We start from the raw sequence: 56,752 nt of genomic DNA, 5'->3' as shown, positions 1-56,752 counted from the left end.
CAGAGCTTCGACAATATAGCCAATCGCCGATTTTGGTGACTGCGGGTTTACAATATCATGCTGGATAAACGGGTGATTCAGATCCAGTTCGCCGCTGACGGGATCGGTACAATAACCTTTCTCGGTAATTGTCAGTGAAATAATGGCGGTTTCCGGGCGCGCCATTGCGCGGATAATTGCATCTCTGCCATCAAATTCTGGATGCAGAGCCTCGTTCATCGAACCAATGATTTTAAGTTCTGTATTTTGCGCCCCACGCTCGGCAACGGTATAAAGCAGATCCTGCGCCTTTAGATTTTGAATCAGCGTGGCATCGTTTCCGGGCATCAGGTTGACCTCACAGATACCCCAGTCGCTGTCGCTGCTTTCCAGCAGATGATGGGTATAAAGTGCCTGGTGGGCGCGGTGAAAGGCCCCGCAGCCAAGATGTACGATTCGAGAAACCAGGCGTGAACGATCCCAGAATGGGCGCGGGGTGGAAATCTGAGCGTTGGCGAGATTTTGTTCCATGACAACCTCCTGTCATTGAAGATCTTCTTTGATGATGTGCTATCAAAGACCGGTCCTGACGGAATGAAAAACCGCATAGCGATGGACACCATGCGGCAATAATCTGACTAACTTAAAAAGGCGCGCCGGATAGCCAGCTCAACACCACGTACTTCAGCCAGACCTTTCAGACGTCCAATAGCGGAATAGCCGGGATTGGTTTTCTTTTTCAGATCGTCAAGCATCTGGTGACCATGGTCTGGTCGCATGGGGATCAAGACAGAGTTACCTTCATTTTTACGGCGCTCTTCTTCTTCGACTATCGCTTTCACCACGTTGTACATATCGACATCACCGGAAAGATGTGCCGCTTCATGGAAGGTTTTGGGATTATCTTCGCGTTGCGTGGAGCGCAGATGCGTAAAGTAAATCCGTGGGCCGAACTGTTTAATCATATCTACCAGATCGTTGTCTGCGCGCACCCCATAAGAGCCTGTACACATTGTGAAGCCATTCGCCATATTGTTGACGGTTTCCACCATCCACTGCATATCTTCGATGGTGGAGACAATACGCGGCAGACCAAGAATTGGGCGCGGCGGATCGTCTGGGTGCACGGCCATACGTACGCCAATCTCTTCCGCAACCGGGATGATGGCCCGCAGGAAAAAGGCAAAGTGCTCGCGCAGGGCCGCTTTGTCGATATTTTGATAAGTCGCCAGGTGGCGACGGAATTGGTCCAACGTGTAACCTTCTTCGGCGCCTGGCAGACCGGCAATAATGTTTCGTGTCAGTCGCGCCTTGTCCTCTTCGCTCATGGTGGCGAAACGCTCACCCGCTTGAGCTATCTCATCCGCGGTGTAATCTGCTTCGGCTCCCGGACGTTTGAGAATATGCAGCTCAAAGGCGGCAAACTCAATCTGGTCAAAGCGCAGGGCTTTTGAGCCATCTGGCAATTCATATTCCAGGTCTGTGCGCGTCCAGTCCAGAACCGGCATGAAGTTGTAACACACGGTATAGATGCCACATTGGGCAAGATTACGCAGCGTCTGCTGGTAATTGCTAATCCAGAGATCGTATTGCCCTGTATGGGTCTTGATATCTTCATGAATCGGCACGCTTTCCACGACAGACCAGACCAGACCGGCTTTCTCTACGATCTCTTTACGTTTGAGAATTTCTTCTACGGACCAGATTTCACCGTTTGGAATATGATGAAGCGCTGTTACTACGCCGGTTGCTCCGGCCTGACGAACATCGGACAACGACACGGGATCGTTCGGGCCATACCAACGCCAGGTTTGTTCCATTGTTTTATCTCCTGGGAAAATTAATGAAAGGTCGCATTGATCTTCAGATAGCGTTCCGGGTATTGATCGAGTTCTTTTACAGCGGCAGGAACCTCATCAATACTCACTACTTTGCTGACAACATCCGCAGGATTGATGTTCAGCGTTGCAAGCATCTGTAACGCTTCTTCAAACTCGCCTGCGCTGGTGCGGGATCCGCGAAGATCCAGTTCCTTAAGCGTGATCAGATTGGTGGGTAACGATGTTTCCTGTTTTGGCCAGCCGGTGAAGGCAATACGACCAGCAAAAGAGGCCAGATCCAGCGTTTCGCGAATCGCGCTGTTTGCGCCAGAGGCTTCAACCACGACCTGGGCCATCGTGCCCTGCGTAATATCTTTTATCGCGTCAACAACCTGCATATTCGAGGGATTGATAACGTACGGGACGCCCAGCGATTTGGCATACTGGAGTCTTTCTTCCACGATATCGATCAGGATAGGTGTCGCGCCATAACGTAATGCGCTAAGTGCCGCCATCAGACCTATCGCACCCGCCCCAATGATGGCGATATGTTCCCCTGCGGTAAGTTTGGCCCGATGTAGCGCATGTAACGCAATGGTCAGCGGTTCTGCCAGTGGTGCCATCTCGGAGGCCACGTCATCAGGGATTTTGTGAATCAAATGCGCAGGGTGAGCAACCACCTCCTGCATTGCGCCATCAATATGCACGCCAATTACTTTTAGATTCTCACAACAATTTGTTCTGCCTACCGAGCAGGGATAACAGTGACCACAATAGATATAAGGGTCAACAATTACGCGGTCTCCTTCTTTTATGTTGGCCGGCATACCATTGCCTTCTTTAATAACCACGCCCGTAACTTCGTGACCAATAATACGTGGGTAGGTTACTAAAGGATTAGTTCCGCGAAATGCACCAATATCAGAACCACATATTCCGGCAGCATCAACTTTAATCAGCACTTCATTATCTTTCTTTTCAGGATAATCAACCCAGCGGGTTTCAATTTCACCAGGTTTATTGATGTAAACAGCTTTGACTTTCATTTTCTTTCAATCCTTTATTTTTGACAAATACGAATACCAGGCAGCTGGAAACAATCGCAATAGCACCAGCAAGATAGAATGCGTAATCATATTTACCGCTGAACTGAACGATGAATCCGGTGACCAGTGGGCCAATAATCCCGGAAATATTCGCTAGCCCATGCATGGCTCCGCCGACGCTACCGACTTTATCTTTATGCACTACATCCTGAATAACAGCCCAATAAATTGGCCCGGTCAGATACAGCAGGAAGAGCGAGACAGACATCAGTCCAACGGCGCTGCTGATGGTGGTGACTGTGCCTGAAACGCCAACACAAATCGCCGCACCAGCCAGGCACACGCCGAGAATAAGACGTCGAGAAAGCAGGGCATTTCCTGTAACGCGATAGATAAAATCAGAACATACGCCGCCCAGAACCATACCGATTGCGCCTATCACCCACGGGATCACGGTAGCAATGCTAATTTCTTTAATATCAAGATGTAATGAGTGATTCAGGTAGCTTGGAAACCAGGTCAGGAAGAAAAAGAGTATGTAGTTATAGCTAAAGAAGGCCAGCGTCGTTGCCCACACCATCGGCTGTTTCATGTAGTAGCCAAGAGAAGGCATTGCTTTACCGTCATCCGCTAAAATAATGTCGTCATGGTTTTCAAAATCGACACGCTCTTCCGGGGCAAGGTGTTTACTTTTGGAGGGTTTATCACTGGCAATGAAGTACCAGAGAATGACCCAGGCTAAACCAAACAGGAAAATAATCCCAAATGCCGGACGCCAGCCTAATGAAAGTGCCAACAGGCCAACGACCGGACCAGAAATTGCACCACCTAACGGTGAACCGGCGCTAAAAATACCAATCGCAGTGGCGGATTCTTTACGCGAAATCCAGTTATTGATGATTTTATTGCCGGCTGCGCTAACTGGTCCTTCGGCCATACCAAATAATACGCGTACAGCCAGCATAGTCCATAAACCGGTAACTAAACTGGTCATCCCACAAAATACTGACCAAAGTAATGCGGCGACCAAAAATACTGTCTTAGGACCAAACTTGTCGCTGGCCCAGCCACCGATAAAGTTAAACAGCGCGTAGCCAACAAAGAATGCGCTGAAAATCATACCCATTTCAGCGGCATTAAATCCTAATTCCTTTTCAATGAGTGGAGCGGTGATCGACAATGCTGAACGATCCATATAGTTAAGCATGTAAACTATAAATAGAAGAAAAACGATAAGCCATCCCATTGTTTTTCTTTTCATGATATATCCTCTTATTGTGGTCTAGCGGCCTGACCACAATATTTAAATCCTATTTTAAGATCACTATCATTTTGATATTAATGTGATCAACATAACGAAAAATTAACGTTGCAAATAACGACAAGAAAAGGGAGTTAATCGTAATCTAATGAATTTAAATGACTTTATTTGTACTCTGGTAATTTGTGATAAACCTAATCGTATACTCAAGGTCTATTTATTGCGGATTTGCATTAACGATGCGCCGAGGAAACGACGTATGCTCAGCATACATCTGGTATTAACGCTGAGGGAATGTCCAGCCATCGCATAGAGGCATGCAGGCATCAGCCAGAAATGCCGCGGCAAACGTTATTAATGTAATCATTTGTTAACAATTGTGCTACATATCACAAAATCAAAGTCAACCGGTAAAGTCGCTTTGACACGCTTTCCGTTACCTTCTAGAGTGGAAAAATACAGATTTTAGATAAGAGACTATCTGTGAAATTAAGATGGTCTCTTATTGCATTTTTTTAGCTAATGGCGACCTTCTTCCAAATATTATGAAGGGGAAAGCCATGTCCGCATGCTCATTCTCGAATCCGATAAAAATCCGTGGTGTTGATGATGTTATTAATTTCATCGACTCACATGGAAAAATAAATGACAGAGCCGGTGTTATTTGGTGGTTAGCGCTAGGTGGTCTGTTTCTTGACGCTTTTTCAAATTCAGCCCTCAGTGCTGGATTAAACCCAATGACCCGCAATTTAAATCTGAGCGCGACCGAAGTTGCGCTGCTGACCTCATTTTCATCGTGGGTTGCCATATTATTTAACCCCATCGGCGGCTGGATTGCCGATCGCTGGGGACGTGTTCCGCCGCTGATTATTGCCAAAATAATGGCGGTGATCGGTGCGTTGCTGGTGATGTCGTCCTCCAGCTTCAGCACCATTATCATAGGCCGCTTCTTCGTTGGCGTCTCTTACGGGATGGATTTTGCCGTGGCCATGGCGATGCTAGCGGAGTTCACCCCGGTGAAACTAAAAAGCCGTTTAAACACCTGGCAAGGGGTGTGGTATGTCGCGGTGTGTTTAAACCTGGCATTGGCGCTGATGTTTTATTCCTGGGATGTTGGCGATGCTATCTGGCGTTATTCTATTGCCGTAACAGCATTATGCGGACTAATTGTCCTGTTCTTCCAGTTTCGTTATTTAGTTGAAAGCCCGGTATGGCTGGCGAGAAAATCACGTCTTTCTGAGGCCGTGAACGCTATGAATAAAATATACGGTGAGAATTTTATTCTGGCACCAAAAACGGAGCAAGAACCGGTCATTGGGCAAGCGGGAAAAGGTGCAATAAATGTGCTGCTAATATTCCGTGGTGTTTATTTACCGCGTACGATTCTGGCTTCTACGGTTCAGATCTGTCAATCAATACAATATTTTGGTGTCGGCTGGTATTTACCGGTTATTAGCGCTGCGATGTTCGGTAAGAACTTTGTCTACGCAACATTGTGTTCACTGTTTTTTAACGTTTTCGGTATCATTGGCGGCTTCCTGTCGCCCGCTATAGGTCGCTGCCTGGGCCTGCGTCGTTCGTCGGCGATCGGTTTTGCCGTGGCTTTTCTCGTACTGCTCACGCTGGGACTGTTCAGCGACAGTATGCCGCTGTGGGCCTCTTTGCTGGTCCCTGCGCTGTTTATTCTTTGTCACTCTGGCGGGCCTGGCGCAAATGGGAAAAGCCTTTCATCACTCTCTTTTCGCAGTGAACTACGGGCGGGTGCCAACGGTGTGGTGGGGGCGCTTGGCGCAATCGGTGCGGCTCTTGGGTTGTTTATTTTCCCCGTCTTCCGCGATCTGTACGGTCTGCAAACAACTTTCCTGATCATGTCCGCCGTTCCGCTATTTGCGAGCATCGTCTGTTTTGCGATCCCGTGGGATCCCACTCGCACGACCATCCAGCCGGATAACGAGCCTGGCGCTCCGCAGTTTGCACCATCACAGCCGTCTTATCCAGAGTCGATGGCCCCCGAGTCAAACAGGAGCACGAAATGATTGAATATGAAGATGTAATTCTGGCGATAGATGAAGGGACATCCGGTACGCGCGCGGCAGTGGTGGCGCGAAATAGCCAGGTCCACTGCCTGGAATACCAACCGCTTCAGGTCAGTAGCCAGCGCCATGGCGTTGTTGAACAAGATGCTGATGAAATACTACAGGCCACCATTGCGGTCTGTCGTACTGCGATTGCCAACGCCCAGCGTAGCAAGATGCGCATTGTGGCGCTGGCGATTGCTACGCAACGTTCCACAGCTGTGCTCTGGGATGCAGGCACTGGCAAGGCGCTGGCACCTGCGATGGTTTGGCAGGATGCCCGTTTTACGCATGAACTGGCGCAACTTGCCCCACAATGGGATGCGAAGCTGCTGCCGCTCGTCGGCCGGCCGGTTGGGATACGCTCTCCTTACCTCTGGGCGTCATACCATATCGCCAACACATCGGCAGTGAAGAAGGCGCACCAGGCCGGAACGCTGGTGTTTGGCACCGTTGACAGCTGGTTACTCTGGCATCTGGCGCAAGAAAAAAAATGTGTCACTACCCCCACTAACGCCACGTCTGCTGGGGCGTATTGCCTTAACGAGCATCAGTATCATTTGCCCTGGCTGCAGGCGTTGAATTTCCCGGCGTCATTGCTGCCATCATTACATGATGATGCTGATGATTTTGGCACCACGCGTGAAGATATCCTCGGAATTAGCGTCCCGATCCGGGCCTGTGCCGGAGATCAGTTTGCGGGGGCTATCGGCCTGGGTTGTACTGAGCGCGGACAGGCTTTTTGTATGCATGGGACCGGCAGCTTTGTCGATTTGATGATGGGGTCGACGGTACCGACGCTGAATAAGAGTTGTGAAAGCACGCTCACAATGACGGCACGCCGCCAAAAAGGGCGTTCACACTTCTCTGTAGAAACTTTCGTTCCAACTACCGGTTCGGCTTTGAACTGGGTGTGCGAAAAGCTGCACTGGTTTGACTCGCCCGAACAAATTAGCGAGTTGGCTGCGCAGGCCAGTGATTCTGGCGGCGTGAGCTTCATTCCGGCATTGACGGGTCTGCGTGTTCCTCATCTGCAACCGCAGGCCCGCGCCTCCCTTAACGGTATTTCAATCTCGACCACACGCCCTCAGGTGGCTTACGCCATTCTGGAAGGTATTGCGCATTCGGTCGCTGCCTGTATTCGTGCGAATGAAGCGGCAACCGGCATACCTGCACAAGAACTGGTGGTTGGGGGCGGGTTATCCAATAGCGATACGTTATTGCAAATCCAGGCTGATGTTAGCGGGATCCCCGTACGGCGGATGGCCGAAACGGCACGGGCCAGCTTACGTGGTGCGGCATTTCTGGCAGGGGCCGATGGGCTGCTGTGGGACTCGTTGCCCGATGCCTGCGCCACGCTGAAAACAGCGCGCCTGTTTGAACCCAAAATCAGTCATGACCTTCGCGAACAAAAAATAAACCGCTGGGAGATGCGTATTGCGCTCGAAATAGATGCCGCCAGCAGCTTCACTTCAGCTAATCAGGAGCGTACCCACTCATGAAGTTTTTCCCTTCGCGAAAGCCCAATAAAACACGTAGTGAAATGTACGGCGCAGAACCGTTGCGTCTGCAGCGACCTGAACAACTGGACCGACTTGAAAGCGAAACCTACGACATCCTGATTGTCGGCGGCGGCGTGACGGGAGCCTATGCGGCGCTGGATGCCAGCCTGCGTGGCTATCGGGTCGCGCTGATTGAAAAAAGCGATTTCGCTTCGGGGACGTCATCCAAGTCATCAAAAATGGTGCACGGTGGTCTGCGTTATATCGAGCAGGGGAACCTGGGGCTGGTGCGTCACTCTTTGCTCGAACGCCAGCGTATGCGCCGGAACGCTCGCCATCTGGTGCAGCGGCTTCCTTTTTTATTTCCGGTGCTTGATAAGAATGGTGTGTTTGATAAGCGCATGTCTTCGGCGTTTGAAAGTCTGCTCTGGACCTACGATCTCGCCGGCGGATGGCGGGAAGGTATCCTTCACCAAAAATTGACTCCGGCGGAAGTACTGTCGCACTGCCCTACGCTGAAAGAGGAACAACTCTCCGGTGGTTTTATGTATTTCGATGCCCGTGTTGACGATGCCAGATTAACACTGGCCCTGGTGCGCACGGCGGTGTTTCATGGGGCGACGGTGACGAACCATGCCGAAGTTATTGAAACCACTCGTGACCAGCACGGCAAAGTCAATGGGGCCATTGTGTATGCCGATGCCCGAGAAATTCAGGTTAAGGCGCGGGTGGTCATTATGGCGACGGGCGTCTGGCTACGTGACTGGAACGGGTTGAAAAAAGGAGAGGCATCTCCTCTGAATATTCGCCCGGCGAAGGGGGTACACGTCGCGATCCCATGGATGAAGATTCGCAATGATTGCACGGTGACCATCCCGGTTGCCGGACGCAGCCGACGCGCGACCATAACGCGCTGGGGTAACGTCTCCTATCTGGGCACCACGGATGAGGACTATCAGGGCGATCTGAACGATGTTCACTGTAATCGCACTGAGCTGGACTTTCTGCTGGAAGGGGCCAACTCGGCGCTGAAAACGGATCTGCGCCCGGAAGATGTGGTGGGAAGTATCGCCGGTTGCCGTCCTCTGGTGGGCGTGGCGGGTGGAAAGACCGTTGAGATGAAGCGTAACCATGAGATCCGGGTTTCAGCGGACGGGCTCATTACCATCGTCGGCGGCAAGCTGACGACATCACGTCATATGGCGGAAGAAACCATCGACGCGGCCAGCAAAATACTGGGTCGTAAGAAGGCCTGCTCAACGAAAACTGCGTATTTGCTTGGCGCGGCTGGCTATGACCCGCAGGCCATTCTGGCTTCAGGTGGTCTGTCTGCGCATCTGGGCGAGCGCTACGGTACTGAAGCCCATTTTGTCAGTGACATTATCCAGGCCGATCCGTCGCTCATGAAGCCTATCGTCGCAGGGCTTCCCTATACCGAAGCGGAAGTGGTGTACGCCGTGCGCCATGAGCTTGCCAGCACCGTTGACGATGTGCTGTCGCGCCGAATTCGTGCTCGCCTGATGGCGCGCGATGCATCAGCCGTTGCAGCTGAACGCGTTGGGGAAATACTGCAACAAGAACTCCGATTACATCCTGAGCACGTGGCCAAACAGGTCGCCAGCTATCAGGCCGCAATTAAACATGAAAAATCAATGCTTATGGGGACATCAGAATGATCAGTAAAGAAGCGATTAAACGTGGTTACAACCGTGGAAATTATACCGTTGGCGCACATACTCGTCCCGCATGGGCAACGGACATCACCCGCAGCGGTGGCGCAAAAGGAATGCAGGTTGATCCCGTTGCAATAAGCGAAGCGACGTTTGACCGTCTGCGGGTCATTGCCGATGAAGTGCTGACGTCTGAGGCCGATGTGATTACCTGGACCCGCGACTGGTGGGCCGGTTCGATGATTGCGGAAACCCAGGGCGCCCCCGCCACCTCAAAAGGGGTGATTGTGCGCGTTTCCACCGTGGAACAGATTCAGGACGTGATGCGTCTTGCCAGTGAATCCGCCATCCCGGTCACGGTTTCTGCCGGGCGCAGTAACGTTACCGGAGCCGCCTTGCCGTTGCGTGGGGGGATCGTGCTGGACGTTTGCGAACTCAACAAATTTATCGACTTTGACCCGCAAAGTCAGATTGTTGAGGTAGAAGCCGGCATGTTTGGCGATGTTTTCGAACAAACCATCCAGAAAGAGTACGGTATGACGATGGGCCACTGGCCGTCTTCGTTTGGCATTAGTACCGTGGGTGGGTGGGTCGCCTGTCGTGGCGCGGGACAGCTTTCTACTCGCTATGGCAAAATTGAAGATATGGTTTTTGGGATGGATGTGGTGCTTGCCGATGGGCGTTTAATCACCGTGGGCGGTTATGCACGCAGCGCTATCGGACCGGATTTACAGCAAATGTTCATTGGTTCGGAAGGCACGCTGGGGGTGATTGTGCGTGTGCGTTTGAAGCTTCATCGCTTGCCGGATTATGGCCGCGCCATCGCCTGGGGTTTTTCCAGTTTTGCCAGTGGACTGGAGGCATGTCGTGAAATCTTACAGCATGGTGCGAATCCGGCGGCACTACGTTTGTACGATAATCTGGAAAGCGGCGTGCAGTTTGGTCTGCCAGAGACCAATGTCCTGCTCATTGCGGACGAAGGACAGCCAGACATGGTCGACGCGGTGCTGGCTATCAGTGAACGTGTTTGTAAGCAGAGCGGAGAGGAACTTGACGGTGAGGCCATCTTTGAACGCTGGCTGGATACCCGGTATCTGACGGGTAAAAGCGCTGAAGGTTTTAAGAAAAGCCCCGGCCTGGTGGCGGACACGCTGGAAATGGTGGGACGCTGGCGCGATCTCAGTGCGGTATATGATGATGTGGTGGCTGCGATTAACGCTGTACCGGGGACGCTGGCCGGTTCAGCGCACCAGTCCCACGCCTACGTCGATGGCGCATGCCTTTACTTCTCGCTGCGTGGCGATGTGGCGGTTGAGCAACGCGGGGCGTGGTATCGTGCGGCATGGGACGCGGCAAATGCGGTGCTGATTAAACGCAATGCCTCCCTCAGCCATCACCATGGCGTTGGGCTGCTTCGTTCCCCTTATATGCAGGCCTCTTTAGGTGAATCGCTTTCGGTTTTGGCCGATATTAAAAAGGCGCTGGATCCGCAGAATATACTGAACCCGGGCAAACTGGGGTTAAGCGCTAAGTTGCACTCACATCAGGAAGGTCAATCATGATCAAAAACCTTGGCGTGCTTCTGGCACGCCATCCCATCATCATGGCGATTTACGGCATTGAGCAACTGAAAACCGCGCTGTCCAGCAAAGCTGAAGTCTGCATTATTGCCAATATTGATCTGATTAAGCTCCAGCCAGTGATCGAACTGCTGTCGAAGGCGGGAAAGTACGTCATCGTCAATATCGATAGTTGTAATGGGCTGTCGCAGGATAAAGGTGGCATCGATTATGTGGCTGAAACAGGGGCGATGGGGCTGCTCTCTACGCGTTTGCAAACCGTACAGCGTGCGAAAAAATGCGGGCTGGTGACTATGCAGAAAATCTTTGTCACTGACCGTTCCACCTGGCTACGCAGCCTGAAAGCGGTGGAGCAAAGCGAACCTGATTATGTGCAACTGATGCCCGCGCAGATGCTGCCGTTGCTTCCGCAGGCCGATCGTAATGTGTTGCCGCCGATTGTGGCGTCCGGGTTTGTCTGCAATGAGGAGCATGCTCAGACAGCACTGTTGCACGGCGCGATAGCCGTCTCAAGCAGCGACAGTGCGTTATGGGATGTGAATCTTCTACGTTAACCACCGGGAGCCCAAAATGGAAAATACGCAGCTGTTTGTTGTCGCACATTATTTTGCCCAACCGACGATGGGCGACAAGGTAAACGATGCGCTCAGCATGCTGGCGGAGGCGACGCGTAACGAGCCTGAAAATATCACCTATGAGTTTTTCCGTTCCACGGAAGACGGCGATCGCTTTGTGATTGTTGAGACTTATCGTTGCGCACAAGGTCTTGAACTTCACCGACAAACGGAACATTTTCAGCGCATTGGTGTTGGAATTATTACTCCGCTGTTGGAGCGTAAAGAGGTGAAAAGCTTTCACATTCCTCCCGATGAACCGCGTAGGTAAACGCTGTCTTTCTTACTACAAGGAACACATCAATGAACCATGTTATGAAGGATTTTGCGTTTACGACGGTAGCGGAGATCATCGTCGAATGGACGGGTGCGGCACGATTAGGAGAGCTCCTTCAGCAGCGTTTTAGCGCGCGTCGTGTATTGCTGGTAACCGACCCTGGACTGGTCAAAGCAGGGATTCTGCCGCCTGTTTTGCATAGCCTGCAAGATGCAGGGTTTCAGGTGACGGTTTATGATCGGGTTCAACCAGATCCGCATGAGCACCTTGTTCGCGAAGCCATACAGGTAGCTCGCGATGGCCACTGTGACATGGTTATTGGCTTGGGCGGCGGCTCCTCGCTGGATGTCGCGAAGCTGGTGGCTGTGTTAATCAACTCTGAACAAGACTTGCCGGAACTTTACGGGGTTGGCAAGGTTGTTGGTCAACGTTTGCCGCTGGTAAATATTCCCACTACGGCAGGTACGGGGTCTGAAGTCACCAATATTGCCATTTTAACGACGCATGATGATAGCAAAATGGGCATTGTCTCCCCGCAACTGTATGGTGATTTGGTGCTACTGGATGCGCAACTGACGCTGGGGTTGCCGCCGGTCCACACTGCTGCTGCCGGGATAGATGCGATGGTGCATGCGATAGAGGCCTATACTAGCAAGCATAAGAAGAACCCGCTTTCGGATGCGTTGGCCCGCGAGGCGTTACGTTTAATCAGTCGCCATCTGGTGACCGCATGTCGTGACGGGAACAACCGTGAAGCGCGAGAAAATGTTCTGCTGGGCGCGATGCTGGCAGGCCAGGCTTTTGCCAATTCCCCTGTGGCGGCAGTGCATGCGCTGGCTTATCCCTTGGGCGCACGACGCCATATTCCGCATGGGTTGTCGAATGCGCTGATGTTGGTTCCAGTGCTGCAGTTTAACGCGTCAGCGGCGGCTCCACTTTATGGTGAGCTGGCAGCCGTCATGGGGGCGAAGGTGACAGGGGACCTGGAAAACGATACCCAGTCGTTTATTGCCGCGATGGAGAACATTATTGCCGCAACCGGCGCGCCGAACAGGCTGCGTGACGTCGATGTACCTGAAAAGGACCTGCCGCTGTTAGCCCACGATGCTATGCAGCAGACCCGTTTACTGGATAACAATCCCGTGACGCTTACTGAAGGCGATGCGTTGCGACTTTATCAGCAGGCTTTTTAAGCACTATAGGTGTCCGGTGAAGGAATTGCCGGGCACGATTTTTTTCCTGCAACATACCTGCTACAACCGAATAGACATATTGAATCCAGGTGTTAGTATTCAATAGACAGCAGTAATGAGTATGCGTGTTTCATTTCCGGCCAGGAACGCTGATGATGACAACATTACTACCCGATATCACAGCATTTTCATCATTCACTTCCTTCGCGGCGCAGGTTGCTTACATGCCTGTCTGCTCTCTGGCCATTGTTTCTCATTCCTTCTTATCCCGGATGGAATCTCCCGCTGAATAGCTGTTCAGTGGGCTTTGTGACACGCATCGTTTGATAACAGGGATTACGGCGGGTCGAATATGGATAAGTTTAAACGTCATATGATGTGGTGGGTGGCGGGCATCCTGGTCGTGGTGGCCGCGATAGCATGGTGGATGCTTCGTCCTGCGGGAATACCGGAGGGGTTTGCAGCCAGCAACGGCAGAATTGAAGCCACTGAAGTGGATATTGCCACCAAAATTGCCGGGCGAATTGACACGATCCTCGTGTCGGAAGGGCAGTTTGTTCGTCAGGGCGAAGTGCTGGCGAAAATGGATACCCGCGTGCTGCAGGAGCAGCGGCTGGAAGCGGTAGCCCAAATCAAAGAGGCCGAAAGTGCGGTGGCGGCGGCGCGGGCGCTGTTAGAGCAGCGGCAAAGTGAAATGCGCGCCGCGCAGTCGGTGGTAAAACAGCGTGAGGCGGAACTGCAGTCGGTCTCTAAACGCCACGTCCGCTCCCGTTCGCTATCTCAGCGTGGGGCTGTGTCTGAGCAACAGCTGGATGACGACAGGGCTGCGGCAGAAAGCGCACGCGCTGCACTGGAATCCGCAAAGGCGCAGGTCTCTGCGGCAAAAGCCGCCATTGAAGCCGCTCGCACCAGTATCATTCAGGCGCAAACCCGCGTAGAAGCCGCGCAGGCTACCGAACGTCGTATTGCGGCTGATATTGATGACAGCGAGCTGAAAGCCCCGCGGGATGGTCGCGTACAGTACCGCGTAGCTGAACCTGGCGAGGTGCTTTCCGCGGGCGGTCGCGTGCTGAATATGGTCGATCTCAGCGATGTCTACATGACGTTCTTCTTGCCAACCGAACAGGCTGGTTTACTGAAGATTGGCGGAGAAGCGCGGCTGGTGCTGGATGCTGCGCCGGATCTGCGTATTCCGGCGACCATCAGCTTTGTGGCTAGCGTCGCGCAGTTCACGCCGAAAACGGTCGAAACCAGCGATGAACGGCTGAAACTGATGTTTCGCGTCAAAGCGCGTATCCCGCCAGAGCTGTTGCAGCAGCATCTGGAGTACGTGAAAACCGGTCTGCCGGGCATGGCGTGGGTGCGTGTTGATGAAAGTCGCGCCTGGCCTGACGACCTGGTGGTGAGGTTGCCGCAATGACGCATCTGGCGCTGGTTCCCGTTCCTCCCGTGGCGCACCTTGACGGCGTGAGTCAGCATTACGGGAAAACGGTAGCGCTGAACAATATCACGCTGGATATCCCTGCCCGCTGTATGGTGGGGTTGATTGGCCCGGATGGTGTCGGAAAATCGAGCCTGTTGTCGCTCATCTCCGGCGCGCGGGTCATTGAACACGGCAACGTGATGGTGCTGGGCGGCGATATGCGCGACCCAAAACATCGCCGGGATGTCTGCCCGCGCATTGCATGGATGCCGCAAGGGCTGGGGAAAAACCTGTATCACACGCTGTCGGTATATGAGAACGTCGATTTCTTTGCCCGCCTGTTTGGGCATGACAAAGCAGAGCGTGAGGCGCGGATTACCGAGCTGCTGAATAGCACCGGACTGGCACCGTTTCGCGACCGTCCTGCCGGGAAACTCTCGGGCGGGATGAAGCAAAAGCTGGGGCTGTGCTGCGCGTTAATCCACGACCCGGAACTGTTAATTCTCGATGAACCCACCACCGGGGTCGACCCGCTGTCCCGCGCCCAGTTCTGGGATCTGATTAACAGTATTCGTCAGCGGCAGACCAACATGAGCGTGCTGGTTGCGACCGCTTATATGGAAGAAGCCGAGCGCTTTGACTGGCTGGTGGCGATGAACGCCGGGGAGGTGTTAGCTACCGGGAGCGCGCAGCAGCTACGTGAGCAAACCAACAGCAACACGCTGGAGCAGGCGTTTATCGCGCTGTTACCTGAAGCCCAGCGCCAGGCGCATAAACCGGTAGTGATCCCGCCGTATCACGCTGAGCAGGAAGAGATTGCCATCGAGGCGAAAAACCTGACCATGCGCTTCGGTAAATTTGTGGCGGTGGACCACGTTAACTTCCGCATTCCGCGCGGGGAAATCTTCGGTTTTCTCGGCTCCAACGGCTGCGGTAAATCCACCACTATGAAAATGCTCACCGGACTGCTGCCCGCAAGCGAAGGCGAGGCGTGGCTGTTTGGGCAAGCGGTTGACCCGAAAAATATCGATACCCGCCGCCGGGTAGGCTATATGTCGCAGGCATTTTCGCTCTACAGCGAGCTGACTGTCCGGCAAAACCTCGAACTACATGCGCGGCTGTTCCATATCCCTGAAGCAGAAATCCCTGGGCGGGTGCAGGAGATGAGTGAGCGCTTTTCGCTGACCGATGTCGAAGATGCGCTGCCCGGTGCGCTGCCGTTGGGGATCCGTCAACGCCTGTCGCTGGCGGTGGCGGTGATCCATCGCCCGGAGATGCTCATTCTTGATGAACCGACCTCCGGGGTCGATCCGGTAGCGAGGGATATGTTCTGGCAACTGATGGTTGATCTGTCGCGCCAGGACAAAGTGACCATTTTTATCTCCACCCACTTTATGAACGAAGCGGAGCGCTGCGACCGCATGTCGCTGATGCACGCCGGAAAAGTACTGGCCAGCGGTACGCCGCAGGAACTGGTGAAACAGCGTGGAGCTGCCAGTCTGGAAGAGGCGTTTATCTCCTGGTTGCAGGAAGCGGCAGGCCCGGCGCCGGAAGCTCAGTTAGCGCCAGCCAATGTCCAGACAGTGCATGAAAACAGTAAGCCGCCGCGGCAAGGCTTTAGCCTGCGGCGCTTGTTCAGCTACAGCCGTCGTGAAGCGCTGGAGCTGCGACGTGACCCGGTACGTTCAACGCTGGCGCTGATGGGCACAGTGATCCTGATGCTTATCATGGGCTACGGCATCAGCATGGATGTGGAAAACCTGCGTTTTTCGGTGCTCGATCGCGACCAGACCGTCAGCAGCCAGGCGTGGACGCTGAATCTGGCGGGATCGCGCTATTTTATCGAGCAACCGCCGCTCACCAGTTATGACGAGCTGGACAAACGGATGCGCTCAGGCGAAGTTGCGGTAGCAATTGAAATTCCGCCAAATTTTGGCCGCGATATCGCGCGTGGAACGCCGGTGAAGATTGGCGTCTGGGTCGATGGCGCAATGCCAAGCCGCGCTGAAACGGTCAGGGGGTACGTGCAGGCGATGCACCAGACCTGGCTGCAGGATGTGATGGCGCGCCAGCCAAATGCCAGCGAGCAAAACGGGCTGATGACCATTGAAACTCGCTATCGTTACAACCCGGATGTGAAGAGTCTGCCGGCAATTGTTCCGGCGGTGATCCCACTGCTGTTGATGATGATCCCTTCCATGCTCAGCGCCCTCAGCGTGGTGCGTGAGAAAGAGCTGGGGTCGATTATCAATCTGTACGTTACGCCCACGACCCGCAGCGAGTTTTTACTCGGCAAACAGTTGCCGTACATCGTGCTGGGCATGCTGAACTTCCTGCTGTTGTGCGCGCTGTCGGTGTTTGTGTTCGGCGTTCCGCATAAGGGGAGCTTTGTGACCCTGACGCTGGCTGCGCTGCTGTACGTCACCATTGCCACCGGGCTGGGGCTGTTAATCTCCACGTTTATGAAAAGCCAGATCGCGGCCATTTTTGGTACGGCGATTATTACATTGATCCCGGCGACGCAGTTTTCCGGAATGATCGATCCAGTTGCCTCGCTGGAAGGGCCGGGCCGGTGGATTGGTGAAATTTATCCGACCAGCCATTTTCTGACCATCGCGCGCGGAACGTTCTCTAAAGCGTTGGATCTGACCGATCTCTGGCAGCTGTTTATTCCGCTGGTGGTAGCCATTCCGGTGGTGATTGGTCTGAGCGTATTACTGCTGAAAAAACAGGAGGGGTGATGCGCCGATTACGCAATATTTATAACCTCGGCATCAAAGAGTTGCGCAGCCTGCTGGGTGACAAAGCGATGCTGACGCTGATCGTCTTCGCCTTCACGATTTCGGTTTATTCTTCCGCGACCGTCCTGCCGGGTTCGCTGCATCTGGCACCGATTGCTATTGCCGATATGGACCAGTCGCAGTTGTCGAATCGGATTGTGAACAGCTTTTATCGCCCGTGGTTTTTACCGCCGGAGATGATCACTGCCGATGAAATGGATGCCGGGCTGGATGCCGGGCGCTATACCTTCGCCGTAAACATTCCGCCTGATTTTCAGCGTGATGTGCTGGCCGGACGACAACCGGATATACAGGTTAACGTCGATGCCACGCGGATGAGCCAGGCGTTTACCGGCAACAGCTATATCCAGAATATCATCAGCGGCGAGGTGAACAGCTTTGTGGCGCGTTACCGCGATAACAATGAGCCGCCGGTGGCGTTGGAAATGCGCATGCGCTTTAACCCTAATCTGGAACCCGCCCGCTTTGGCGCGGTGATGGCGATTATCAACAACATCACTATGTTGGCGATTGTGCTGACCGGTTCGGCGTTGATCCGCGAACGCGAGCACGGGACCATTGAACATCTGCTGGTGATGCCGGTGACGCCGTTTGAGATCATGATGGCAAAAATCTGGTCGATGGGGCTGGTGGTGCTGGTGGTTTCCGGTCTGTCGCTGATGCTGATGGTAAAAGGCGTGCTCGGGGTGCCGATTGAAGGTTCGATACCGTTGTTTATGCTGGGCGTGGCGCTGAGCCTGTTCGCCACCACCTCGATCGGCATTTTTATGGGGACGCTGGCGCGCTCTATGCCGCAGCTGGGGCTGCTGATGATTCTGGTGCTGCTGCCGTTACAGATGCTCTCAGGTGGCTCCACACCGCGTGAAAGCATGCCGCAGGCGGTGCAGGACATTATGCTGACCATGCCGACTACCCATTTCGTCAGTCTCGCGCAGGCGATACTTTATCGCGGAGCCGGGTTTAGCATTGTCTGGCCGCAGTTTCTGACGCTACTGGCGATTGGTAGCGCGTTCTTCCTGATTGCACTGCTGCGTTTCAGAAAGACGATTGGCACGATGGCGTAATCATTATTGCCGGGGGCGCTTCGCTTGCCTGGCCTACAAACGATAACGGACGTAGGCCGGATAAGGCGTAGCCGCCATCCGGCATCCGGCAACGAAACAGGCAATTACTCTTCTTTCGGCAGGCACTGTAGATGGCCGTGGCGCACGCCGCGCTGGGAAATCACGTCATCGGCAAAATGCTGTACATCGCCCATGTCGCCTTTTAGCACGGCGATTTCCAGGCAGTCGTCATGGTTGATGTGCACGTGCAGCGTGGCGACCGATAAATCGTGGTGGTGGTGTTGAGTAGAAACAATGCGGCTGGCCAGATCACGCTTCTCATGCTCATAAACATACGAGAGCACCGCGAAGCCCTGAGTGCCGTGTTCAAGGGTAGTTTCCTGCGCCAGTGCGCCACGCAGAATATCGCGGATCGCTTCGGAACGGTTGTTGTAGCCACGGCGCTGACTCAGGCCGTCGAGCGTTTCCAGTAAATCGTCATCGAGGGTAATGGTGACTCGTTGCATCTGCAGTTAACCTTTCATGTGGCGCGTTGGCGCACAGGGGGTAAGGGGAATAGCGTATTTTGTAACACACGTCCGGCATCCGGGGAAAAGGTTAATGCTCTCGCAATAAACGCAGCAGGGTACTGACCTGTTCATCCAGCGGAGCGAGAGTATCTTTAACGATCAGATGCAAAGGCGTGGCGCGACGAGCACCATGGCTTAACGGCAGTGGGCGTAAAAGCCCCTGATCAAGCTGCGTCTGAATACGTTCCTCGGGCAGCCAGCCGTAACCGACCTGATACATCACCGCATCAATCGCGGCATCAATGGTCGAGAAGGTCCAGGCATCACGCGCCGGTTGTTGTGGGTTATCGCGATCGGCAATGCGAATCAGCGGCCAGGCGCGTAATGCGTCTTCATTCAGCGGCGCATCCAGCATGCAGAGTGGGTGATCGCGGTGGGCCACGGCCACGAAGTCAATATTCATCAGCCATTCGCCGCGTCCGGTGACATCCTGACGCCGGGTCAGGACCATTACGTCCGCATCGGCATGTGCTGCCAGTCGAGCATCACCATTCTCCAGGACTTCGGTCAGACGCACCTGCGTTTGCGGCCAGGCCTGCTGAAACTGTTTGAGAATGGCAAACAGGCGTTTGCGTGGGAAGATGCTATCTACCATCAAATCCAGCCGCGTTCGCGTACCGTTTTGTAACGTTGCGGCCCGGGTTTCCACCCATAAAAAAGCCTTCAGTAGCGGTTTGACCTGATTGAGCAATAGCTCTCCGGCCGGTGTCAGGACAGCCCTGCGCCCTTCCGGGGTCAGCAGCGTTACGCCAAGTCGCTCCTGTAACAGTGCCAGATTGTAGCTTACCGAAGACTGGCTACGGTTGGTCTCTTCCGCCGCTTTAGCGAAGCTGCCCAGCTCCACCACTTTCTCCAATAGGGCCCACTGCTCGAGGGTTGTTTTGTGCATAACTCATCTAATAATTGAATGAATTTGATGCAAACATAGCGTTATTCATCCAATTTTTGAAGCGTTAAGATCCTCGCATCAAGTAAGAGGAGAACGAATATGAGTGCGTTTGATAAACATGATTTAAGCGGATTTGTCGGCAAACATCTGGTCTATACCTACGATAATGGCTGGAATTACGAGATCTACGTGAAAAACGACACTACGCTGGACTACCGCATTCACAGCGGTATTGTGGGGAATCGTTGGGTGAAAGATCAGCGGGCCTATATTGTGCGGGTCGGGGAGAGCGTTTATAAAATTTCGTGGACCGAACCGACCGGGACCGACGTCAGTCTGATCGTAAACCTGGGTGACAAACTCTTTCACGGCACCATCTTTTTCCCTCGCTGGGTGATCAATAATCCGGAAAAAACGGTCTGCTTCCAGAATGACCATATTCCGCTGATGATGTCGTACCGCGATGCCGGCCCGGCGTATCCCACCGAGGTGATTGATGAGTTCGCGACCATCACTTTCGTACGTGACTGCGGCGCGAACAATGATGACGTTATTGCCTGTGCGGCGAGCGAGCTGCCGAAAAACTTCCCGGAAAATTTACGCTAAGGCTTCCAGTCGCTGCACGGCGTCTGCGGTCAGGGTAAACGGCGTGGGGGTGCACACCGCCAGGCTCAGGGTATCGAGCTGGCACTGGCTGACGGAGAGTGAGGAAGTTAACGCGGTACTGTCGACGCTGACGATTTGCCAGGCACTGCCGCCGCGCTGCTTCACGATCGCTTCTTTACGCGTCCAGATGCGCCAGAACGCCGCCAACTGTTGTTCCGGGCGTTCGGCCTCGACTTCGGCATGCTCACCAAGACTGAATACCGTATTTGCCAGCGTTTGCCAGTTATCGCGCGGGCGAACGACTTCTATATCGCAGCCGACTTCCCCTTCGTCGCTGAGCAGCAGGGCGATATCATCACCGCTGTGGCTGAGATTGAACCACAGCGGCGTGTCAGCAGAAAAGGCCGGTTTTCCTTGCTCGCCATAGACGATGTCTGGTAATGGCGAAAGGGCATGGGAAAGCAGCACGCGACCTGCCAGCCAGCGCGCACGGCGAGCACCTTGCGGCGCTTGCTCACTCAGTGCGGCAGGCAGTGCACCAGCGCTTAAAACAGAAACTTTCCCAAGAACGATCCGGTACATATCACGGCCAACGTTTAATGATGATAGAAGTATTTATGCCGCCAAACGCAAAGTTGTTGCTCTGCAAAAACTCGCAATCAATCTTGCGGGCTTCACCCATAATGTAATCCAGCGCGCCACAATTGGCATCTGGCTGACTCAAATTTAGCGTAGGCGCAAACCAGCCTTCACGCATCATTTGCAGACTCATCCAGGCCTCTAGTGCGCCACAAGCGCCAAGGGTATGTCCAAAATAGCTTTTAAGCGAGGATAGCGGAACATTATCACCATAAATTGCAGAGGTTGCCTGACTTTCTGCAACATCACCACGATCGGTTGCGGTTCCGTGCGCTGAAATATAGCCGATATCCCGGGCACTAATACCTGCCATATTCAGTGATTTTTCCATGCAAATCTGCATTGTTTCGCGCTGCGGCTGGGTGATATGGGCTGCATCGCAGTTAGTGGCAAAGCCAACGATTTCACCATAAATCGTTGCTCCGCGCGCTTTAGCGTGTTCCAGCTCTTCCAGCACTAGCGTACCTGCACCTTCTCCGATGACCAGACCATCGCGTTTTTCATCGAACGGGGATGGGGTGGTTTTCGGCTCGTCGTTGCGCTGGCTGGTTGCGAATAACGTATCAAACACGGCGGCTTCGGAAGGACACAGTTCTTCTGCGCCGCCGGCGACCATCACCGTTTGATAGCCGTGTCGAATGGCTTCCCATGCGTAACCAATTGCCTGGCTACCGGATGTGCAGGCGCTGGATGTCGGGATGACTCGCCCACGCAGACCGAAAAACAATCCGGTGTTAACGGCAGTGGTATGCGGCATCATTTGCACGTAGGTCGTGCCGGTGATGTTATTGGTGTGTTTCTCGGTCAGCATGGTCGCGAACTCGCTCACTGGACCGGTACTACCGGTTGATGAACCATAAGCGATCCCGGTTTCACCGTTAGTCAGTACCCGATCGCCAATCAGCCCGGCCTGCTCAAGCGCCAGCTCTGTTGCGCGGGTGGACATCAGCGATACGCGCCCCATGGCGCGAATTCGCTTGCGGGTATAGTGTTCCGGCAGAGTGAAGTCGTCGATCGGCGCTCCCAGCAGTGTGTGCAGTCCGTCATAAACCTGCCACTCCGGCATTTTGCGTACCGCATTTTCATATGCCAATAACCTGGCGGAGACAGCCTGCCAGTTTTCCCCAAAGGCGGTGACGCCGCCCATGCCTGTAATCACGACACGACGTGTCATAACATCCCTCCATTGATGGAAATCACCTGGCGAGTTACATAGCCCGCCACATCCGACATTAAATAACTGGCAAGCCCGGCCACTTCTTCAGCCTGACCTATTCGTTTCATGGGAATCATCGACATCGCCTCTTTCAATGCGGCTTCTTCCATCTCGATCATCCCGGTATCAATGAGTCCCGGTGCAATGCAGTTTACGGTAATTTTGCGTTTTGCCAGTTCGATAGCCAGCGCTTTGGTGGCACCAATAATTCCGGCTTTTGCCGCACTGTAATTGACCTGACCGCGGTTGCCCATCACGCCCGAAACCGAAGACAATGTGATGATACGGCCCCCCTGGCGTGCGCTGATCATCGGCATAATGCACGGATGAATGACGTTGTAAAAGCTGTCGAGGTTGGTATGGATCACCGAATCCCAGTCGTTATCACTGAGCGCAGGGAAAGCGGCATCCCGAGTGACTCCAGCGTTGCTGACAATACCGTACCATGCGCCGTTTGCCTCAATATCTTGCGACAGTATTTCACGGCACTGCTCGCGATTGGCAACGTCAAATGTCAACAGGCGCCCTGCACCGCCAGCGGCGAGGATAGCATCCAGCGTTTCTTGTGCTCCTTGCACATCGCGATGATAGTGTACGCCGACCACAAAACCGTCCGCGGCCAGTTGTCTGGCGATGGCGCGACCGATACCTTTGCTGGCACCCGTAACTAAAACTGAACGGCTCATGTGGACGCTCCTTGTTGAAATAGCGTGTTAATTTCTTCTGATGTCGGCTGGAAGGTGTTGACTCGACCGGTTGCCAGCGTCTCGTTGTCTGCCTGGATGGCACATTCAAAGCTACCGAATCGTGCATCCTGCATCAGCAATTTGACATGGATGCTCAGCGTCTTCCCGGCAGGCAGAACACCTGTAGCACAGACTAACTCACGTGCGCCCAGTACCATGCCTAACGTAATACTCGCCTGACCTTGTTGCTGGCGGTGCCAGCCAGACCAGACGCCAATGGTCTGCGCCATCAGTTCCAGTGCGAACCAGCCAGGCAGATTGCCATCAAGGTCGAGAAAAGGGGCCAGTACGCTGTTTGCTGATACCATCACGTGGCAGGTGGCGGTTTCGTCCGCCACACTGACGACCTCTTCAAGAAGCAGCATCGGCGCATCATGCGGTAAATAATCACCCGGTGGTAAAAAGTGGCTCATGAGGTTCTCCCGAGCAGGATGCTGGCATTATTGCCACCGAAGGCAAACGAATTAGACAAGATAACCGGGCGAGTCAGCGGCTGCGGCTGTTCAATGATGCCGCAGGGTGGCAATGTTTCATCGCGTGGCGACTGGCTAAAATCCTGCGGTGGCAGCGGCAGTTCGCGTTGCAGAATCAGCATACTGATCGCTGCTTCGGTGATCCCCGCAGCGCCCAGCGTGTGCCCGGTCAGGTGTTTGGTTGAACTGCACGGGACCGTTTCGCCAAATAGCGCGCTCACGACGTTGGACTCAATCTGATCGTTTAACGGTGTGGCGGTACCGTGCAGATTGATATAGCCCACATGTTCCGGCGTCATTCCTGCGTCGTTAAGCGCCTGGCCGATGGCGCGAATGGCACCTTCCCCCTGTGGATGGGGAGCCGAAATATGGTACGCGTCGCTGGATTCGCCGACGCCAAGGAGCGCGATAGGCTGTGGCTCGCGGGTTAATACCATCAATGCGGCGCCTTCGCCAATGGTGATCCCACAACGGTTGCGGCCAAACGGCTGACACAGCGTTGGGGAGAGTGATTCCAGACTGTGGAATCCGTTGATTGGCATTCGGCTTAGCGTATCCGCACCGCCGACAATGGCGATATCGACCAGACCAGATTCGATCAAACGACGTCCGCTCATGATAGCTCTTGCACTGGACGAGCAGGCGGTTGAGAGCGTAAAGGCTGGGCCATCCAGCGCCAGCCAGTGGCTAAGAAAACGCGACGGATCGCCCAGTTCCTGTTGCGGATAGCGCCAGTCAGTGCTCTCTTTGCCGTTGAGCATCAAATCTACGTGAACGTCACCCTCATCCAGGCCGGAGGTGCTGGTGCCGAGAACAACAGCAATACGATCGCGACCAAATCGGGCGATAGCGTCGTCCACCTGCGGCTGGATTTGCATCAGGGCTGCCAGCAATAGCTGGTTGTTGCGCGAACGATGAGCGCTAAAGTGCTGAGGAATAGCGGGCAGCTCACCGTCAACGCCTGCTAACACGGCGGATGGGTGTCCTTGCAGCCAGCCCGTGCGCGGGCGCATTCCCGGCGCTATGCCACGAGTGAGATTGGCTGCGATTTCATCAGTGTTATTGCCCAACGCATTAATCATGCCAACGGCAGAAATGTAGATCATCTCAGTCACCCAGGTATTGAATGGTGATGTGGTATTTAAAAACGTGCTGTTCAATGCTGATCGGTTCGCGTTTTCCTTTTCGATTCAGATACGTGATTTCCGTGACCACTTTGCCGCGGGCATTGCGCAGCTCACGCGTGTCACCCGTATCGACGAGCGTCCAGCCTGTGGGTAATTGCGGTTGCCAGGCGCTAATCGGCCAATGACTGAGCATCACGTCAGCCAGCACCTGGCTGGCTGGCGGCAATTGTGGAACGATGATCGATTGCTCGGTGTGCAGTCCTTTTTCATCGTAAGTCACGAGGAACAGGCGAATGCCGACTGATGACAGCCCGGCAAGTGTGATTTTCTTGTCATCAGCATTGAGCATGACCAACAGTGACTGAGTTTTGCCGTTGAAACTTCCGGTTAGTAGCTGTTGTGAATTCACCGCGGGAGAAATCCCTGGGGTAGGTAGCGTTACACGAGTCCCCGGCTCTAACCAGGCTTGCGGGCGGCCTTTCTGTTCCGGCTGCGAGTGGCTGCAACCGGCCAGCAGCAACGTGGCGACGAGCGCAGCGGTGCGCCAGAATGTCTGTTTAATCATCTTCTTTTTTTCTCTTTTTTTCCTGGCATCGCCAGCGGTGACAGCAGGAAGGCGGTGAAAATACCGCTCACTAGCACAATGCCAAAACTGCTGATTGCCTGAGTGGCGCTAAAGACCAGCATGCCGAGCGTCAGGAGCGTGGTCATCATTGCCAGCGTGATAGCCAGCAGCGATGTCAGTGGCGTACCGCGTGGATTACTGAAAAACAGCGTGTAGTTAATGCCAATTCCCAGTACCAGCACCAGTGCCAGCAGCGAGAACAGGTTGAGCGCATGACCGCTCAGGGCCAGCACCGCCAGACTGCAACCTAAAGACAGCACTGAGGGGACCAGGCTAATTAAGCCCTTACGCCAGCCAAGCCGAATGACGGCGCCACAGGCAATCACCGCCAGCGCAATGCACAGCAGACCGGTCAGAATATGGCGATAAAGGGCAAACAGGTTGTCAAAGCTGCTCTTACGATCCACCCACGCCACGCCGGAATATTTCGCGCTGAGCGTATTTAATGCATCACTTTGTTTCACCCCTTCAACGGGAACCAGTACGCTGCTTTCGCCATCAGCCAGAGACAACCATAGCAAGCGCCAGCCTTCACTGGCCGGGCTGGCAAGCCAGGCATCGACGGTTACGGGCATGGCGCTAAGATCGGGGTTCACCGTTGCCAGACCGGCGTTGTTTAAGGCTTTCGTGATGGCGGGCGCGGCATCTTTTAGCAGAGACAGATCCTGCTGTTGCTGGGCGAGTGAATTGAGCGGAATGGTGCGATATCCGCTGAGTAAACCATCTTTTTTTGCCTGTTCCAGCGCGGGGATAAAGGTTTCCATCCGCTCCAGCGTTTGTTGAGCGGATTTGCCGTACACCACAAACCACTTCTGGTCGACGCTTTGCCCGGTCAGGGCGGTAATCGCTTTTTCCTGAGCAAGAATACCCTGCGGCAGCGCCTGTAACTGGGAGATATCATCATCTACGCGTAGCGTCGCCATACCTGCCAACGAGAACAACGTCAGCGCCACCGGCAGGCCAACGGATAATTTCTTATTCCGCCGCCATGCAGCAAGCCAGCGTAGCATGAGTACCATTGCCGGCACCGGGCGTACCGGCAACCGACGACACAACCACGGGTGCCAGAAAATGACCGTCAGGCAGGAGGCGCTCAGACCTACCGCCGCGAATACCGCCATCTGGCGAATACCGGGGAAGGGGGCCAGCATCATAATCAGATAAGCCGCTACGGTGGTGAGTAGAGCCAGGAGCAGGGCATTGCGCACTTTGGCAAGGCTTTGCCATGGCGATGTTTCCGCACCGTGCACCATCCGTTCGGTCAAATAGTAGAGCGTATAGTCGGCGGAAATACCGATGATGCTCATGCTCATCACCAGCGTCATCAGATGGAGCTCGCCAAAAATCAGCAGCGTGACGACGGTCCCCGCCAGCGCACCAATGCCAATCGAAATCAGGCACAGCAGCAGCGGACGCAGCGAACGAAATACAGCCACGATGAGCAGGATCACCCCGAGCACAGTGGCTATGCCGAGGGTAGAGATATCTTGTTTCGCCTGCTGGCTGGCGTAATCGCTATAGAACAGCGTCCCGCGAGACAGCAGTTGAGCCTGTGGATAGTGGGCTTTGAGCTCACCCTCCAGCGTATTCAGCGTGGTGACCAATTGATGCGTCTGTTGCATATCAAACGATGAGCCGGTCAACTCGCCATGTAACAGATACCAATAGTTGCCTTGCTCATCCTGGGTGACAAGCCAGCCGTCCATCAGGCGCAGACGCTGCCCGGTTTTGGCCATGGCCAGCTGCGAGCCTCGCATCAGCATGAAGGGATCGTTTTGTAGCTCTTTGCCACTGACGCCGGAGAATGCGGAGTAAAGTTGGGACAGGATCCACTGGCCCTGCGCTTCGCCGCCGTTTTGCAGCCGGGCGCGGGTCTCGTTATCTATCAGGCCGTTACGATGTTGCCAGAAGAATGCCCCCCAGGCTTGCTGGCTGTCGGCATCCATTGGACCTTTTACCTGGGCTAGCGCGTGCGATTTTTGCAGTAAAGCCAGCCAGTCCCGGGCTATAGCTGGGTCCGGTTGCTTACCGGGGCTCACTAGCCAGACCACCTGACGGTCAAGGCGCTGCATAAATCCCTCGTTAAGACCCGGAGGTATAGCGCCCAGCGTCTGCTTTGGCAACATGGCCAGCACGCTGCTGTTAAGGCGGGCCTGAGGTAGCAGCGTCAGAAAGATGCCCAGCAGGAGCAGGCAGACGACTCCCCATAACAGCGCGGGGCGTTTACTGGGCGGCAAAGCGTTGGCGTTCGTCATCGGTCAGTTGCGCTGGCGTTAGTTGGTGTTGGGAAAGCGCGATATCGGTGCGATCCCCCTGCTTATCGTTGAGATGAATACTCTCCAGGTAAGTCTTTCCGGCTAAATCAATCGTCGCAAAAATCTTATCCAGCGGTGTGGTGATTGGCGTCAGGCGTAGCGTCCAGCGACCTTCTCCTAAGTCTGCAAACTCCACGCGGAAGTTTTGTTCCAGCACGTTACGATCCGCCTGGAATAACGCCCGTAGCAGATGATTAAACTGGAACATTTGCGGGTTATTCTCAGCGGTAATGGTCTGCGGTGGTTGACCGTTAATTGCCTGAACCATCCGTTTGTCGTCCAGCAGCAGTTGCATGGGGAACGGGGACGTTTGATCCCACAGCAACCCCTGGTCGCGGGCGATCAACATCTTGCCCTGAGATCGCAGCGGCTGCGGCAGATCCTTTATCGTCCGGGTTTGATCGAAGTGGGCGCGAACCACCGGTTGTTCGGTAAAACGCTGTTGTAGGGAGTCGAGCGTCAGGGCACTGACGAAAGGGCTGACGAGCAGCACGAGCAATGGCCATAATTTCATGGTGTCACTCCCATCCGTTCAAACAGAATATCCGGGCTGACAAAGCACAGTTCACGGCTTTTTTCGTCGACGGCGACCTGGATGGTGTAGCCTGTTGTGGCGCGTTTACCTGTTTCGGCATCAAAAATTTCGTAGCCAATACGCAGGCGATTTTCGTACTCTTTAATTTGGGCGCGTACACGGATACGCTGCTCGAAAGTCAGCGCATTGCGATACTTCACCCGAGTGTCGACCACGGGCCACAGATAGCCAGATTCTTTCATCTGCCGATAGCCATAATCGAATTGGTTCAGCAGTGCCTCACGGGCAATCTCGAAGTAACGGAAGTAGTTACCATGCCACGCTACGCCCATCATATCGACGTCGTGAAACGGAATAGTTAGCTCGACTTCAGCCGTAAAGCGGGGATCGTTAAGCACCCTTTACTCCTTGTCATTGGTATCCGGCAGTTGCCAGAAATCGAAAAAGTTAAACCAGTCGAGGGGCGACTGAAGCGCATAGTGCTCAAGGCGTTCGGCGTAGCGATCGACAGTATTTTGTAATGCCTGTTGTCGTGTGGCGCGCGGTAAGAGCAGCGGGTCGGCAAACGGTTCGCAGTAGATGTGGAGTTTCTCCTGCTGACGCAGGGCAAAAATCAGATCTACAGGGCAGCGTAAAATAGACGCGAGAATAAACGGGCCCTGAGGGAATGGCGCTTTTTGCCCCATAAAGCGGCTCCAGCACACGCGCCACTCGCCGCCGCGTTGGGGATTGACTGCGATGCGATCGCCTACGATGGCTACCCATTCACCGCGCTCCAATTTCTCTTTGAGCAGAATGGCAGTATCTGGACCAATACTGTTCACCGGGAGCAGATTTAATCCAGCCTGCGGGGCCATCTCTTGCATGATTTGTTTAAAGCGTTGGGCGTTATCGCTAAATACCAGCGCATTGATTGTTTTACTGCCCTGTAGCTGGGCCAGTGCCCGACAGGCTTCGACATCGCCAAGATGTGAAGCCAGTAGTAGTTTTCCCCGAGGATCGCTGATATTCAGCGTCGTTTCTGCACTTGGTGCAAAAATCACATCGCGACCGAAGTGCAGCTCACCACGCCAGCTGGCGATCTTATCCAGCATCGCGCCGCCAAAACGCAGGAAATGCTGATAACTGGTCAGGTTTGGCGGTACTGGCATCCGCCGAGTGATCAGTTGCGCCCTTACGCGGCTAATCCAGCGTTGAGAGGCTTTTCGGGCAGTTGAAGCGCTGAGCCAGTATACGCCGACGACCGGATACAGCAGCAGGGAGAAGGCTTTGCGACCCAGTACACGCCAGACCAGTAGCATCAGGCGCATTCCCCACAACCCTTTGACTTCCTGTTGCTGCGCCCAGTGTGTCGATGAACGACGACAAAGCAGGGAGGGGATGCGTGGCAACATGCCAAAGAACAGGCGAGTGTGCATCAATGAAATGTGCAAATTGTCTTTAAGCGCGTCGAAATGGGATAGCCCGTCCTGCGGATAGGTGACTCGCGTGGGGATAAAATAGCTGGTGTTGCCTTGCCAGTAGAGGCGCACCATCACTTCAGTATCAAAATCCATCCGTTTGCCGAGCGTTACGCGCTGTGCCAGTTGCAGCGTGGGGGCCACCGGATACACCCGGAAGCCGCACATACTGTCTTTGATCTGCAACGAGAGCGTTTCTATCCACACCCAGATATGGGTTACCCAACGACCGTACAGGCGCGAGCGAGGAACCGAATCATCGTAAATCGGTTGCCCGGAAATCAGTGCTGTCGGATGTTCTTTTGCCAATGCAAGCAGCCTGGGAATATCTTCAATGGCATGTTGCCCGTCGGCATCGACTTGCACGGCATGACTGAACCCGGCATCTGCCGCCGTCTGCATTCCGCGAATAACCGCCGCGCCTTTGCCTGCGTTGATGGGCAGGCGAATTAACGTCAGATTGCTGTATTCTGCCGCTAGGCGTGCCAGTTCATCTCGTGTAGTCTCGTCACTGCCATCGTCCACCACAATGCAGGGGAGATTGAACGGCTGAAGACGATCCAACACGTCCGACATCATCGCGCCGTGGTTGTAGCAGGGGATCAACACGCACGGGGAAAAGGTTAGCGGCATAACCGAATCTTCCCGCTGCTGGCGGTATGGCGCACGTCACCGTCGTGGCGCTGGTAGCTAAAAGAGAGCATCTGACGCGCTTCCTGCCAGCTCAGACTCAGGGTGACGGTGGCCTCTGGCAATAACGGCGACTGGAACTTCACGTTTTGAATACTGTGAAAACGCCAGCCAGGGGCCAGCAGCGTGGTGGCGTAATCCATCGCCCAGTTCAGCTGTGCAACGCCCGGCAGCAGTGGCTGCACGCTAAAATGCCCGCTGAACCAAAACAGAGAAGGGTCTAGTTGTAAAACAATCTCAGCCTGATGAGGCAGTGCCTGATGGCGCTCGATTTCATGGGGTTTCATGAAATAACTCCTGTAATTGCGCATAGACACGCTTGTTCATACTGTTGACCGGAATCTCATCAATCACCCGCCAGTAGCGGGGAACCGCGACAGGCTCCAGCCAGGGCAGCAGCGAACGTCGCCAGGTCAGTTCTTGCGGTTTACCACCGCACTCAAGCCAGCGTTGCCGGGCTTCGTCATCCAGTACCAGCAGGACGCCAACGCCCTGACGTCCTCCACGTGAGACCGGCAATGCCGCGACTTCACAGATACCATCCAGTGCCAGTAAACGTTGTTCCACTTCGCTGAGTGAAATACGTTTCTCTTCAATTTTGACCACCCGCCCGCGTCTGCCCATCAGGCGGAACTGTCCATTTTCGATAAACTGCAGAACGTCATCGAGTAACAGGCCATCATCAGCGTTAATTAGCGGTGAAAACACACGAAATGCGTCGTCTTCTGACTGGAATCTGACGCCGGGAAAGGGCAGCCATGCCACATCATCCTGATGGCGATAGCGCCACGCAAGGATCCCGGTCTCAGTGCTGCCGTAGATCTCATCGGGCCAGACATTTAGCCAGTCAGCAGCCTGCGTGACGTCCTGCCAGGGCAGCATGCCGCCCGCAGACAGAATCAGTTCGACCGGCGGCGGTGTCAGGTTGTGGTCGAGGCGTTTCAGAAACGCCGGGCTGCTGATAAACGCATACCGATGCTCAGCGCTCAGCGCCGCCAGTTGTTCGGCATACCAAAGCATCGCCGCGTGCAGCGGCAGACCTAAAGCCATCGGCAAAAAGATACGGAACGTCAAGCCATACAGATGTTGCGGTACCACTGACGCGACCACCCGGCAACCTGCCAGACGATCGGCAAAGCGTGTAGCGAGCAATGCCGCTTCGCTATCCAGACGAGCGATCGGTTTGATCACGCGTTTCGGCTGGCCGGTCGAACCGGAAGTGAATAGCTCCACAAAGGCGTCACTGCGTATTGCTGGGAACGTGATGTCGTGAGCCACGGATGTCATGGCGGAGCTGACCACCCGCAGCGTTCCCTGCCAGTCCATCGCTTTATCGCTCAGTACGCCGTCAAACAGCAAGTGCTGCTCGTTTAACAACGAAACGCGACAATGTCCTGGGATCACCGGTGTTTTGCCGGCATGGAGCGTTGCCAGCAGCGCGACGATGAATAAATAGCTGTTCTCGAAGCACAATGCCCAGCGTTCACCTTCCTGCTGTCGCAGATATGTTATCAACTGGGCCACATCTTGGCGCAGATGGCCAAGCGTCCAGGTATGCTCTTCCTGCCACGCAACAGGAACGTCGTCCGGACGTGGGGCACAGAGCCATTGAGCGAGTGTGAGGGGCTGCTTCATTGGGTATCTCGTTTTATCACCAGTTGGCGAATTAACCACTCGCCTACCATCAATGTTCCCATTAGCAGATAGGAAACCATGCCGTTCCAGGTGGTCCACAGGGTCATATCGCCATTCAGTGCGGTAAAGAGCGCAACGCTGCCATTGATGATGAAAAAGGCGCACCAGATTTGTGTCACACGGCGCGTATAGCGCACGCCCGCATCGGGCAGATTTGGGTCGCGCAGTCGTGCCAGACGTTCAACAATGGGCATTGCTGACCATAACGATCCACCAAAAACCGACAGCATAACGGCGTTTACCACTACCGGATAAAACAGCAGCAGCTGGTGCGTTTTGAGCAGATAACTGGCAATGCACAAGGTGATACCCGCGACCGCCACTACCTGTGTCACGACGCGCAGCGGCCCCGCCTGTCGCCGGGTCTGGCGAAAGCGTAAAAAAAGGAGTAGCGCCATCAACGGTAGCAACCAGTGCAGACTGTTATGCGCCAGGCCAAACCAGATCAAAAACGGCCAGGCCAGCAACAGTAGACCTGTCAGCAGTTGTACGACTGGCAACGAGCGTGTGCCCGACACGGAGAATTACGCTTCTTTGAGAAGGCGTTCTACCGCATCGACGACATCTTGTACGGTGCGTACTGCTTTGAACTCTTCCGGCTTGATTTTCTTACCGGTTTTCTTTTGCAGATGCACGATCATGTCGACGGCATCGATGCTATCGAGTTCCAAATCTTCGTACAGGCGCGCCTCAGGCTTGATATCTTGCGGGTCAACTTCAAACAGCTTGACCAGCAGCGAGGAAACTTCTGCGTAAATGGCTTTTTGTTCGGTCATAACGGACTATCCTCAGGCACGTTGCGCGTGAATGAAAGATGCCAGCGTGGCGACGGAGAAGAAGTGCTGACGCATTTCTTCGCTCTCTGCTGAGAGGATCACGCCATACTCGTTTTTCACCGCCAGACCCAGCTCCAGGGCATCGATTGAGTCCAGACCTAAGCCATCGCCAAAGAGTGCCGCTTCGGTTTCAATATCATCAGCTGTCAGTTCGTCGAGATTCAATGTCGTTATAATGAGATTTTTGATTTCAAGATAAAGCGCTTGCATCATTAATTCCTGAAAGAGGTAAAGTACCTGGTTGTAATTGAAGCAAAAGATGCCGGTTCAACTGCCTTGCGGCCAGCGCCGGTTCTTGTGAGTTTGCGTCGTAAAATTGGTCGATCTTAACCCGTTCGTGTACTGAAATGGTAAACATCGGTTTTACAGATGGGACGTTGTACCATTGGCTTTCTTTATCCAGCATTTGTTCGCTGCAGTTAATAGTCACTATGCGTAAATCACTGCTGCAGCGCACGGCGATATTCGCCGCACCACGCTGTAACGTCATTGCTTCTCCGGGGCGTGTACGGGTTCCCTCGGGGAAAATTAAAATGGTATCGCCTTGCTCCAGACGTTGCTGGCAAGCGGGCAATAGCGCATCAGCCTGGCTGTTAATCAGATAATCTGCGGCCCGGACTACGCCGCCGAGAAAAGGATTTTTTAGTAGTGCACTTTTCACCAGACAGTCGGTTTCTGGCATGACCGAGGCCAGTAGGACATAGTCGATCAGCGTCGGGTGGTTGGCGACGACAAGACACCCTTGTTCGTTGCGTAAAATGTCTCGCCCTTCAATCTGGTAATCCAGCACGCCAAGCCGCTTCGCCACGGTTAAGAAGAGACGAAAACTGGCGGCGATACTGCGTCTGGCGATACGCCGACGTCGGGCTTTATCCCATACCGCGATCAGCAGGACGTTAAACCAAATCGTAGATAGGAGGAGCCCGCCGAGGCCAAACAGGGCAAAGCAAAAACCGGTCATCACCAGTCGCCATACCCGGTTAAGCCGCAGGATCATCGTGTTCATCACTGACTCCACTGCCACTGTACGCGTTCGCCAGGCAGGGTAAACGCCCTGGCATCTTGTAAGTAATGTTGTAAAAACAACAGGCTTTGCGGCAACGTTGTCTCGTCCTGTGAGCTGTGTGGACGGGTTTCACATTGCCAGCTATCACCGGATTCAATAACCAGCGCGACGGCAAACGGCCACGTTGGCATGTCTGGTGGTAACTGTGGGTGATAAAACTCGGGCAGAAAACCGTCGAAATCGACCATCAATACGCGCTGATATCCCGCCTGCAACAGCCCGATGACTTCGCATAACCCCTGCTGGAATGTATCCCTGCCAGCAGAAAGCGAGGAGGAGACAATCGGTTTTTTTGCGGCGATGGTCAAGTTACCCACAGCAGAGTTATGGACAGAAAGGGCAAAATCGGTCGGTGAGAGCGCTTGCTCAGTTGCAAGAGCGTGTAGGATCCTGTAGTTACGCTCCAGTTCACCATGGCGGCTGGTATACAAAACGGCATTGATATCATGACGGCGTAGCATCGCCAGACCGCAATCGACGGCCAGTTTGCTGCCGGAACTGAGGCGGCGAGCTGTCATCATCGGTAACTCATGGAGCTTAGCCAACGGCGCGGTGGGATCGATGGCGTGCGAAAGCCGTGACCATTCATGCCACTGTTCTGTTTCGCTTAACCCTGGTGCCTTGGCCTGCCAGTCAATAATGTTGAAAGCAAATTTCATCAACGCGTATCCGCGGTAAATCGGTTGTTCCGATTGTTTCTTATTTTTTCTTCTGACATATCAATAAAGTATGCCCAACACCTAAGTTGTCGTGGCGTTCATCTACCTGAAAACCTGCCTGATTCAGATAGTGATAAAACTTCTCTACGCTGTAGAAACGGCTGTTGCCATTCGCCATACAGGTAAAATAAAGCGAAGACGCATTCAGGCTAAATGAGGCCGCCTCAAATTTTTGGGCATCCCAAAACAGCTCCATAATGCACAGCTTCGCGCCCGGTTTCATCACCCGAGCAACGTTGCTTAGCATAGCGATAATTTGTTCCGGGGAAAAACAGTCCAGGAATTGGCTCATCCACCAGATATCAGCGCCGTCAGGTAAAGGCGAGTCGCTAAGCATATCCACAGCATGGAAATTTATGCGATGAGATAATCCTGCATTTTCTATATTTTCGCGGGCAAGTGCAATTTGTTGCGGCAAATCTAAGAGGGTGACTGTAATATTGTCATCATGCTGACAACAACGTAATGCCCATTTCCCGGTATTTCCACCGACATCGTACAGGGTTGCAGGGGCGCTGGCGAATACATATGGCAATGCGGCATCAAATGCGCCATCTGAATAGTAATGATCAAAAGCAAACCAACTTTCACGCGCAGCCAGCGGTAATTGTGATAGCGCAGGATAGATTGTTGGCCAGTCGCCAAAAATTTTTAGTCCCGCGGGTTTTCCATCTTTCAACGCATTTTCAAGATAGAACAATCCTTGGTAGCAAACATCCTGAGTGAAGTCCATATTCACGCGCGTCATGGTGTCATGTAAAAGAAAATGACCGACTTTAGCGAGGTAATAATATCCTTCTTTGTGGGTAATGATTCGCCCACTTAACCCCATATCCAACAGGATGCTGGCGGCATATTCGTTGATGGTGCTGTTTTCGGTAATTTCGTCGAGCGTGGCGCCGCGTTTACCTTGCTTGTCTAGCCAGGTGAGTACTCCCGCATTTCGCAGACACAACGCGGTTTGAAAAAGCATAGGGGCAAAGGCGATACGTTGTGCTTCAGTAATGGCATCCAGTGCGCTAAGCGAATCCTGTTCGTACATGTGGGGACAACCTGTTAAATGGCAGATAATAAGAGTATCGGGCCTTTTCGGCCCGACTTTAGGCATAATTACAGATTGGCGCCGGCTGACAGATTAAGCTGGATGTCTTTATCCAGATTGCGTACCCAGCGGTTATAGTTTTTGTGAATTTTTCCACCAGATGCCTGCAGGTTAAGGCTGCTGTCGTATTTGATGTCATAGCTGGTGGCGGTATAAGTGATACGGACTTCAGCTACATGATCGCGGGTTTGTTGGCGAGCTTTAATAACACCTGGTCCGACTTCAGACATGACCCATTGGCGTTGAATACCGGCTTTCAGGATTGCGGTTTTAACCTGGTCCTGAGTATGCCCCGCGCTCACACTGGTGTGAACTTGATCAATCGGCGCAGTACGTGCACAACCCGCCAGAGCACCGACAACGGCAATGGCCGCAAACCACTTAATATACTGTTTCATTAAAGCTCCCTATCAAAGTACCGTTTATACGTGTTAAATAATAAACTCCGAAATCATGGGCACCTTGTATTGCCTATGATTATATTTAAGCTAAATTAGCATTTTATTTCATATAGTTGGTAGCAAGGTAATGAGATGACCGGATAGTAATATCCCAAGACTTTCTTCAACGGAAATTTTTCAGCATCATCATTGGCGAGAAGTATAGATTTTTAGAGAAAATGTATCAAATAAAATAACCTTTAAAGCTAAGTAGATAGCTTAAGTTAAATGCTTTGGGGGGTATTCATTATTTTTATGCGTTTTGGTAAAGAAACCATCATCTTGACTTATGTATTTTCTTTATAAAAAATGAAATCCCTTTCACTCTTTATTTAAGATAAGCTTCTATATATAACTGCGTTAGCGTCATTTTAACGGTCATATAAAAATATAAAAACTACCTCGGTTGGTAGTTTTTCAGGGAAGCCGGCTTTTGGGCCTGCCGGGCCCCAGCAAAATCGCCAGTTTGCTGCCGCCTGTGGTGGTTTCCATCCAGATTTTACATACGCTGGTTAACGGCACGGAGAGCAACATGCCGACCGGACCGAGCAGCCATCCCCATACCAACAGAGAGAGGAAGACGATTAGCGTCGATAATCCCAGCCGATGCCCCATCATTCGGGGTTCGAGAATATTGCCAATCACCATATGCACCACCAGAAACAGTGCGCCAACCAACAGACATTCGTAAATGCCATTAAAAAGCAGTGCCTGGATCATGGGCGGGACGGCGGAAATGACCGAGCCAATGTTGGGCACGTAGTTTAACAGGAATGCCAGTACGCCCCACATCAGAGCAAACTGAATCCCCATCAGTGCCAGTCCCAGCCAGATTATGGCACCGGTCCATAAGCTGAGCAGCGTTTTCAGCGCCAGATAGTGTGACACACCCTTCAGCGCTCGATGTAGCCCCGCAATGTGGATTTGCGGATTATTCAACGCAAAACGCATCTTATAGGGGACATGACGCACCTCAAACAGCATAAAAACTACCGTCATCACCAGCAGAAAGACGCTGGCCATGGCACCAGAAAGACTCGTCATCAGCGTGGTTGTGAAGGTCATCAGCTTGTCAGAGTCCATGCGTTGCAGTATACGTTCCGGGGACATATGCAGATTCAGAAAAGGCACCATCTCTTGCAAATACAGAACCTTGCGCGTTAGCTCCTTATTGTATTTTGGCAGCAGGTCCATGAATTCAGTGATTGACGACGCCAGCACGCCAACCAACGCCGTAAGAACGATCAGCATCACCACCACGACTAAGGTAATAGCGATTGGGCGACCGACTCCCCGGCGGATAAACCAGGTGACAAGTGGATTCAATACAATGGCAAAAAAGAGGGCCAGCAGCAGCTGCACAATGATATCCGCCGCAGCATGGATACCTGCGAGGATCACCACCAGAGCGGCCAGTTTGAGCAAAATGTGCAAACCCGTTTTATCGGGCTGGGTGGTTATCATGTCTTCTTCCTGTTTGCGTTTTTGCATTAAGTGTAGCGGCTGGCTTGCGACTGATATTCCTAAACTGGCTACTGATTTCTGCTCTGCAACATGGTAGAAATGAAACACTGTTGTGAAAACGTGGTGACCCTCCATGCCCGAACCCGTCGCTGAACCGACGCTTAGCGGTTTACGCCTGAACCTGCGTATTGTTTCTGTGGTGATGTTTAACTTCGCCAGCTACCTGACCATCGGCCTGCCGCTCGCGGTGTTGCCTGGCTACGTCCATGATGTAATGGGATTTAGCGCTTTCTGGGCTGGGCTGGTCATCAGCCTGCAATACTTCGCTACGCTGCTGAGCCGTCCGCATGCCGGTCGCTATGCCGATCTGCTGGGGCCAAAGAAGATTGTGGTATTTGGGCTGTGCGGCTGCTTTTTAAGTGGCCTGGGCTATTTACTGGCGGGATCAACGAACGGCTGGCCGTTGGCCAGTCTGCTGCTGCTATGTCTGGGGCGCGTGATTCTCGGGATCGGGCAAAGCTTTGCCGGGACCGGCTCTACGCTGTGGGGCGTGGGGGTGGTTGGCTCAATGCACATCGGACGGGTGATTTCCTGGAATGGCATCGTGACCTATGGCGCGATGGCGATAGGCGCGCCGCTGGGTGTTCTGTTTTATGCCTGGGGTGGCTTACAGGGGCTGGCGTTGACCGTGATGGGCGTGGCACTGTTGGCAATCCTGCTGGCGCTCCCTCGTCCGGCGGTGAAGGCCAGCAAAGGCAAACCGTTGCCATTTCGCGCGGTGCTTGGGCGCGTCTGGTTGTATGGTATGGCGCTGGCCCTGGCCTCCGCCGGATTTGGGGTAATCGCTACTTTCATTACCTTGTTCTATGATGCCAAAGGCTGGGATGGCGCCGCATTCGCGCTGACGCTTTTTAGCTGCACGTTTGTCGGTACTCGTTTGTTGTTCCCAAATGGTATCAACCGTTTAGGCGGGCTGAATGTGGCGATGATCTGCTTTAGCGTCGAGATTGTCGGGCTGTTACTGGTCGGGATGGCTTCGATGCCGTGGATGGCGAAGATCGGCGTTCTGCTGGCCGGGGCTGGGTTCTCACTGGTTTTCCCGGCGCTGGGCGTGGTGGCGGTAAAAGCCGTTCCTCAGCAAAATCAGGGTGCTGCGCTGGCGACCTACACGGTGTTTATGGATTTATCGCTGGGGGTTACCGGGCCGCTGGCCGGGCTGGTCATGACGTGGGCGGGTGTGCCGGTTATCTATCTGGCAGCGGCAGGGCTGGTAGCGGTGGCGTTATTGCTGACCTGGCGGTTAAAAAAACGGCCTCAGGTGGTGTCACCGGAGGCCGCGTCATCGTCTTAACCGTTACTGGATAACCAGCGTGTTAATGATGTTTTCTGCGGTAGTCTGCGCTTTTTGCTGATCGTCAGCAGGCAGCGTGATTTGCAGCGTCAGCAGTTGGTTGTCCACTTTACCCAACACCACGGAAGAGTATGCGGTCTGGCCTTTGGCCGAGATGATGCTGTCTAACTGCTGCAGCGTGTGGCCTTTCAGCTCAATAGATTTATTGGTGACGACCTGCAGCTGCGGGTCACGGCTACGCTGCTGATCTTCCAGACGTTTTGCCAGCACGGCCAGATCTTCGTTGGTGTTGTCGCCAACAATCACAATCACCGCTTTCTGGCCGGTTGCGTCAGAATATACGTGCATATTGTTCGCCTGGGTGCCCAGCTTACCGCTCTGATCGGTCATATCCGCTGGCAGGGAAAAACTGAGTTTGCCGTCCAGCAGGCTGACCGGTTGTCCGGTGGCGTTACTTTCTGCGGCAGCACCCTCGGCTGGCGCTTTTGTATCGCTATTATCACAGGCCGCAAGCCCCATAACCAGCAGGCCAATACCGACATATTTAACCAGATTGCGCATTGACTTCTTCCTTTCGATAAACGGCCATAACGGCTCATTCGTCCATCTTATCACAACTCGGAAAATGAACCTTTAACTCGTCTGCAATGCAGAGATTTCAGATTTATCTGCCAGCCTTTTCAGTAACATATTCAGCAGCACGCCATACATTGGCAGGAAGAAAATAATGCTGATCAGCACTTTGAAGCAGTAATCGACCAGTGCGATTTCCATCCAGTGCTCGGCCATAAAGGCATCCGGGCTACGCCAGAAAGCGATAAAGAAGAAGGCCAACGTATCGCTGATATTGCCAAACAGCGTGGACGCCGTCGGTGCCAGCCACCAGCGACGGTTCTGACGCAGGCGGTTAAAGACATGCACATCCAGAATTTGTCCCAGCGCGTAGGCCATAAAGCTGGCGGCGGCGATACGGGCGACAAATAGATTAAAGTGCAGCAGTGCGCCGAATCCTTGCCACGATCCCATATAGAACAGCGATGAAACGACATAGGAGATCAGCAGTGCGGGGATCATAACCGCAAAGATGATACGTCGAGCCAGCGGCGCGCCAAAAATACGCACGGTCAGGTCGGTCGCGAGGAAAATAAACGGAAAGCTAAACGCGCCCCATGTGGTATGGAAACCAAAAATGGAGATTGGAAGCTGCACCAGATAGTTGCTGGAGGTGATCACCAGCAGATGAAATAGCGATAGCCAGAACAACGCTTTTACGCGCTGAGTTTGTGTAAACGGAGTCATATTGTGACCTTTTTGTTGGATGGGGTGAGGGAACCCAATAAAAAACCGTCGCATGATACTGCTTTAAGAGCACATTGCAATGGTTGTTTTTCACGCAATCGTTAACCTGATTGGCTTACGCCACAACAGAGCGTAAAATAACGCCGTTTTTGTATGAATGAGACGACGATGAGCGACCTGTTTACTTCCCCCGACCATACTCTTGATGCCCAGGGGCTGCGCTGCCCGGAACCGGTAATGATGGTACGTAAAACCGTACGCGGCATGCAGGCCGGTGAAACGCTGCTGATTGTCGCCGACGATCCGGCAACAACCCGCGATATTCCTGGCTTCTGTACCTTTATGGAACATGAGCTGGTGGCCAAAGAGACCGACTCGCTGCCGTACCGCTATCTGGTGCGCAAAGGCCAGTAATCTTGTTATGCCGGATGGCGCTAACGCTTCTCCGGCCTATAAAGACTGAGTAACCTGTAGGCCTGATAAGCGAAGCGCCATCAGGCGAGAAACAGGCACTACCCTTTACGCAACAACCGCAGCGCGTTCGCGGTCACCAGCACCGTCGCCCCCGTATCCGCCAGCACCGCCAGCCACAGTCCGGTTATCCCGAGCAGCGTGGTGACGAGGAAAATCCCCTTCAGACCCAGCGCAATCGCAATGTTCTGGCGAATATTGGCATGGGTGGCCCGCGCCAGCTGAATCATTTGCACCAGACCACGCAGACGGTTGTGGGTCAGGGCTGCATCGGCGGTTTCCAGCGCGACGTCGGTCCCGCTTCCCATCGCAATGCCGATGGTAGCCGCTTTCATTGCCGGGGCGTCGTTGATGCCGTCGCCGACCATCGCCAGCGGCGACTGTTGGTTAAGATGGGTAACGGCCTGCACCTTATCTTCCGGCAAGAGTCCCGCTTTGAATTCGAGGCCCAGTTCACCGGCAATGGCGGCTGCCGCACGCGGGTTATCACCGGTCAGGATCACGCCTTTCACGCCAATCTGATTAAGCTCGCTGATGGCGCTGCGAGCGTCATCGCGCAGCGTGTCCTGTAGGGCCAGTACGCCGAGTACAGTATCGTTACGCAGCACCAACACCACCGTTTGGCCCGCGCTTTCCAGCTCGCTAATCTGCCCGGCAAAGGCGTCGGCAGGCTGCTTACCAGCGGCGCAAATCAGTACGCGTTCGCCGTTGACCAGCGCTTCAATTCCAGAGCCAACCAGCGCCCGTTGCTCTTTTGCGACAGGAATAGTCAGCTCGCGCGTTTGTGCTTCCCGAACAATTGCTTGTGCCAGCGGGTGCGTCGCGCCTTGCTCTACCGCTGCCGCCAGTGCCAGCAGTTCAGCCTCACCAATACCGCTTGCCGGATGAATCGCCGTGACGCGTGGTTTACCGACGGTCAGGGTGCCGGTTTTATCAAACGCCACCTGAGTGACTCTACCCAACTGTTCCAGCGCGGCCCCGCCTTTGATTAACGCGCCACGACGTGCCGCGGCGGCAAGACCAGAAGTAATGGCTGCGGGGGTTGAAATCACCAGAGCGCAAGGACAGCCAATCAGCAACAGCGTCAGCCCTTTGTAAATCCACTCCTGCCAGGATGCGGCAAACAGCAGTGGCGGTACGAGGGTGACCAGCAGCGCAACCGCCATAATAGCTGGGGTATAAATTCGGCTGAAACGGTCAATGAAGCGCTCAATGGGGGCGCGGCGTTCTTCCGCTTCTTCAATCAGTTTCAGAATACGGTCAATGGCGCTGGCACCCGGTTCTGAGAGCACTTCCAGCGTTACCAGACGATCCACGCTGGTGGCACCCGCTGGGACTTTCTCGCCGGTGGCGCGTTCAACCGGGATCGATTCGCCGGTCAGGGCGCTCTCATCAAAGCTGGCAAAGCCGGAGACCAGTTTGCCGTCGGCAGGTAAACGCCCACCCGCGGCAACTTCAATAACATCGCCAGGCCGGAGGGTATTGATAGCCACCTCTTCGCGTTCGCCGTTACGCAAGCGTGTGGCGGTTTCCGGTTTGAGCGCCATCAGAGCGCTGACCCCTTTACGGGCGCGGCTGGCGGCCCATCCTTCCAGACGCTCGCCAATTAAAAACAGTAGCAGCACCATGGCGGCTTCCGCCGTTGCGCCGATAAACAGTGCACCAATGGCGGCGACGCTCATCAGCGTTTCAATGGCAAAGTAGCTGCCGGTTTTCATCAGACGCAGGGCCTGACGGGCAATGGGATACAGACCGACCAGCGTGGTGGCGATAAACGCTATCTGACCGAAAGGATGATTGAACTGCTCCAGCCCCCAGCTAATCGCCATCATGATAATCAGCGAAATCAGCGGCAGGTTTTCTTTAAAACGTGACTCGGGGGCGGAGTCCGTCGCGTGCTCATCGCGCAGGGTATAGCCTGCTTTTTGCACCGCGTTTTCAACTTGCTGGCGGATATCGGAACCGGCATCGACCACCAGTTTTTCAGTGGCGAACAGAACCTGGACCTGGTTGACGCCGCTGACCTGGCGGACCGCATTCTCTACTTTGCGGGCGCAAGCTGCGCAGTCCATGCCCGCCACTTTCCAGGAATAGCGGGTACCTATTACGGTATCGGATACGGTTGGTGTAGTGGAGCAGCTTCCTTCGCAGCAGCAGTCATCCGCCTTTTGTGGTGCAGGCGCTGGCTTGAAAGAAGAGAATTGTGGGACTTTTTTGCCACGGGTATCGGGTGTCGACATGGCATCCTCCGGTTGATAATCATTTCGTATTAACCGGAGGATACACTCTGGAGTCGACTCCAGAGTCAAGCGTTTTAAAGATACAACGAACGAACAATCAGGAAATGTCCGGCGAAGTAGCAGGCGGCGGCAATGGCGTTATCGGCGCGGAAGCGGCGACGGTAATGGCTACCCAGCCAGACAATGTTGCCGATGAACAGGAGGGATGCGCCCATAAATGCCGACAGCGCCGGGGCGGTCGGGCGGAAGAACCACAGCTCACCGGCCATCCAGACCATCATCAGCGTGATGCCGATAAAGGTGCAGATAGCGACACGCAGCTCTTCCAGACGCGTCCAGATCACGGCGATCAGCAACGCCCCCAGCACTACCAGCACCAACGGCAAAGGCCAGAAGAATGACAGCGTCATTTGGCTGGCGAAGTAGATGGTGTACAGCAGATGCGACAGGAAGAATGCCCCCACGGCGTACAGCAGGCGTTGGCGCGGTAACAGCGTCAGCGCATCGCCCAGCAGCGAGGCAAGCAGGCCAGCCAGCACCAGATAGCTGATAGCGTTAAACATTGGCGCCTGCCAGGCCAGCAGCGCCAGCAGGAGTAACGTCAGGGGCTTAAAGACCCAGCGTTGCCAGGCAGGTCCACGATAGGAAGCATCCACGAACAACCATGCGGAAAGACAGACAGCGATAAACGACCAAAGCATCTTAGTTCCTTGAATTCGTTATTTTTTCGTAAGCGGGGTGCTCACGGCTCTACTGTCCAGTGTAGAGGTCGACACAGCCAGATGACAACACCATAACAGGCGATGTATGCTTATTTCCGCATTTTCTGATGGGTTAATAATATGAGCAAACCACCACTTTTTTTCATTGTTATCATTGTCTTAATCGTTATCGCTGCGTCGTTTCGCTTTGTTCAGCAGCGGCGAGAAAAAGCCGATAATGATGCGGCGCCGCTGGTGCAAAAGCAGGTGGTGGTAAGTAACAAACGGGAAAAACCGCTAAACGATCGGCGATCCCGTCAGCAGGAAGTGAGCCCGGCAGGAACCAGCATGCGCTATGAAGCCAGCTTTAAGCCACAAAACGGGGGGATGGAGCAGAAGTTTCGTCTGGATGCGCAGCAGTACCACGCATTAACGGTCGGGGATAAAGGCACGCTGAGTTACAAAGGTTCGCGATTTGTTGATTTTACGCTTGAACGCTAAGGTGTCATCTGACTGATGCCGGATGGCGGCTTACGCCTTATCCGGCCTACAGATTTTTCGCCCCGGCCCGCAACGTGCCGCCGGGAGAAAAGATCACAGCTACTTCTTCAACTGATCTTTAATCTTCTTCTGCCACACCAGTAGCTCAAAGACGCCGAACAGAAAAATACGGATTTTCTCTCCGTTGGTCATCTGCGGGCCATCTTTAGGCATGGTGCTTTTTAGCAGCGCCAGCTGCATGCCATGCATCAGCACCATAAATATCAGTGCGACGTTAACGAAGATGTTGAGCGGGCGTGGAAAGGGTTGGAAAATATTCAGTAGTAAAAATGCCCAGACGCACAGCATCAACAGGCGTCCCAGGTTAATTAGCATCGTGCTCTCCTTGTGCTTCACGTTGGTACAGGCGATAGGCGACCTGTCCGGCGACTTTCTCACGGTATAGCGACCAGTTCACCGGAACCGGCGGTAAGCCGTTTTCTACTTCGCTTTCAACGTAAATATACGCTTCATTTGCCAGCCAACCATGAGTTTCCAGAAGCGTTAATGTTTCTTCCAGTAATCCTTTGCGAAACGGCGGGTCAACAAATACCACGTTATGCGGCGTACCTGCCTGAGCCAAAAATGTCAGCGTATTGGTGTTGACGACGCGGGCGTGAGAGGCTTTCAGCGTGGCGAGATTCTTTTGTAGCTGCTGAGATACCGCGCGATCCATCTCCAGAAGCGTCGCATTTGCCGCATAGCGAGAGAGGGCTTCCAGCCCCAGCGCGCCGCTGCCGGCGAAGCAGTCCAGACAGTGAGCATCGACCATTACCGGGGCCAGCCAGTTAAACAACGTTTCGCGCACACGGTCGGTGGTCGGACGTAAGCCGGGGCTGTCCGGAACCGGGAGTTTACGGCCACGCCATTGCCCGCCAATAATGCGGATCTGGCCGCTACCAGAGTGATTCGGTTTTTTCATTTCAATTATTGCTCAATCCGCTGCTGACGTGTCATTCCAGGCGGTGATGTGAGTTAAGTTAAGTGATAGACTATTTCATCATTTTTTTAGCTGCTATGTACATAGCGTTGACGCTGTGCCATGAAGCAACAGCGGGGGAGTGTAGTCGCAAATGGCGAAAGAGAAAAAACGTGGCTTTTTTTCCTGGCTGGGCTTTGGTCAAAAAGAGCAGGCACCGGAAAACGAGACAGAAGTAAAAAATGAAGAACAACAACCGGTTGCTGAAGAAACTACCGTCGTTGACGAACAGCCGCACGTCGAGGAAACCCGTAGCGAGGCTGAAACGCAAGCCTTTGCAGCTGAAGTCGTTGAAGTAACTGAACAGGTTGCGGAAATCGAAAAACTGCAGCCGGAAGAAGAACCTGTCGCCGAACAAGCGCAGCCGGAGATTGAGCCGGTTGCTGAACCCGTTGCTGAAACTGTAGTGGAAACGCCAGCAGCGGTGGTTATCGAACGCGAAGAATTGCCGCTGCCGGAAGAGGTGAAAACTAAAGAAGTTTCTGCCGAAGAATGGCAGGCCGAAGCGGAAACCGTGGAAATCGTTGAGGCGGCTGAAGAAGAAGCTGAAAACGAACCGCAACTGACCGACGAAGAGCTGGAAGCACAGGCGCTGGCCGCTGAGGCTGCTGAAGAAGCGGTTATGGTGGTGCCGGTAGAAGAACCTGCTGTAGAAGAACCGGTAGAAGAAGAGGTGGTCCAGGAGCAGGAAAAACCAACCAAAGAAGGTTTCTTTGCGCGTCTGAAACGCAGCCTGCTGAAAACAAAAGAAAACCTCGGTTCCGGATTTATCAGTCTGTTCCGTGGTAAAAAAATCGACGATGATCTGTTTGAAGAGCTGGAAGAGCAGCTGCTGATCGCTGATGTGGGTGTAGAAACGACCCGCAAGATCATTGCGAATCTGACGGAAGGCGCCAGCCGCAAGCAGCTTAAAGACGCGGAAGCGCTGTACGGCCTGCTGAAAGAAGAGATGGGCGAGATTCTGGCGAAGGTTGACGAACCGCTGAATGTTGATGGCAAAACACCATTTGTTATCTTAATGGTTGGCGTCAACGGCGTGGGCAAAACCACCACTATTGGTAAGCTGGCGCGTCAGTTTGAGCAGCAGGGTAAATCGGTAATGCTGGCGGCAGGTGATACTTTCCGTGCGGCGGCGGTAGAACAGCTGCAGGTTTGGGGTCAGCGTAACAACATCCCGGTGATTGCTCAGCATACTGGCGCGGATTCCGCGTCCGTTATCTTTGATGCCATCCAGGCGGCGAAGGCGCGTAACGTAGACGTGCTGATCGCTGATACCGCAGGGCGTTTGCAGAATAAATCGCACCTGATGGAAGAATTGAAAAAAATCGTTCGCGTCATGAAGAAGCTGGACGAAGATGCGCCGCATGAAGTTATGCTGACTATCGACGCCAGCACCGGGCAGAATGCGATAAGCCAGGCCAAACTGTTCCATGAAGCGGTGGGCTTAACCGGTATCACCCTGACCAAGCTGGACGGTACGGCGAAGGGCGGGGTTATCTTCTCGGTTGCCGATCAATTTGGCATCCCTATCCGCTATATCGGTGTGGGCGAACGTATCGAGGATTTACGTCCGTTTAAAGCGGACGATTTTATAGAGGCACTTTTTGCCCGAGAGGATTAACAATGATTCGCTTTGAACATGTCAGCAAGGCCTATCTCGGTGGGAGACAAGCGCTGCAGGGAGTGACCTTCCATATGCAGCCTGGCGAGATGGCGTTTCTGACCGGCCACTCCGGCGCGGGGAAAAGTACCCTGCTGAAGCTGATTTGTGGAATTGAACGGCCCAGCGCCGGGAAAATCTACTTTAGCGGGCATGACATCAGCCGTTTGAAAAACCGTGAAGTGCCGTTTCTGCGTCGTCAGATTGGCATGATTTTTCAGGATCACCACCTGTTGATGGACAGAACCGTGTTTGACAACGTGGCAATCCCGCTAATCATCGCGGGTGCCAGCGGGGACGATATTCGTCGTCGCGTGTCAGCGGCGCTGGATAAGGTCGGGCTGTTGGACAAAGCGAAAAACTTCCCGATTCAGCTCTCCGGCGGTGAACAACAACGCGTCGGCATCGCCCGTGCGGTGGTGAACAAACCTGCGGTGCTGCTGGCGGATGAACCAACGGGGAACCTGGATGACGCGCTGTCAGAAGGGATCCTTCGCCTGTTCGAAGAGTTTAACCGCGTCGGGGTCACGGTATTAATGGCCACGCACGATATTGGCCTGATCTCCCGTCGCTCCTATCGCCAAATGGTTCTGAGCGATGGACATCTGCATGGAGGCCTGGCGCATGAATAGACGTGACGCTATTAACCAAATCAAACAGTTCGGTGGCCGACTGGATCGCTTTCGTAAATCGGGCGGTGCGCCGGGTGACGGCGGTCGCAACACGCCAAAGCGTGCGAAAGCTGCGCCAAAGCCGAATTCGCGTAAAACCAATGTCTTTAACGAGCAGGTACGTTATGCGTTTCAGGGCGCGTTACAGGACCTGAAAAGCAAGCCGCTGGCGACGTTTCTGACGGTGATGGTCATTGCCATCTCCCTGACGCTGCCAAGCGTGTGCTACATGGTTTATAAGAACGTAAACCATGCGGCAAGCCAGTATTATCCGTCTCCGCAGATCACCGTTTACCTGCAAAAAACGCTGGATGATGATGCGGCGGCGCGGGTGGTTGGTCAGTTGCAGGCCGAGCAGGGCGTGGAGAAAGTGAATTATCTTTCTCGTGACGACGCGCTGGGTGAATTCCGCAACTGGTCTGGCTTTGGCGGCGCGCTGGATATGCTGGAAGAGAACCCGCTTCCGGCCGTGGCGGTTGTTATCCCGAAACTGGACTTCCAGGGTACGGAGTCGCTGAACACGCTGCGTGACCGCATCGCACAAATCAACGGTATTGATGAAGTGCGAATGGATGACAGCTGGTTCGCTCGCCTGGCGGCGCTGACGGGCCTTGTCGGACGCGTTTCCGCGATGATTGGCGTGCTGATGGTGGCGGCGGTCTTCCTCGTCATCGGTAACAGCGTGCGGCTGAGTATTTTTGCGCGTCGCGATACCATTAACGTGCAAAAACTGATTGGCGCGACGGATGGATTTATCCTGCGTCCGTTCCTCTACGGCGGTGCACTGCTCGGTTTTTCCGGTGCATTTCTTTCACTGATTTTGTCAGAAATTTTGGTGATGCGTCTGTCGTCAGCGGTGACTGAGGTGGCACAGGTATTTGGAACCAAGTTTGATATCAATGGCTTATCATTCGATGAGTGCCTGTTATTGCTGCTGGTGTGCTCAATGATTGGCTGGGTGGCAGCCTGGCTTGCCACGGTTCAACATTTACGCCACTTTACCCCCGATTAAAAAATCTCTGGTATAATCTTTCCCTGCACTGAGTAGTTCGCTCTGCAGGGAAAGAGTCCCTGTGATCTCTTCCCGGCGTATTCATTGTGATGTCACATTTTGTGCGTAATCTATACACATTACGACATGGAACTTGTGGATAAAATCACTGTCTGATAAAAGATTGAATGATATTCTCGTTGCTCATAAGCTCTGGCATGGTTGTTGCTACTGGTTTTTGTTAATTAGTTTTTAGCCAATGCGCCAGATGAAAAGATTGAGAGGATTTGAATGACCAAAGAAATGCAAAATTTAGCTTTAGCCCCTGTTGGTAACCTGGAATCTTACATCCGGGCTGCGAACGCGTGGCCGATGTTGTCGGCTGACGAGGAGCGGGCACTGGCTGAAAAGCTGCATTACCAGGGCGATCTGGAAGCAGCTAAAACGCTGATCCTGTCTCACCTGCGCTTTGTTGTTCATGTTGCTCGTAATTATGCGGGCTATGGCCTGCCGCAGGCGGATCTGATTCAGGAAGGTAATATCGGCCTGATGAAAGCCGTGCGCCGTTTCAACCCGGAAGTGGGTGTGCGCCTGGTTTCCTTCGCCGTGCATTGGATCAAAGCTGAGATCCACGAATACGTTCTGCGTAACTGGCGTATCGTTAAAGTTGCGACCACCAAAGCACAGCGTAAGCTGTTCTTTAACCTGCGTAAAACCAAGCAGCGTCTGGGCTGGTTTAACCAGGACGAAGTTGAAATGGTTGCTCGCGAGCTGGGTGTTTCCAGCAAAGACGTGCGCGAAATGGAATCCCGTATGGCGGCACAGGACATGACGTTTGACATGTCTTCAGACGATGAGTCTGACAGCCAGCCGATGGCCCCGGTGCTGTATCTGCAGGATAAATCTTCTAACTTTGCCGACGGCATTGAAGAAGATAACTGGGAAGATCAGGCCGCGAACAAACTGACCCACGCAATGGAAGGTCTGGACGAGCGTAGCCAGGACATTATTCGTGCCCGTTGGCTGGACGAAGACAACAAGTCGACGTTGCAGGAACTGGCCAACCGCTACGGCGTTTCCGCTGAACGTGTTCGTCAGCTTGAAAAGAACGCCATGAAAAAACTGCGCGCGGCGATCGAAGCGTAATCTTCGCGCATTGCCAATGAACCCTCGAATGTGAATTCGGGGGTTTTGTTTTTTGTAGGCCGGATAAGGCGTTTACGCTGCCATCCGGCAACACCTTTGCCCGATGGCGCTTTGCTTATCGGGCCTACGACCTTTCCTCCCCTCCCCAGATACGAATTTGTTATCTGGATGTAAATTTAGCTATTCCAAAATAATAAAAATCGGGTATGTTTTAGCAGAGTATGCTGCTAAAGCACGGGTGGCTATCCAATAATCGAAATAAAGTGCTGAACAACAACATCACAACACACGTAATAACCACAATAATGGGGATTGTCAGGATGAATATGAAGGGTAAAGCGTTATTGGCAGGATGTATCGCCCTGTCTTTGAGCAATATGGCGTTTGCTAAGGATATTAAAGTTGCCGTCGTCGGCGCGATGTCCGGTCCGGTAGCGCAGTATGGCGATCAGGAATTTACTGGCGCAGAGCAGGCTATTGCAGATATCAACGCCAAAGGCGGCGTGAAAGGCGACAAACTGGTCATGGTGAAATATGACGATGCCTGTGACCCGAAACAAGCGGTAGCGGTAGCTAACAAAGTGGTCAACGACGGGATTAAATATGTTATCGGCCACTTGTGCTCGTCTTCCACTCAGCCTGCGTCAGATATCTATGAAGACGAAGGCATTCTGATGATCACCCCAGCGGCAACGGCGCCTGAGCTGACCGCGCGCGGTTATAACCTGGTGATGCGTACCACCGGTCTGGATTCCGATCAGGGACCAACCGCTGCCAAATATATCGTTGAAAAAGTGAAGCCGAAGCGCATTGCGATCGTTCACGACAAACAACAGTACGGCGAAGGCCTGGCGCGTTCCGTGCAGGACAACCTCAAGAAAGCCAACGCTGACGTGGTGTTCTTCGACGGGATCACCGCTGGCGAGAAAGATTTCTCTACGCTGGTGGCGCGTCTGAAGAAAGAGAATATCGATTTCGTTTACTACGGTGGTTACCACCCGGAAATGGGACAGATCCTGCGTCAGTCTCGTGCCGCAGGTCTGAAAACCCAGTTTATGGGACCAGAAGGGGTAGCGAACGTGTCGCTGTCTAACATCGCGGGTGAGTCTGCAGAAGGCTTACTGGTAACGAAACCGAAGAACTACGATCAGGTTCCGGCGAACAAACCGATTGTGGACGCGATCAAAGCCAAGAAACAGGATCCGAGCGGTGCATTCGTATGGACCACCTACGCCGCGCTGCAATCCTTGCAGGCCGGTCTGAACCAGTCTGACGATCCGGCTGAAATTGCCAAATACCTGAAAGCAAACTCAGTGGAAACCGTAATGGGGCCGCTGTCATGGGATGCGAAGGGCGATCTGAAAGGCTTCGAATTCGGCGTGTTTGACTGGCATGCAAACGGGACGGCGACCGACGCCAAATAATTTTCCAGGTGCCTTTCGCGCTGCAAATGCGTTGGCTACGTTATTCAACCCCGGTCACTTACTTATGTAAGCTCCCGGGGACTTCATAACTTGCCGCCTTCCTGCAACGTGAAATTCTTGGAAAATTGCGAGGTGGTTTTTTATTTTTTGCTCCCAGCATGTAGGCCGGATAAGCGTCAGCGCCATCCGGCTTTTTTATCTTTTTTCCCAGCCATTCTCCTGGGCTGTAAACCCTAACGCCTGCATAAACGCGGCCATCACGCTGCGGTTTTCAACGCCGACGTCGGCCATCCACCATGAACTCACGTCAGGGTTTTCCCGGATGACTTCTTCGATCAAATACTGCCCGACGCCGCGACGGCGGGTGATATCGCGTACGCGCAATGAATCTAATGCACCTTGCGTGCCGCTCAGGGTTACGCGAACTGCGCCTAACAGACGCTCGTTAAAGCGTGCGGCGTAGATCCGGTGCGTTTCATCTACGCTTAACGATGAGGCGGAATATTCCGGCCAGATTTTGCCCAGATCAATCTGGTCCTGGTCGCTAAAGTTATCTAAACGAACGATGGTCAGCTTCATTAACAGCATGTCCAAATCACAAAAGATGGAATGAGTGTACCGAAATAATTCGCCCGGATGCTTTCTCTTTTTTATGTGAATAACCAGATTAATAATTTTGTAACAACGGTAATGACAGTTTGAAACCGTAGAGATTGAAAAACAGGCAGAATAATACCCTGGAATGCAGCATTTTATTCGGCTCTTTGTACCGTTATTTTATGCTGACAAACGTGCTTTTTTTTGTTTATCTATAGTAAAAAGCAGAATATTATCTTTTCTTAATCGACTGAAAAATAGAGATTTTAGCCTGATTTTGCTTAAAAAACTGCGCTAAACCATTAATGAGACTGGTAAAAATAGTGTAGTTCAAAAAAAGCACAGACTGCTTTTTAACCACATAAATACAAAATATTAATTACGTCACGAATGGGGATTCAGGTAATGAAACGGAATGCGAAAACAATCATCGCAGGGGTGATAGCACTGGCAATGTCACACGCGGTCATGGCGGAAGATATCAAGGTCGCTGTTGTCGGCGCGATGTCAGGTCCGGTCGCGCAGTGGGGCGATATGGAATTTAATGGCGCACGTCAGGCCATTAAAGATATCAATGCCAAAGGCGGGGTCAAAGGCGACAAACTGGTCGCTGTGGAATATGACGACGCCTGCGATCCGAAACAGGCCGTTGCGGTAGCGAACAAAATCGTCAATGACGGTATTCAGTACGTTATTGGACATCTGTGCTCATCTTCCACGCAGCCCGCATCAGATATCTATGAAGATGAAGGCATTCTGATGATTTCTCCGGGTGCCACAAACCCGGAACTGACCCAGCGCGGTTACGCTCACATTATGCGTACAGCGGGCCTGGACTCCTCTCAGGGGCCGACCGCCGCGAAATACATTCTGGAGAAGGTGAAGCCACAGCGTATCGCCATCATTCACGATAAACAGCAATACGGTGAAGGCCTGGCGCGTTCGGTGCAGGACAGCCTGAAAGCGGGCAAAGCCAACATCGTTTTCTTTGACGGTATCACCGCCGGGGAAAAAGATTTTTCTGCGCTGATCGCCCGCCTGAAAAAAGAAAATATCGACTTTGTTTATTACGGCGGCTACTACCCGGAAATGGGGCAAATGTTGCGTCAGGCGCGTTCCGTCGGGCTGAAAACCCAGTTTATGGGACCTGAGGGCGTCGGCAATGCGTCGCTGTCTAACATCGCCGGTGATGCTGCTGAAGGCATGCTGGTAACCATGCCAAAACGCTATGACCAGGATCCGGCGAATAAGGCTATCGTCGATGCGCTCAAAGCTGACAAGAAAGATCCAACCGGACCATACGTGTGGATCACTTATGCAGCCGTCCAGTCATTGGCGACAGCAATGGATCGCAGCGGTAGTAAAGAGCCGCTGGACCTGGTGAAAGATCTGAAAGCACACGGGGCTGATACCGTGATTGGGCCGCTGAAATGGGATGAAAAAGGCGATTTGAAGGGATTTGAGTTTGGTGTCTTCCAGTGGCATGCAGACGGTTCTTCGACCGTCGCGAAGTAATACCTGAAGACGAGTTATCCCACCGCCCGTGCAAAACGGGCGGGTTTAAAAAGGTTACCTTATGTCCGAGCAGTTCCTCTATTTCTTGCAGCAGATGTTTAACGGCGTCACGCTGGGAAGCACCTACGCTCTGATCGCCATCGGTTACACGATGGTGTACGGCATTATCGGCATGATCAACTTCGCCCACGGCGAGGTGTATATGATCGGCAGCTATGTCTCCTTTATGATCATCGCAGCGCTAATGATGATGGGCATTGATTCCAGCTGGCTACTGGTCGCGGCGGGCTTCGTCGGCGCGATTGTCATTGCCAGCGCCTACGGCTGGAGCATTGAACGTGTGGCGTATCGGCCCGTGCGCAGCTCCAAGCGCCTGATCGCGCTGATTTCCGCTATCGGGATGTCTATCTTCTTGCAAAACTACGTCAGCCTGACGGAAGGTTCGCGCGACGTGGCGCTGCCCAGCCTGTTTAATGGCCAGTGGACTGTCGGCAGTAGCGATAACTTCTCTGCTTCCATCACCACCATGCAGTTGGTTATCTGGATCGTAACCTTCCTGGCAATGCTGGCGCTGACGCTGTTTATCCGTTACTCCCGTATGGGCCGCGCCTGCCGTGCCTGTGCAGAAGACCTGAAGATGGCCAGCCTGCTCGGCATCAATACCGATCGCGTGATTGCGCTGACCTTTGTGATTGGCGCAGCAATGGCGGCGGTAGCGGGCGTGCTGCTCGGTCAGTTCTATGGCGTAATTAACCCTTACATCGGCTTTATGGCCGGGATGAAGGCCTTTACCGCGGCGGTACTGGGCGGCATCGGCAGCATTCCAGGGGCGATGATCGGCGGCCTGATTCTGGGCGTTGCGGAAGCGCTCTCCTCTGCTTATCTGAGTACTGAATACAAAGACGTTGTTTCATTCGCGCTGCTAATTCTGGTGCTGCTGGTGATGCCGACCGGTATTCTGGGTCGCCCGGAGGTAGAGAAAGTATGAAACCGATGCATTTTGCAATGGCGCTGCTCTCTGCCGCTATGTTCTTCGTCCTGGCGGGCGTCTTTATGGGCGTTCAGTTAGAGCTGGACGGTACCAAGCTGGTGGTCGATACCGCCGCGGATATCCGCTGGCAGTGGGTGTTTATCGGCACTGGCGTGGTCTTTCTCTTCCAACTGCTGCGTCCAGCCTTCCAGAAAGGCCTGAAGAGCGTCTCCGGACCAAAGTTTATTCTGCCGGCGATTGACGGCTCCACCGTTAAACAGAAGCTGTTCCTGGTGGCGCTGCTGGTGATTGCCGTGGCGTGGCCGTTTATGGTGTCACGCGGTACGGTGGATATCGCCACGCTGACGATGATTTATATCATCCTCGGCCTCGGCTTAAACGTGGTGGTAGGGCTTTCGGGCCTGCTGGTGCTGGGCTACGGCGGCTTCTATGCCATCGGCGCTTACACCTTCGCGCTGCTGAACCACTATTACGGACTCGGCTTCTGGACTTGTCTGCCGCTGGCGGGACTGGTTTCCGCTGCTGCGGGCTTCCTGCTCGGCTTCCCGGTACTGCGCCTGCGCGGTGATTATCTGGCGATTGTGACCTTAGGCTTCGGCGAAATCGTCCGCATCCTGCTGCTCAACAACACCGAAATAACCGGCGGTCCAAACGGTATTAGCCAGATCCCGAAACCGACCTTTTTCGGTCTGGAGTTCAGCCGTACCGCCCGTGAAGGCGGCTGGGATACCTTCAGCAACTTCTTTAACGTCAAGTACGATCCGTCTGACCGCGTCATTTTCCTCTATCTGGTGGCGCTGCTGCTGGTGGTCTTCTCGCTGTTTGTTATTAACCGTTTGCTGCGTATGCCGCTGGGTCGTGCGTGGGAAGCGCTGCGTGAAGATGAAATTGCCTGTCGCTCGCTGGGCTTAAACCCTACGCGCATTAAGCTGACAGCCTTTACCATCAGCGCCGCGTTTGCCGGTTTTGCCGGTACGCTGTTTGCCGCGCGCCAGGGCTTCGTCAGCCCGGAATCCTTCACCTTTGCCGAGTCGGCCTTTGTGCTGGCGATTGTGGTACTGGGCGGAATGGGCTCGCAGTTTGCGGTGATCCTCGCTGCCATCCTGCTGGTGGTGTCACGCGAACTGATGCGTGATTTCAACGAATACAGCATGTTAATGCTGGGTGGTTTGATGGTACTGATGATGATCTGGCGTCCGCAGGGCTTGTTGCCGATGACCCGTCCACAGTTGAAGCTGAAAAACGGGGAAGCAAAAGGAGAGCAGGCATGAGTCAGCCATTATTATCCGTTAACGGCCTGATGATGCGCTTCGGCGGTCTGCTGGCGGTAAACAACGTTGAACTGGAACTGCGACCGCAGGAGATCGTTTCGTTAATCGGCCCGAACGGTGCGGGGAAAACCACGGTCTTTAACTGTCTGACCGGTTTTTATAAGCCGACCGGCGGGACGATTAAGCTGCGCGACCAGCACCTGGAAGGGCTGCCGGGTCAGCAAATCGCGCGTATGGGCGTGGTACGTACTTTCCAGCACGTGCGTCTGTTTCGCGAAATGACGGTGATTGAAAACCTGCTGGTGGCGCAACATCAGCAACTGAAAACCGGCGTCTTCTCCGGCCTGTTGAAAACCCCGTCGTTCCGTCGCGCGCAGAGTGAAGCGTTGGATCGCGCGGCCACCTGGCTGGAGCGTATTGGCTTGCTGGAGCATGCCAACCGTCAGGCCAGTAACCTGGCCTATGGCGACCAGCGTCGTCTGGAAATTGCCCGCTGCATGGTGACCCAGCCGGAAATCCTGATGCTCGACGAACCCGCTGCTGGACTCAACCCGAAAGAGACCAAAGAGCTGGACGAGCTGATTGCTGAACTGCGTAACCATCACAACACCACCATTTTGTTGATTGAGCACGACATGAAGCTGGTGATGGGGATTTCCGACCGTATTTACGTGGTGAATCAGGGCACGCCGCTGGCGAATGGGACGCCGGAACAGATTCGTAATAACCCGGATGTTATCCGCGCCTATTTAGGTGAAGCATAATGGGGGCGAGGATTAATATGGATAAGGCGATGTTATCGTTCGACAAAGTCAACGCCCACTACGGCAAGATACAGGCGCTGCACGACGTCAGCTTGTATATCAACCAGGGTGAAATCGTTACTCTGATTGGTGCTAACGGCGCGGGAAAAACCACGCTGCTCGGCACATTGTGTGGCGACCCGCGAGCGACTAGCGGGCGAATCGTCTTTGATGGTAAAGACATTACCGACTGGCAGACGGCGAAAATCATGCGCGAAGCGGTAGCGATTGTGCCGGAAGGGCGTCGCGTGTTTTCCCGCATGACGGTGGAAGAGAACCTGGCGATGGGCGGCTTCTTTGCCGAAAAAGACCAGTTTCAGGAACGCATCAAATGGGTGTATGACCTGTTTCCCCGTCTGCATGAGCGTCGTATTCAGCGTGCGGGAACGATGTCCGGCGGTGAACAGCAGATGCTGGCGATAGGCCGTGCACTGATGAGCCAGCCGAGGCTGCTGCTGCTTGATGAACCGTCGCTGGGTCTGGCGCCGATTATCATCCAGCAGATTTTTAACACCATCGAACAGCTGCGCGAACAGGGGATGACCATCTTCCTCGTCGAACAGAACGCTAACCAGGCGCTGAAGC

General features: G+C 53.7%; 57 protein-coding genes and 1 pseudogene (2 of these 58 running past the window's edge). 24 read left to right on the top strand and 34 right to left on the bottom strand.

The features are described 5' to 3' along the window. The 4 genes from OGY10_RS22210 to OGY10_RS22195 all read right to left on the bottom strand — a co-directional run. Positions 1–510, bottom strand: partial view of a fructuronate reductase gene (locus tag OGY10_RS22210; protein WP_191226687.1) — the 5' portion only. Its footprint begins 963 nt before the window's first position; only the first 510 of its 1,473 coding nucleotides appear in the window; its start codon is at positions 508–510; the stop codon falls past the left edge of the window. A gap of 107 nt (positions 511–617) precedes the next feature. Then, positions 618–1,799 carry a mannonate dehydratase gene (uxuA, locus tag OGY10_RS22205; RefSeq protein WP_100271795.1) on the bottom strand — a complete coding sequence of 394 codons (1,182 nt, stop codon included), beginning with the start codon at positions 1,797–1,799 and terminating at the stop codon, positions 618–620. A gap of 20 nt (positions 1,800–1,819) precedes the next feature. Continuing rightward, positions 1,820–2,845 (bottom strand): zinc-binding dehydrogenase, encoded by a 1,026-nt coding sequence (locus tag OGY10_RS22200; RefSeq protein ID WP_191226688.1) that lies wholly within the window; start codon positions 2,843–2,845, stop codon positions 1,820–1,822. After that, positions 2,817–4,106, bottom strand: a complete 1,290-nt coding sequence (locus tag OGY10_RS22195) for an MFS transporter (protein WP_063941413.1) — start codon at positions 4,104–4,106, stop codon at positions 2,817–2,819. Before OGY10_RS22195 ends, OGY10_RS22200 begins: the two co-directional genes overlap by 29 nt. A gap of 545 nt (positions 4,107–4,651) precedes the next feature. On the opposite strand from OGY10_RS22195, the gene OGY10_RS22190 reads away from it, so the two are divergent. From OGY10_RS22190 to OGY10_RS22145, 10 genes are all read left to right on the top strand, one after another. Further along, positions 4,652–6,142, top strand: a complete 1,491-nt coding sequence (locus tag OGY10_RS22190; protein WP_339328733.1) for an MFS transporter — start codon at positions 4,652–4,654, stop codon at positions 6,140–6,142. Beyond that, on the top strand, positions 6,139–7,683 hold the full coding sequence (locus tag OGY10_RS22185) for an FGGY family carbohydrate kinase (protein WP_191226689.1): 1,545 nt from the start codon (positions 6,139–6,141) through the stop codon (positions 7,681–7,683). The genes OGY10_RS22190 and OGY10_RS22185 overlap by 4 nt, the downstream gene beginning before the upstream one ends. After that, positions 7,680–9,359, top strand: a complete 1,680-nt coding sequence (locus OGY10_RS22180) for a glycerol-3-phosphate dehydrogenase/oxidase (protein WP_191226690.1) — start codon at positions 7,680–7,682, stop codon at positions 9,357–9,359. The genes OGY10_RS22185 and OGY10_RS22180 overlap by 4 nt, the downstream gene beginning before the upstream one ends. Beyond that, a complete protein-coding gene (locus OGY10_RS22175; RefSeq protein WP_100271799.1) occupies positions 9,356–10,915 on the top strand; it encodes an FAD-binding oxidoreductase in 1,560 nt (519 codons plus the stop codon). The genes OGY10_RS22180 and OGY10_RS22175 overlap by 4 nt, the downstream gene beginning before the upstream one ends. After that, positions 10,912–11,487: a glycerol-3-phosphate responsive antiterminator gene (locus tag OGY10_RS22170; RefSeq protein WP_003827492.1), complete on the top strand. Its 576-nt coding sequence runs from the start codon at positions 10,912–10,914 to the stop codon at positions 11,485–11,487. Before OGY10_RS22175 ends, OGY10_RS22170 begins: the two co-directional genes overlap by 4 nt. Before the next feature lie 16 nt (positions 11,488–11,503). After that, positions 11,504–11,818 (top strand): putative quinol monooxygenase, encoded by a 315-nt coding sequence (locus OGY10_RS22165; RefSeq protein ID WP_100271800.1) that lies wholly within the window; start codon positions 11,504–11,506, stop codon positions 11,816–11,818. Between the two features lie 32 nt (positions 11,819–11,850). Further along, positions 11,851–13,017, top strand: a complete 1,167-nt coding sequence (locus OGY10_RS22160; protein WP_100271801.1) for an iron-containing alcohol dehydrogenase — start codon at positions 11,851–11,853, stop codon at positions 13,015–13,017. Positions 13,018–13,369: 352 nt separating this feature from the next. After that, positions 13,370–14,437, top strand: coding sequence for an HlyD family secretion protein (locus OGY10_RS22155; RefSeq protein WP_003827499.1), 1,068 nt, complete (start codon positions 13,370–13,372; stop codon positions 14,435–14,437). Continuing rightward, positions 14,434–17,181, top strand: coding sequence for a ribosome-associated ATPase/putative transporter RbbA (gene rbbA, locus OGY10_RS22150; RefSeq protein WP_191226691.1), 2,748 nt, complete (start codon positions 14,434–14,436; stop codon positions 17,179–17,181). Before OGY10_RS22155 ends, rbbA begins: the two co-directional genes overlap by 4 nt. Further along, positions 17,181–18,305, top strand: a complete 1,125-nt coding sequence (locus tag OGY10_RS22145; protein ID WP_020996068.1) for an ABC transporter permease — start codon at positions 17,181–17,183, stop codon at positions 18,303–18,305. The genes rbbA and OGY10_RS22145 overlap by 1 nt, the downstream gene beginning before the upstream one ends. A 104-nt stretch (positions 18,306–18,409) precedes the next feature. Here OGY10_RS22145 and nikR read toward each other — a convergent pair whose 3' ends face one another. Together nikR and OGY10_RS22130 are read right to left on the bottom strand one after the other, a co-directional pair. Then, a complete protein-coding gene (gene nikR / locus OGY10_RS22140) occupies positions 18,410–18,811 on the bottom strand; it encodes a nickel-responsive transcriptional regulator NikR (RefSeq protein WP_003827507.1) in 402 nt (133 codons plus the stop codon). Between the two features lie 91 nt (positions 18,812–18,902). Continuing rightward, positions 18,903–19,763 (bottom strand): LysR family transcriptional regulator, encoded by an 861-nt coding sequence (locus OGY10_RS22130; RefSeq protein WP_003827509.1) that lies wholly within the window; start codon positions 19,761–19,763, stop codon positions 18,903–18,905. Positions 19,764–19,862: 99 nt separating this feature from the next. Between OGY10_RS22130 and OGY10_RS22125 the strand changes: the two genes are divergently transcribed. Further along, positions 19,863–20,369 carry a phenolic acid decarboxylase gene (locus OGY10_RS22125; RefSeq protein ID WP_008786388.1) on the top strand — a complete coding sequence of 169 codons (507 nt, stop codon included), beginning with the start codon at positions 19,863–19,865 and terminating at the stop codon, positions 20,367–20,369. On the opposite strand, the gene acpT is transcribed toward OGY10_RS22125, so the two are convergent. From acpT to OGY10_RS22025, 20 genes are all read right to left on the bottom strand, one after another. Next, positions 20,361–20,951, bottom strand: a complete 591-nt coding sequence (gene acpT / locus OGY10_RS22120) for a 4'-phosphopantetheinyl transferase AcpT (protein ID WP_003827514.1) — start codon at positions 20,949–20,951, stop codon at positions 20,361–20,363. The two genes, OGY10_RS22125 and acpT, sit on opposite strands and share 9 nt — an antisense overlap. Position 20,952: 1 nt before the next feature. After that, positions 20,953–22,182, bottom strand: coding sequence for a beta-ketoacyl-ACP synthase (locus OGY10_RS22115; RefSeq protein ID WP_003827516.1), 1,230 nt, complete (start codon positions 22,180–22,182; stop codon positions 20,953–20,955). Further along, a complete protein-coding gene (locus tag OGY10_RS22110; RefSeq protein ID WP_008786386.1) occupies positions 22,179–22,910 on the bottom strand; it encodes a 3-ketoacyl-ACP reductase FabG2 in 732 nt (243 codons plus the stop codon). The genes OGY10_RS22115 and OGY10_RS22110 overlap by 4 nt, the downstream gene beginning before the upstream one ends. Continuing rightward, a complete protein-coding gene (locus tag OGY10_RS22105; protein ID WP_032945285.1) occupies positions 22,907–23,383 on the bottom strand; it encodes a hotdog family protein in 477 nt (158 codons plus the stop codon). Before OGY10_RS22105 ends, OGY10_RS22110 begins: the two co-directional genes overlap by 4 nt. Next, positions 23,380–24,549 carry a beta-ketoacyl-[acyl-carrier-protein] synthase family protein gene (locus OGY10_RS22100; protein WP_032945283.1) on the bottom strand — a complete coding sequence of 390 codons (1,170 nt, stop codon included), beginning with the start codon at positions 24,547–24,549 and terminating at the stop codon, positions 23,380–23,382. Before OGY10_RS22100 ends, OGY10_RS22105 begins: the two co-directional genes overlap by 4 nt. 1 nt (position 24,550) lies before the next feature. Continuing rightward, positions 24,551–25,135, bottom strand: coding sequence for a DUF3261 domain-containing protein (locus OGY10_RS22095; RefSeq protein ID WP_008786383.1), 585 nt, complete (start codon positions 25,133–25,135; stop codon positions 24,551–24,553). After that, entirely contained in the window at positions 25,132–27,450 is a 2,319-nt protein-coding gene (locus tag OGY10_RS22090) for an MMPL family transporter (RefSeq protein WP_032945281.1), read from the bottom strand. The genes OGY10_RS22095 and OGY10_RS22090 overlap by 4 nt, the downstream gene beginning before the upstream one ends. Next, on the bottom strand, positions 27,419–28,024 hold the full coding sequence (locus OGY10_RS22085) for a LolA family protein (protein WP_032945279.1): 606 nt from the start codon (positions 28,022–28,024) through the stop codon (positions 27,419–27,421). The genes OGY10_RS22090 and OGY10_RS22085 overlap by 32 nt, the downstream gene beginning before the upstream one ends. Further along, positions 28,021–28,443, bottom strand: a complete 423-nt coding sequence (locus OGY10_RS22080) for an acyl-CoA thioesterase (RefSeq protein ID WP_003827529.1) — start codon at positions 28,441–28,443, stop codon at positions 28,021–28,023. The genes OGY10_RS22085 and OGY10_RS22080 overlap by 4 nt, the downstream gene beginning before the upstream one ends. Positions 28,444–28,446: 3 nt before the next feature. Continuing rightward, complete coding sequence (locus tag OGY10_RS22075) at positions 28,447–30,138, bottom strand: glycosyltransferase family 2 protein (protein WP_286577402.1); 1,692 nt, start codon at positions 30,136–30,138, stop codon at positions 28,447–28,449. After that, positions 30,129–30,482: an ApeI family dehydratase gene (locus OGY10_RS22070; protein WP_020996070.1), complete on the bottom strand. Its 354-nt coding sequence runs from the start codon at positions 30,480–30,482 to the stop codon at positions 30,129–30,131. Before OGY10_RS22070 ends, OGY10_RS22075 begins: the two co-directional genes overlap by 10 nt. Then, positions 30,469–31,830 carry an AMP-binding protein gene (locus OGY10_RS22065; RefSeq protein ID WP_008786378.1) on the bottom strand — a complete coding sequence of 454 codons (1,362 nt, stop codon included), beginning with the start codon at positions 31,828–31,830 and terminating at the stop codon, positions 30,469–30,471. Before OGY10_RS22065 ends, OGY10_RS22070 begins: the two co-directional genes overlap by 14 nt. Beyond that, positions 31,827–32,408, bottom strand: a complete 582-nt coding sequence (locus OGY10_RS22060) for a COG4648 family protein (RefSeq protein WP_003827535.1) — start codon at positions 32,406–32,408, stop codon at positions 31,827–31,829. The genes OGY10_RS22065 and OGY10_RS22060 overlap by 4 nt, the downstream gene beginning before the upstream one ends. Positions 32,409–32,414: 6 nt before the next feature. Then, complete coding sequence (locus tag OGY10_RS22055) at positions 32,415–32,666, bottom strand: acyl carrier protein (protein ID WP_003827536.1); 252 nt, start codon at positions 32,664–32,666, stop codon at positions 32,415–32,417. 12 nt (positions 32,667–32,678) lie between these two features. Beyond that, positions 32,679–32,936, bottom strand: coding sequence for a phosphopantetheine-binding protein (locus tag OGY10_RS22050; RefSeq protein WP_003827537.1), 258 nt, complete (start codon positions 32,934–32,936; stop codon positions 32,679–32,681). Continuing rightward, positions 32,917–33,732, bottom strand: coding sequence for a lysophospholipid acyltransferase family protein (locus OGY10_RS22045; RefSeq protein ID WP_020996071.1), 816 nt, complete (start codon positions 33,730–33,732; stop codon positions 32,917–32,919). The genes OGY10_RS22050 and OGY10_RS22045 overlap by 20 nt, the downstream gene beginning before the upstream one ends. Then, on the bottom strand, positions 33,732–34,451 hold the full coding sequence (locus OGY10_RS22040) for a beta-ketoacyl synthase chain length factor (RefSeq protein WP_057067180.1): 720 nt from the start codon (positions 34,449–34,451) through the stop codon (positions 33,732–33,734). The genes OGY10_RS22045 and OGY10_RS22040 overlap by 1 nt, the downstream gene beginning before the upstream one ends. A 40-nt stretch (positions 34,452–34,491) precedes the next feature. After that, a complete protein-coding gene (locus OGY10_RS22035) occupies positions 34,492–35,553 on the bottom strand; it encodes a class I SAM-dependent methyltransferase (RefSeq protein WP_003827540.1) in 1,062 nt (353 codons plus the stop codon). Positions 35,554–35,621: 68 nt separating this feature from the next. Further along, positions 35,622–35,999 (bottom strand): hypothetical protein, encoded by a 378-nt coding sequence (locus tag OGY10_RS22030; RefSeq protein ID WP_122973818.1) that lies wholly within the window; start codon positions 35,997–35,999, stop codon positions 35,622–35,624. Positions 36,000–36,470: 471 nt separating this feature from the next. Then, positions 36,471–37,517, bottom strand: a complete 1,047-nt coding sequence (locus tag OGY10_RS22025; RefSeq protein ID WP_008786374.1) for an AI-2E family transporter — start codon at positions 37,515–37,517, stop codon at positions 36,471–36,473. 133 nt (positions 37,518–37,650) lie between these two features. Here OGY10_RS22025 and OGY10_RS22020 point away from each other — a divergent pair, with 133 nt between their 5' ends. Beyond that, entirely contained in the window at positions 37,651–38,868 is a 1,218-nt protein-coding gene (locus OGY10_RS22020; protein ID WP_003827545.1) for an MFS transporter, read from the top strand. A gap of 3 nt (positions 38,869–38,871) precedes the next feature. Here the strand turns inward: OGY10_RS22020 and OGY10_RS22015 are convergent, their stop codons facing one another. Together OGY10_RS22015 and OGY10_RS22010 are read right to left on the bottom strand one after the other, a co-directional pair. Then, on the bottom strand, positions 38,872–39,429 hold the full coding sequence (locus OGY10_RS22015; protein WP_003827547.1) for a DcrB family lipoprotein: 558 nt from the start codon (positions 39,427–39,429) through the stop codon (positions 38,872–38,874). A 72-nt stretch (positions 39,430–39,501) separates the two neighbouring features. Beyond that, entirely contained in the window at positions 39,502–40,167 is a 666-nt protein-coding gene (locus tag OGY10_RS22010; protein WP_003827549.1) for a 7-cyano-7-deazaguanine/7-aminomethyl-7-deazaguanine transporter, read from the bottom strand. Positions 40,168–40,335: 168 nt separating this feature from the next. Between OGY10_RS22010 and tusA the strand changes: the two genes are divergently transcribed. Further along, positions 40,336–40,581 (top strand): sulfurtransferase TusA, encoded by a 246-nt coding sequence (gene tusA, locus OGY10_RS22005; RefSeq protein ID WP_003827551.1) that lies wholly within the window; start codon positions 40,336–40,338, stop codon positions 40,579–40,581. Between the two features lie 98 nt (positions 40,582–40,679). On the opposite strand, the gene zntA is transcribed toward tusA, so the two are convergent. Beyond that, positions 40,680–42,878, bottom strand: coding sequence for a Zn(II)/Cd(II)/Pb(II) translocating P-type ATPase ZntA (zntA, locus tag OGY10_RS22000; RefSeq protein WP_191226695.1), 2,199 nt, complete (start codon positions 42,876–42,878; stop codon positions 40,680–40,682). 74 nt (positions 42,879–42,952) lie between these two features. Beyond that, entirely contained in the window at positions 42,953–43,579 is a 627-nt protein-coding gene (locus OGY10_RS21995; RefSeq protein ID WP_003827558.1) for a lysoplasmalogenase, read from the bottom strand. A 141-nt stretch (positions 43,580–43,720) separates the two neighbouring features. Here OGY10_RS21995 and OGY10_RS21990 point away from each other — a divergent pair, with 141 nt between their 5' ends. Then, the gene (locus OGY10_RS21990) at positions 43,721–44,080 is read left to right on the top strand and encodes a DUF2500 domain-containing protein (RefSeq protein WP_286577400.1); all 360 of its coding nucleotides are present in this window, start codon (positions 43,721–43,723) and stop codon (positions 44,078–44,080) included. 99 nt (positions 44,081–44,179) lie between these two features. On the opposite strand, the gene OGY10_RS21985 is transcribed toward OGY10_RS21990, so the two are convergent. Together OGY10_RS21985 and rsmD are read right to left on the bottom strand one after the other, a co-directional pair. Continuing rightward, positions 44,180–44,455, bottom strand: a complete 276-nt coding sequence (locus OGY10_RS21985; protein WP_003023415.1) for a DUF1145 family protein — start codon at positions 44,453–44,455, stop codon at positions 44,180–44,182. Next, positions 44,445–45,041: a 16S rRNA (guanine(966)-N(2))-methyltransferase gene (gene rsmD, locus OGY10_RS21980; RefSeq protein WP_149607348.1), complete on the bottom strand. Its 597-nt coding sequence runs from the start codon at positions 45,039–45,041 to the stop codon at positions 44,445–44,447. The genes OGY10_RS21985 and rsmD overlap by 11 nt, the downstream gene beginning before the upstream one ends. A 151-nt stretch (positions 45,042–45,192) precedes the next feature. Between rsmD and ftsY the strand changes: the two genes are divergently transcribed. The 5 genes from ftsY to OGY10_RS21955 all read left to right on the top strand — a co-directional run bounded on the left by ftsY (position 45,193) and on the right by OGY10_RS21955 (position 50,990). After that, on the top strand, positions 45,193–46,719 hold the full coding sequence (gene ftsY / locus OGY10_RS21975; RefSeq protein WP_267445346.1) for a signal recognition particle-docking protein FtsY: 1,527 nt from the start codon (positions 45,193–45,195) through the stop codon (positions 46,717–46,719). A gap of 2 nt (positions 46,720–46,721) precedes the next feature. Next, positions 46,722–47,390 carry a cell division ATP-binding protein FtsE gene (ftsE, locus tag OGY10_RS21970; RefSeq protein WP_003023420.1) on the top strand — a complete coding sequence of 223 codons (669 nt, stop codon included), beginning with the start codon at positions 46,722–46,724 and terminating at the stop codon, positions 47,388–47,390. After that, positions 47,383–48,441: a permease-like cell division protein FtsX gene (gene ftsX / locus OGY10_RS21965; protein WP_020996073.1), complete on the top strand. Its 1,059-nt coding sequence runs from the start codon at positions 47,383–47,385 to the stop codon at positions 48,439–48,441. Before ftsE ends, ftsX begins: the two co-directional genes overlap by 8 nt. A 270-nt stretch (positions 48,442–48,711) precedes the next feature. Next, on the top strand, positions 48,712–49,566 hold the full coding sequence (rpoH, locus tag OGY10_RS21960; protein ID WP_191226698.1) for an RNA polymerase sigma factor RpoH: 855 nt from the start codon (positions 48,712–48,714) through the stop codon (positions 49,564–49,566). Positions 49,567–49,886: 320 nt separating this feature from the next. Then, positions 49,887–50,990 carry a branched-chain amino acid ABC transporter substrate-binding protein gene (locus OGY10_RS21955; protein WP_139157946.1) on the top strand — a complete coding sequence of 368 codons (1,104 nt, stop codon included), beginning with the start codon at positions 49,887–49,889 and terminating at the stop codon, positions 50,988–50,990. Between the two features lie 83 nt (positions 50,991–51,073). On the opposite strand, the pseudogene OGY10_RS23835 reads toward OGY10_RS21955, so the two are convergent. Continuing rightward, positions 51,074–51,201: pseudogene (locus tag OGY10_RS23835) on the bottom strand (hypothetical protein). Further along, a complete protein-coding gene (gene panM, locus OGY10_RS21950; protein WP_191227192.1) occupies positions 51,186–51,569 on the bottom strand; it encodes an aspartate 1-decarboxylase autocleavage activator PanM in 384 nt (127 codons plus the stop codon). The pseudogene OGY10_RS23835 and the gene panM overlap by 16 nt, the downstream one beginning before the upstream one ends. A 423-nt stretch (positions 51,570–51,992) precedes the next feature. Between panM and livK the strand changes: the two genes are divergently transcribed. The 5 genes from livK to livF form a co-directional block, all read left to right on the top strand. Then, complete coding sequence (gene livK / locus OGY10_RS21945) at positions 51,993–53,102, top strand: high-affinity branched-chain amino acid ABC transporter substrate-binding protein LivK (RefSeq protein ID WP_003023433.1); 1,110 nt, start codon at positions 51,993–51,995, stop codon at positions 53,100–53,102. A 61-nt stretch (positions 53,103–53,163) separates the two neighbouring features. Further along, positions 53,164–54,090 (top strand): high-affinity branched-chain amino acid ABC transporter permease LivH, encoded by a 927-nt coding sequence (gene livH, locus OGY10_RS21940; protein WP_003827575.1) that lies wholly within the window; start codon positions 53,164–53,166, stop codon positions 54,088–54,090. Further along, positions 54,087–55,364, top strand: coding sequence for a branched chain amino acid ABC transporter permease LivM (gene livM / locus OGY10_RS21935; RefSeq protein ID WP_032945254.1), 1,278 nt, complete (start codon positions 54,087–54,089; stop codon positions 55,362–55,364). The genes livH and livM overlap by 4 nt, the downstream gene beginning before the upstream one ends. Then, entirely contained in the window at positions 55,361–56,128 is a 768-nt protein-coding gene (gene livG, locus OGY10_RS21930) for a high-affinity branched-chain amino acid ABC transporter ATP-binding protein LivG (protein ID WP_003023438.1), read from the top strand. Before livM ends, livG begins: the two co-directional genes overlap by 4 nt. A 17-nt stretch (positions 56,129–56,145) precedes the next feature. Next, positions 56,146–56,752: the 5' portion of a high-affinity branched-chain amino acid ABC transporter ATP-binding protein LivF gene (gene livF / locus OGY10_RS21925; protein WP_003827581.1), read on the top strand. The gene runs 107 nt beyond the window's last position; the window shows 607 of its 714 coding nt (coding positions 1–607); the start codon lies at positions 56,146–56,148; its stop codon lies off the right edge, out of view.

The sequence above is a fragment of the Citrobacter sp. Cpo148 genome (assembly GCF_030332375.1).
Classification (GTDB): domain Bacteria; phylum Pseudomonadota; class Gammaproteobacteria; order Enterobacterales; family Enterobacteriaceae; genus Citrobacter; species Citrobacter portucalensis.
This window is presented reverse-complemented; position numbering and strand designations above follow the sequence as displayed.

Bases quoted from the DNA above. Each gene is read 5' to 3' on its own strand.
- uxuA (WP_100271795.1), bottom strand. From the start codon at position 1,799: ATGGAACAAACCTGGCGTTGGTATGGCCCGAACGATCCCGTGTCGTTG.
- OGY10_RS22200 (WP_191226688.1), bottom strand. From the start codon at position 2,845: ATGAAAGTCAAAGCTGTTTACATCAATAAACCTGGTGAAATTGAAACC.
- OGY10_RS22195 (WP_063941413.1), bottom strand. From the start codon at position 4,106: ATGAAAAGAAAAACAATGGGATGGCTTATCGTTTTTCTTCTATTTATA.
- OGY10_RS22190 (WP_339328733.1), top strand. From the start codon at position 4,652: ATGAAGGGGAAAGCCATGTCCGCATGCTCATTCTCGAATCCGATAAAA.
- OGY10_RS22185 (WP_191226689.1), top strand. From the start codon at position 6,139: ATGATTGAATATGAAGATGTAATTCTGGCGATAGATGAAGGGACATCC.
- OGY10_RS22180 (WP_191226690.1), top strand. From the start codon at position 7,680: ATGAAGTTTTTCCCTTCGCGAAAGCCCAATAAAACACGTAGTGAAATG.
- OGY10_RS22175 (WP_100271799.1), top strand. From the start codon at position 9,356: ATGATCAGTAAAGAAGCGATTAAACGTGGTTACAACCGTGGAAATTAT.
- OGY10_RS22170 (WP_003827492.1), top strand. From the start codon at position 10,912: ATGATCAAAAACCTTGGCGTGCTTCTGGCACGCCATCCCATCATCATG.
- OGY10_RS22165 (WP_100271800.1), top strand. From the start codon at position 11,504: ATGGAAAATACGCAGCTGTTTGTTGTCGCACATTATTTTGCCCAACCG.
- OGY10_RS22160 (WP_100271801.1), top strand. From the start codon at position 11,851: ATGAACCATGTTATGAAGGATTTTGCGTTTACGACGGTAGCGGAGATC.
- OGY10_RS22155 (WP_003827499.1), top strand. From the start codon at position 13,370: ATGGATAAGTTTAAACGTCATATGATGTGGTGGGTGGCGGGCATCCTG.
- rbbA (WP_191226691.1), top strand. From the start codon at position 14,434: ATGACGCATCTGGCGCTGGTTCCCGTTCCTCCCGTGGCGCACCTTGAC.
- OGY10_RS22145 (WP_020996068.1), top strand. From the start codon at position 17,181: ATGCGCCGATTACGCAATATTTATAACCTCGGCATCAAAGAGTTGCGC.
- nikR (WP_003827507.1), bottom strand. From the start codon at position 18,811: ATGCAACGAGTCACCATTACCCTCGATGACGATTTACTGGAAACGCTC.
- OGY10_RS22130 (WP_003827509.1), bottom strand. From the start codon at position 19,763: ATGCACAAAACAACCCTCGAGCAGTGGGCCCTATTGGAGAAAGTGGTG.
- OGY10_RS22125 (WP_008786388.1), top strand. From the start codon at position 19,863: ATGAGTGCGTTTGATAAACATGATTTAAGCGGATTTGTCGGCAAACAT.
- acpT (WP_003827514.1), bottom strand. From the start codon at position 20,951: ATGTACCGGATCGTTCTTGGGAAAGTTTCTGTTTTAAGCGCTGGTGCA.
- OGY10_RS22115 (WP_003827516.1), bottom strand. From the start codon at position 22,182: ATGACACGTCGTGTCGTGATTACAGGCATGGGCGGCGTCACCGCCTTT.
- OGY10_RS22110 (WP_008786386.1), bottom strand. From the start codon at position 22,910: ATGAGCCGTTCAGTTTTAGTTACGGGTGCCAGCAAAGGTATCGGTCGC.
- OGY10_RS22105 (WP_032945285.1), bottom strand. From the start codon at position 23,383: ATGAGCCACTTTTTACCACCGGGTGATTATTTACCGCATGATGCGCCG.
- OGY10_RS22100 (WP_032945283.1), bottom strand. From the start codon at position 24,549: ATGATCTACATTTCTGCCGTTGGCATGATTAATGCGTTGGGCAATAAC.
- OGY10_RS22095 (WP_008786383.1), bottom strand. From the start codon at position 25,135: ATGATTAAACAGACATTCTGGCGCACCGCTGCGCTCGTCGCCACGTTG.
- OGY10_RS22090 (WP_032945281.1), bottom strand. From the start codon at position 27,450: ATGACGAACGCCAACGCTTTGCCGCCCAGTAAACGCCCCGCGCTGTTA.
- OGY10_RS22085 (WP_032945279.1), bottom strand. From the start codon at position 28,024: ATGAAATTATGGCCATTGCTCGTGCTGCTCGTCAGCCCTTTCGTCAGT.
- OGY10_RS22075 (WP_286577402.1), bottom strand. From the start codon at position 30,138: ATGCCGCTAACCTTTTCCCCGTGCGTGTTGATCCCCTGCTACAACCAC.
- OGY10_RS22070 (WP_020996070.1), bottom strand. From the start codon at position 30,482: ATGAAACCCCATGAAATCGAGCGCCATCAGGCACTGCCTCATCAGGCT.
- OGY10_RS22065 (WP_008786378.1), bottom strand. From the start codon at position 31,830: ATGAAGCAGCCCCTCACACTCGCTCAATGGCTCTGTGCCCCACGTCCG.
- OGY10_RS22055 (WP_003827536.1), bottom strand. From the start codon at position 32,666: ATGACCGAACAAAAAGCCATTTACGCAGAAGTTTCCTCGCTGCTGGTC.
- OGY10_RS22050 (WP_003827537.1), bottom strand. From the start codon at position 32,936: ATGCAAGCGCTTTATCTTGAAATCAAAAATCTCATTATAACGACATTG.
- OGY10_RS22045 (WP_020996071.1), bottom strand. From the start codon at position 33,732: ATGAACACGATGATCCTGCGGCTTAACCGGGTATGGCGACTGGTGATG.
- OGY10_RS22040 (WP_057067180.1), bottom strand. From the start codon at position 34,451: ATGAAATTTGCTTTCAACATTATTGACTGGCAGGCCAAGGCACCAGGG.
- OGY10_RS22035 (WP_003827540.1), bottom strand. From the start codon at position 35,553: ATGTACGAACAGGATTCGCTTAGCGCACTGGATGCCATTACTGAAGCA.
- OGY10_RS22025 (WP_008786374.1), bottom strand. From the start codon at position 37,517: ATGATAACCACCCAGCCCGATAAAACGGGTTTGCACATTTTGCTCAAA.
- OGY10_RS22020 (WP_003827545.1), top strand. From the start codon at position 37,651: ATGCCCGAACCCGTCGCTGAACCGACGCTTAGCGGTTTACGCCTGAAC.
- OGY10_RS22015 (WP_003827547.1), bottom strand. From the start codon at position 39,429: ATGCGCAATCTGGTTAAATATGTCGGTATTGGCCTGCTGGTTATGGGG.
- OGY10_RS22010 (WP_003827549.1), bottom strand. From the start codon at position 40,167: ATGACTCCGTTTACACAAACTCAGCGCGTAAAAGCGTTGTTCTGGCTA.
- tusA (WP_003827551.1), top strand. From the start codon at position 40,336: ATGAGCGACCTGTTTACTTCCCCCGACCATACTCTTGATGCCCAGGGG.
- zntA (WP_191226695.1), bottom strand. From the start codon at position 42,878: ATGTCGACACCCGATACCCGTGGCAAAAAAGTCCCACAATTCTCTTCT.
- OGY10_RS21995 (WP_003827558.1), bottom strand. From the start codon at position 43,579: ATGCTTTGGTCGTTTATCGCTGTCTGTCTTTCCGCATGGTTGTTCGTG.
- OGY10_RS21990 (WP_286577400.1), top strand. From the start codon at position 43,721: ATGAGCAAACCACCACTTTTTTTCATTGTTATCATTGTCTTAATCGTT.
- OGY10_RS21985 (WP_003023415.1), bottom strand. From the start codon at position 44,455: ATGCTAATTAACCTGGGACGCCTGTTGATGCTGTGCGTCTGGGCATTT.
- rsmD (WP_149607348.1), bottom strand. From the start codon at position 45,041: ATGAAAAAACCGAATCACTCTGGTAGCGGCCAGATCCGCATTATTGGC.
- ftsY (WP_267445346.1), top strand. From the start codon at position 45,193: ATGGCGAAAGAGAAAAAACGTGGCTTTTTTTCCTGGCTGGGCTTTGGT.
- ftsE (WP_003023420.1), top strand. From the start codon at position 46,722: ATGATTCGCTTTGAACATGTCAGCAAGGCCTATCTCGGTGGGAGACAA.
- ftsX (WP_020996073.1), top strand. From the start codon at position 47,383: ATGAATAGACGTGACGCTATTAACCAAATCAAACAGTTCGGTGGCCGA.
- rpoH (WP_191226698.1), top strand. From the start codon at position 48,712: ATGACCAAAGAAATGCAAAATTTAGCTTTAGCCCCTGTTGGTAACCTG.
- OGY10_RS21955 (WP_139157946.1), top strand. From the start codon at position 49,887: ATGAATATGAAGGGTAAAGCGTTATTGGCAGGATGTATCGCCCTGTCT.
- panM (WP_191227192.1), bottom strand. From the start codon at position 51,569: ATGAAGCTGACCATCGTTCGTTTAGATAACTTTAGCGACCAGGACCAG.
- livK (WP_003023433.1), top strand. From the start codon at position 51,993: ATGAAACGGAATGCGAAAACAATCATCGCAGGGGTGATAGCACTGGCA.
- livH (WP_003827575.1), top strand. From the start codon at position 53,164: ATGTCCGAGCAGTTCCTCTATTTCTTGCAGCAGATGTTTAACGGCGTC.
- livM (WP_032945254.1), top strand. From the start codon at position 54,087: ATGAAACCGATGCATTTTGCAATGGCGCTGCTCTCTGCCGCTATGTTC.
- livG (WP_003023438.1), top strand. From the start codon at position 55,361: ATGAGTCAGCCATTATTATCCGTTAACGGCCTGATGATGCGCTTCGGC.